Annotated in this window: 58 protein-coding genes and 1 pseudogene (2 of these 59 only partly in view); 35 read left to right on the plus strand and 24 right to left on the minus strand. The window is 73.0% G+C overall.

The genetic code is table 11. The annotated features are described in order from the left end of the window. The 5 genes from AC3EVP_RS04185 to AC3EVP_RS04205 form a co-directional block, all read left to right on the plus strand. A protein-coding gene (locus AC3EVP_RS04185; protein WP_435126097.1) for a sensor histidine kinase crosses the window boundary here: on the plus strand, positions 1-1581 show its 3' portion. It extends 1533 nt beyond the left edge of the window; the window shows 1581 of its 3114 coding nt (coding positions 1534-3114); the start codon falls outside the window, past its left edge; the stop codon is at positions 1579-1581. A gap of 239 nt (positions 1582-1820) precedes the next feature. After that, positions 1821-2255: a roadblock/LC7 domain-containing protein gene (locus AC3EVP_RS04190; RefSeq protein ID WP_335977572.1), complete on the plus strand. Its 435-nt coding sequence runs from the start codon at positions 1821-1823 to the stop codon at positions 2253-2255. Further along, a complete protein-coding gene (locus AC3EVP_RS04195; RefSeq protein ID WP_435126099.1) occupies positions 2252-2710 on the plus strand; it encodes a DUF742 domain-containing protein in 459 nt (152 codons plus the stop codon). Before AC3EVP_RS04190 ends, AC3EVP_RS04195 begins: the two co-directional genes overlap by 4 nt. Next, complete coding sequence (locus tag AC3EVP_RS04200; protein ID WP_335977197.1) at positions 2691-3299, plus strand: GTP-binding protein; 609 nt, start codon at positions 2691-2693, stop codon at positions 3297-3299. The genes AC3EVP_RS04195 and AC3EVP_RS04200 overlap by 20 nt, the downstream gene beginning before the upstream one ends. A 26-nt stretch (positions 3300-3325) precedes the next feature. Further along, positions 3326-4627, plus strand: coding sequence for a styrene monooxygenase/indole monooxygenase family protein (locus AC3EVP_RS04205; protein ID WP_435126290.1), 1302 nt, complete (start codon positions 3326-3328; stop codon positions 4625-4627). 9 nt (positions 4628-4636) lie between these two features. Here the strand turns inward: AC3EVP_RS04205 and AC3EVP_RS04210 are convergent, their stop codons facing one another. The 3 genes from AC3EVP_RS04210 to AC3EVP_RS04220 all read right to left on the minus strand — a co-directional run bounded on the left by AC3EVP_RS04210 (position 4637) and on the right by AC3EVP_RS04220 (position 8307). Next, positions 4637-5881 carry a C40 family peptidase gene (locus tag AC3EVP_RS04210; protein ID WP_435126102.1) on the minus strand — a complete coding sequence of 415 codons (1245 nt, stop codon included), beginning with the start codon at positions 5879-5881 and terminating at the stop codon, positions 4637-4639. Between the two features lie 347 nt (positions 5882-6228). Next, a complete protein-coding gene (locus AC3EVP_RS04215) occupies positions 6229-7770 on the minus strand; it encodes a chitinase (protein WP_435126293.1) in 1542 nt (513 codons plus the stop codon). A gap of 282 nt (positions 7771-8052) precedes the next feature. Further along, positions 8053-8307 carry a hypothetical protein gene (locus AC3EVP_RS04220; RefSeq protein WP_335977193.1) on the minus strand — a complete coding sequence of 85 codons (255 nt, stop codon included), beginning with the start codon at positions 8305-8307 and terminating at the stop codon, positions 8053-8055. Between the two features lie 75 nt (positions 8308-8382). On the opposite strand from AC3EVP_RS04220, the gene AC3EVP_RS04225 reads away from it, so the two are divergent. After that, positions 8383-9087, plus strand: coding sequence for a TetR/AcrR family transcriptional regulator (locus AC3EVP_RS04225; RefSeq protein WP_435126104.1), 705 nt, complete (start codon positions 8383-8385; stop codon positions 9085-9087). Here AC3EVP_RS04225 and AC3EVP_RS04230 read toward each other — a convergent pair. Next, entirely contained in the window at positions 9068-9400 is a 333-nt protein-coding gene (locus AC3EVP_RS04230; protein WP_435126107.1) for a hypothetical protein, read from the minus strand. The two genes, AC3EVP_RS04225 and AC3EVP_RS04230, sit on opposite strands and share 20 nt — an antisense overlap. Before the next feature lie 33 nt (positions 9401-9433). Between AC3EVP_RS04230 and AC3EVP_RS04235 the strand changes: the two genes are divergently transcribed. After that, positions 9434-10108 (plus strand): hypothetical protein, encoded by a 675-nt coding sequence (locus AC3EVP_RS04235; protein WP_435126109.1) that lies wholly within the window; start codon positions 9434-9436, stop codon positions 10106-10108. 41 nt (positions 10109-10149) lie between these two features. Further along, positions 10150-10458, plus strand: coding sequence for a hypothetical protein (locus AC3EVP_RS04240; protein WP_435126112.1), 309 nt, complete (start codon positions 10150-10152; stop codon positions 10456-10458). 110 nt (positions 10459-10568) lie between these two features. Here AC3EVP_RS04240 and AC3EVP_RS04245 read toward each other — a convergent pair whose 3' ends face one another. After that, positions 10569-11519, minus strand: coding sequence for an NADP-dependent oxidoreductase (locus tag AC3EVP_RS04245; protein WP_435126115.1), 951 nt, complete (start codon positions 11517-11519; stop codon positions 10569-10571). A gap of 84 nt (positions 11520-11603) precedes the next feature. On the opposite strand from AC3EVP_RS04245, the gene AC3EVP_RS04250 reads away from it, so the two are divergent. After that, the gene (locus AC3EVP_RS04250; protein WP_435126117.1) at positions 11604-12221 is read left to right on the plus strand and encodes a TetR/AcrR family transcriptional regulator; all 618 of its coding nucleotides are present in this window, start codon (positions 11604-11606) and stop codon (positions 12219-12221) included. Positions 12222-12531: 310 nt separating this feature from the next. Here AC3EVP_RS04250 and AC3EVP_RS04255 read toward each other — a convergent pair whose 3' ends face one another. From AC3EVP_RS04255 to AC3EVP_RS04265, 3 genes are all read right to left on the minus strand, one after another. Beyond that, positions 12532-13305 carry a bestrophin-like domain gene (locus tag AC3EVP_RS04255; RefSeq protein ID WP_335977184.1) on the minus strand — a complete coding sequence of 258 codons (774 nt, stop codon included), beginning with the start codon at positions 13303-13305 and terminating at the stop codon, positions 12532-12534. Positions 13306-13422: 117 nt separating this feature from the next. Continuing rightward, on the minus strand, positions 13423-14121 hold the full coding sequence (locus AC3EVP_RS04260; protein ID WP_435126119.1) for a hypothetical protein: 699 nt from the start codon (positions 14119-14121) through the stop codon (positions 13423-13425). Positions 14122-14369: 248 nt separating this feature from the next. Next, positions 14370-15260, minus strand: coding sequence for an AurF N-oxygenase family protein (locus tag AC3EVP_RS04265; protein ID WP_335977181.1), 891 nt, complete (start codon positions 15258-15260; stop codon positions 14370-14372). 174 nt (positions 15261-15434) lie between these two features. On the opposite strand from AC3EVP_RS04265, the pseudogene AC3EVP_RS04270 reads away from it, so the two are divergent. After that, positions 15435-16546, plus strand: a pseudogene (locus tag AC3EVP_RS04270) (ferritin-like domain-containing protein). Positions 16547-16768: 222 nt separating this feature from the next. Further along, the gene (locus tag AC3EVP_RS04275; protein ID WP_435126120.1) at positions 16769-17764 is read left to right on the plus strand and encodes a polysaccharide deacetylase family protein; all 996 of its coding nucleotides are present in this window, start codon (positions 16769-16771) and stop codon (positions 17762-17764) included. Here AC3EVP_RS04275 and AC3EVP_RS04280 read toward each other — a convergent pair. After that, entirely contained in the window at positions 17742-19232 is a 1491-nt protein-coding gene (locus AC3EVP_RS04280; RefSeq protein ID WP_435126123.1) for a penicillin-binding transpeptidase domain-containing protein, read from the minus strand. The genes AC3EVP_RS04275 and AC3EVP_RS04280 overlap by 23 nt on opposite strands. Continuing rightward, the gene (locus tag AC3EVP_RS04285) at positions 19229-20680 is read right to left on the minus strand and encodes an FtsW/RodA/SpoVE family cell cycle protein (RefSeq protein ID WP_435126126.1); all 1452 of its coding nucleotides are present in this window, start codon (positions 20678-20680) and stop codon (positions 19229-19231) included. The genes AC3EVP_RS04280 and AC3EVP_RS04285 overlap by 4 nt, the downstream gene beginning before the upstream one ends. Positions 20681-20786: 106 nt before the next feature. Here AC3EVP_RS04285 and AC3EVP_RS04290 point away from each other — a divergent pair, with 106 nt between their 5' ends. Both AC3EVP_RS04290 and AC3EVP_RS04295 read left to right on the plus strand, forming a co-directional pair. Continuing rightward, positions 20787-21455 (plus strand): pentapeptide repeat-containing protein, encoded by a 669-nt coding sequence (locus AC3EVP_RS04290; RefSeq protein ID WP_335977170.1) that lies wholly within the window; start codon positions 20787-20789, stop codon positions 21453-21455. 288 nt (positions 21456-21743) lie between these two features. Further along, positions 21744-22112, plus strand: a complete 369-nt coding sequence (locus AC3EVP_RS04295; RefSeq protein ID WP_435126130.1) for a hypothetical protein — start codon at positions 21744-21746, stop codon at positions 22110-22112. 515 nt (positions 22113-22627) lie between these two features. On the opposite strand, the gene AC3EVP_RS04300 is transcribed toward AC3EVP_RS04295, so the two are convergent. After that, on the minus strand, positions 22628-23635 hold the full coding sequence (locus AC3EVP_RS04300; RefSeq protein WP_335977166.1) for a helix-turn-helix transcriptional regulator: 1008 nt from the start codon (positions 23633-23635) through the stop codon (positions 22628-22630). A gap of 210 nt (positions 23636-23845) precedes the next feature. On the opposite strand from AC3EVP_RS04300, the gene AC3EVP_RS04305 reads away from it, so the two are divergent. Together AC3EVP_RS04305 and AC3EVP_RS04310 are read left to right on the plus strand one after the other, a co-directional pair. Then, complete coding sequence (locus AC3EVP_RS04305) at positions 23846-24994, plus strand: Gfo/Idh/MocA family oxidoreductase (protein WP_435126133.1); 1149 nt, start codon at positions 23846-23848, stop codon at positions 24992-24994. 64 nt (positions 24995-25058) lie between these two features. Continuing rightward, on the plus strand, positions 25059-25460 hold the full coding sequence (locus AC3EVP_RS04310) for a hypothetical protein (protein WP_335977162.1): 402 nt from the start codon (positions 25059-25061) through the stop codon (positions 25458-25460). Between the two features lie 488 nt (positions 25461-25948). On the opposite strand, the gene AC3EVP_RS04315 is transcribed toward AC3EVP_RS04310, so the two are convergent. The 3 genes from AC3EVP_RS04315 to AC3EVP_RS04325 are packed head-to-tail and all read right to left on the minus strand — an operon-like array spanning position 25949 to position 28540. Further along, positions 25949-26665, minus strand: coding sequence for a type 1 glutamine amidotransferase (locus AC3EVP_RS04315; RefSeq protein WP_335977160.1), 717 nt, complete (start codon positions 26663-26665; stop codon positions 25949-25951). A gap of 58 nt (positions 26666-26723) precedes the next feature. Further along, positions 26724-27881 carry a sensor histidine kinase gene (locus tag AC3EVP_RS04320; RefSeq protein WP_435126138.1) on the minus strand — a complete coding sequence of 386 codons (1158 nt, stop codon included), beginning with the start codon at positions 27879-27881 and terminating at the stop codon, positions 26724-26726. Beyond that, positions 27878-28540, minus strand: coding sequence for a response regulator transcription factor (locus AC3EVP_RS04325; protein WP_335977156.1), 663 nt, complete (start codon positions 28538-28540; stop codon positions 27878-27880). Before AC3EVP_RS04325 ends, AC3EVP_RS04320 begins: the two co-directional genes overlap by 4 nt. A gap of 225 nt (positions 28541-28765) precedes the next feature. Here AC3EVP_RS04325 and AC3EVP_RS04330 point away from each other — a divergent pair, with 225 nt between their 5' ends. From AC3EVP_RS04330 to AC3EVP_RS04365, 8 genes are all read left to right on the plus strand, one after another. Further along, entirely contained in the window at positions 28766-29689 is a 924-nt protein-coding gene (locus AC3EVP_RS04330; protein WP_435126141.1) for an ATP-binding cassette domain-containing protein, read from the plus strand. Further along, positions 29686-31215, plus strand: coding sequence for a DUF1349 domain-containing protein (locus tag AC3EVP_RS04335; protein WP_435126144.1), 1530 nt, complete (start codon positions 29686-29688; stop codon positions 31213-31215). Before AC3EVP_RS04330 ends, AC3EVP_RS04335 begins: the two co-directional genes overlap by 4 nt. A gap of 5 nt (positions 31216-31220) precedes the next feature. Beyond that, positions 31221-32003 (plus strand): ABC transporter permease, encoded by a 783-nt coding sequence (locus tag AC3EVP_RS04340; RefSeq protein WP_435126147.1) that lies wholly within the window; start codon positions 31221-31223, stop codon positions 32001-32003. A 157-nt stretch (positions 32004-32160) separates the two neighbouring features. Continuing rightward, a complete protein-coding gene (locus AC3EVP_RS04345; RefSeq protein WP_335977147.1) occupies positions 32161-33345 on the plus strand; it encodes an ABC transporter ATP-binding protein in 1185 nt (394 codons plus the stop codon). Further along, the gene (locus AC3EVP_RS04350) at positions 33342-34091 is read left to right on the plus strand and encodes an ABC transporter permease (RefSeq protein WP_435126150.1); all 750 of its coding nucleotides are present in this window, start codon (positions 33342-33344) and stop codon (positions 34089-34091) included. Before AC3EVP_RS04345 ends, AC3EVP_RS04350 begins: the two co-directional genes overlap by 4 nt. A gap of 14 nt (positions 34092-34105) precedes the next feature. Continuing rightward, a complete protein-coding gene (locus AC3EVP_RS04355; protein WP_435126296.1) occupies positions 34106-34756 on the plus strand; it encodes an ABC transporter permease in 651 nt (216 codons plus the stop codon). A gap of 141 nt (positions 34757-34897) precedes the next feature. Then, positions 34898-37009 carry a protein kinase domain-containing protein gene (locus tag AC3EVP_RS04360; RefSeq protein WP_435126153.1) on the plus strand — a complete coding sequence of 704 codons (2112 nt, stop codon included), beginning with the start codon at positions 34898-34900 and terminating at the stop codon, positions 37007-37009. A gap of 42 nt (positions 37010-37051) precedes the next feature. Beyond that, on the plus strand, positions 37052-37576 hold the full coding sequence (locus tag AC3EVP_RS04365) for a DinB family protein (protein WP_435126156.1): 525 nt from the start codon (positions 37052-37054) through the stop codon (positions 37574-37576). Here the strand turns inward: AC3EVP_RS04365 and AC3EVP_RS04370 are convergent. The 3 genes from AC3EVP_RS04370 to AC3EVP_RS04380 all read right to left on the minus strand — a co-directional run bounded on the left by AC3EVP_RS04370 (position 37573) and on the right by AC3EVP_RS04380 (position 39798). Beyond that, positions 37573-38079 carry a DUF1990 domain-containing protein gene (locus tag AC3EVP_RS04370; protein ID WP_435126159.1) on the minus strand — a complete coding sequence of 169 codons (507 nt, stop codon included), beginning with the start codon at positions 38077-38079 and terminating at the stop codon, positions 37573-37575. The genes AC3EVP_RS04365 and AC3EVP_RS04370 overlap by 4 nt on opposite strands. A 55-nt stretch (positions 38080-38134) precedes the next feature. Next, positions 38135-39124 carry an aldo/keto reductase gene (locus AC3EVP_RS04375; protein WP_435126162.1) on the minus strand — a complete coding sequence of 330 codons (990 nt, stop codon included), beginning with the start codon at positions 39122-39124 and terminating at the stop codon, positions 38135-38137. Positions 39125-39204: 80 nt separating this feature from the next. Next, positions 39205-39798, minus strand: a complete 594-nt coding sequence (locus tag AC3EVP_RS04380) for a flavodoxin family protein (RefSeq protein WP_435126165.1) — start codon at positions 39796-39798, stop codon at positions 39205-39207. A 194-nt stretch (positions 39799-39992) separates the two neighbouring features. On the opposite strand from AC3EVP_RS04380, the gene AC3EVP_RS04385 reads away from it, so the two are divergent. Beyond that, complete coding sequence (locus AC3EVP_RS04385) at positions 39993-40724, plus strand: TetR/AcrR family transcriptional regulator (RefSeq protein WP_435126168.1); 732 nt, start codon at positions 39993-39995, stop codon at positions 40722-40724. Positions 40725-40953: 229 nt separating this feature from the next. Here AC3EVP_RS04385 and AC3EVP_RS04390 read toward each other — a convergent pair whose 3' ends face one another. Then, positions 40954-41835, minus strand: coding sequence for an MmyB family transcriptional regulator (locus AC3EVP_RS04390; RefSeq protein WP_435126299.1), 882 nt, complete (start codon positions 41833-41835; stop codon positions 40954-40956). A gap of 198 nt (positions 41836-42033) precedes the next feature. Here AC3EVP_RS04390 and AC3EVP_RS04395 point away from each other — a divergent pair, with 198 nt between their 5' ends. Continuing rightward, on the plus strand, positions 42034-42837 hold the full coding sequence (locus tag AC3EVP_RS04395) for an SDR family oxidoreductase (RefSeq protein WP_435126171.1): 804 nt from the start codon (positions 42034-42036) through the stop codon (positions 42835-42837). Here AC3EVP_RS04395 and AC3EVP_RS04400 read toward each other — a convergent pair. Then, positions 42834-43691, minus strand: a complete 858-nt coding sequence (locus tag AC3EVP_RS04400; RefSeq protein ID WP_435126173.1) for an SDR family NAD(P)-dependent oxidoreductase — start codon at positions 43689-43691, stop codon at positions 42834-42836. The two genes, AC3EVP_RS04395 and AC3EVP_RS04400, sit on opposite strands and share 4 nt — an antisense overlap. A 196-nt stretch (positions 43692-43887) precedes the next feature. Between AC3EVP_RS04400 and AC3EVP_RS04405 the strand changes: the two genes are divergently transcribed. Together AC3EVP_RS04405 and AC3EVP_RS04410 are read left to right on the plus strand one after the other, a co-directional pair. Beyond that, complete coding sequence (locus AC3EVP_RS04405) at positions 43888-44796, plus strand: helix-turn-helix transcriptional regulator (RefSeq protein ID WP_435126175.1); 909 nt, start codon at positions 43888-43890, stop codon at positions 44794-44796. Positions 44797-44931: 135 nt separating this feature from the next. Beyond that, positions 44932-45471: a class IV adenylate cyclase gene (locus tag AC3EVP_RS04410; protein ID WP_435126177.1), complete on the plus strand. Its 540-nt coding sequence runs from the start codon at positions 44932-44934 to the stop codon at positions 45469-45471. 84 nt (positions 45472-45555) lie between these two features. On the opposite strand, the gene AC3EVP_RS04415 is transcribed toward AC3EVP_RS04410, so the two are convergent. Further along, a complete protein-coding gene (locus AC3EVP_RS04415; protein WP_435126180.1) occupies positions 45556-46146 on the minus strand; it encodes a hypothetical protein in 591 nt (196 codons plus the stop codon). Positions 46147-46181: 35 nt separating this feature from the next. Then, on the minus strand, positions 46182-46775 hold the full coding sequence (locus tag AC3EVP_RS04420) for a DUF6907 domain-containing protein (RefSeq protein ID WP_435126183.1): 594 nt from the start codon (positions 46773-46775) through the stop codon (positions 46182-46184). 437 nt (positions 46776-47212) lie between these two features. On the opposite strand from AC3EVP_RS04420, the gene AC3EVP_RS04425 reads away from it, so the two are divergent. The 5 genes from AC3EVP_RS04425 (at position 47213) to AC3EVP_RS04445 (ending at position 49814) form a co-directional block, all read left to right on the plus strand. Then, positions 47213-48034 carry a helix-turn-helix domain-containing protein gene (locus AC3EVP_RS04425; protein WP_435126186.1) on the plus strand — a complete coding sequence of 274 codons (822 nt, stop codon included), beginning with the start codon at positions 47213-47215 and terminating at the stop codon, positions 48032-48034. Next, the gene (locus AC3EVP_RS04430) at positions 48031-48246 is read left to right on the plus strand and encodes a DUF397 domain-containing protein (protein ID WP_435126189.1); all 216 of its coding nucleotides are present in this window, start codon (positions 48031-48033) and stop codon (positions 48244-48246) included. The genes AC3EVP_RS04425 and AC3EVP_RS04430 overlap by 4 nt, the downstream gene beginning before the upstream one ends. A gap of 54 nt (positions 48247-48300) precedes the next feature. Then, positions 48301-48576: a DUF397 domain-containing protein gene (locus tag AC3EVP_RS04435; protein ID WP_435126192.1), complete on the plus strand. Its 276-nt coding sequence runs from the start codon at positions 48301-48303 to the stop codon at positions 48574-48576. A 32-nt stretch (positions 48577-48608) separates the two neighbouring features. Next, the gene (locus AC3EVP_RS04440) at positions 48609-49397 is read left to right on the plus strand and encodes an SDR family NAD(P)-dependent oxidoreductase (protein ID WP_435126195.1); all 789 of its coding nucleotides are present in this window, start codon (positions 48609-48611) and stop codon (positions 49395-49397) included. A 99-nt stretch (positions 49398-49496) separates the two neighbouring features. After that, positions 49497-49814, plus strand: coding sequence for a pyrophosphohydrolase domain-containing protein (locus AC3EVP_RS04445; RefSeq protein ID WP_435126199.1), 318 nt, complete (start codon positions 49497-49499; stop codon positions 49812-49814). 24 nt (positions 49815-49838) lie between these two features. Here the strand turns inward: AC3EVP_RS04445 and AC3EVP_RS04450 are convergent, their stop codons facing one another. The 3 genes from AC3EVP_RS04450 to AC3EVP_RS04460 are packed head-to-tail and all read right to left on the minus strand — an operon-like array spanning position 49839 to position 52277. Next, complete coding sequence (locus AC3EVP_RS04450; protein ID WP_435126202.1) at positions 49839-51179, minus strand: methyltransferase domain-containing protein; 1341 nt, start codon at positions 51177-51179, stop codon at positions 49839-49841. Between the two features lie 28 nt (positions 51180-51207). Continuing rightward, entirely contained in the window at positions 51208-51795 is a 588-nt protein-coding gene (locus tag AC3EVP_RS04455) for a hypothetical protein (RefSeq protein WP_435126204.1), read from the minus strand. 11 nt (positions 51796-51806) lie between these two features. After that, positions 51807-52277, minus strand: a complete 471-nt coding sequence (locus tag AC3EVP_RS04460) for a LysR family transcriptional regulator (RefSeq protein ID WP_435126207.1) — start codon at positions 52275-52277, stop codon at positions 51807-51809. Between the two features lie 170 nt (positions 52278-52447). On the opposite strand from AC3EVP_RS04460, the gene AC3EVP_RS04465 reads away from it, so the two are divergent. The 3 genes from AC3EVP_RS04465 to AC3EVP_RS04475 all read left to right on the plus strand — a co-directional run. After that, on the plus strand, positions 52448-53047 hold the full coding sequence (locus AC3EVP_RS04465; protein ID WP_435126210.1) for a dCTP deaminase: 600 nt from the start codon (positions 52448-52450) through the stop codon (positions 53045-53047). Then, entirely contained in the window at positions 53047-53667 is a 621-nt protein-coding gene (locus AC3EVP_RS04470; protein WP_435126302.1) for a hypothetical protein, read from the plus strand. The genes AC3EVP_RS04465 and AC3EVP_RS04470 overlap by 1 nt, the downstream gene beginning before the upstream one ends. A 116-nt stretch (positions 53668-53783) precedes the next feature. After that, on the plus strand, positions 53784-54070 hold the start of the coding sequence (locus AC3EVP_RS04475) for a hypothetical protein (protein ID WP_435126213.1). Its footprint extends 565 nt past the window's final position; the window shows 287 of its 852 coding nt (coding positions 1-287); the start codon lies at positions 53784-53786; its stop codon lies off the right edge, out of view.

The following is a 54070-nucleotide window of genomic DNA, read 5'->3' on the forward strand; positions in this document are numbered from 1 at the left end:
GGCCACCTCATCGCCGAACTCCTCGACAACGCCACCGCGTTCTCCCCGCCCGAGTCCGAAGTTCACCTCAACGGCTGGGTGATGGAGAGCGGCGAGGTGATGGTCGCGGTCGAGGACGCGGGCATCGGGGTGCCCGCCGAGCGGGTCGACGGGCTCAACGCGCTGCTGGCCGACCCCGATCCGGCGGCGCCCGGCGCGGCGGCCGGACTCGGCCTCTACGTGGTGGCGCGGCTGGCGCACCGGCACGGAGTGCGGGTCCAGCTGCGGCCGCACGCGAACGGCGGCGCCACGGCGGTCGTGATGCTGCCGCGGCTGCTGGTGCCGAGCGCGGACCCGCTCACCCAGGTGCTGCCCGCCCAGCGCGAGGGGGCGCGCGAAACGGCGTACGGCACGCCCCCGAACGCGCCGGCGCAGACGGCTGCCCGCACGGAGCCCGCGGCCTCCGCTTACGGCCCCGGCACGGAGTCGCCGGTGCCGGCCTCGGCCGGACTGCCGTCCGCGGACGCGGCCCGTACGGAGTCCGTGGCCTCCGCTTACGGCCCCGGTGCGGAGTCGCCGGTGCCGGACTCGGCCGGGCTGCCGTCCGCGGACGCGGCCCGTACGGAGTCCGTGGCCTCCGCTTACGGCCCCGGTGCGGAGTCGCCGGTGCCGGACTCCGCCGGGCTGCCGTCCGCGGAAGTCCCGCTGGGCGTCGGGCCGTTCGCCGTGGAACCGGTGCGGGACGGCGCCCTGCCGCCCCTGGCCGTACCGCTGGTGCCCGCGCAGCCGGCGGCCGTACCGCCGGAGCCGGCGACGCCCGGGGCGGCCGCAGAGGGCGCTCAGGAGGCCGCGGGGGCGGCGCCGGGCGGGCTTCCGCCGCTCGACCGGCGGGTGCGCCCGCAGCCGGCCGAACCGGCGCCCTCGGCGCCTCTGCCCGCGCAGCCCGCCGCCGTATTCGCGGAGAGCGCCGCCGCGCCCGCCGCCCCCGCACCGCGGCCGGCCGAACCGGCGCCCCCCGCGCCTCCGTTGCCCAGTCGGCGGCCGCTCGCCCAGCGCGGGCTGCTGCCCGAGCAGCAGGGCGCGACCGGCCCCGTACCCGCCCACCCCGCGGACGCCCCCGCCGAGTCGCGGGTACGCGTCGAACGCCTGGACGTTCCACCTGCACCGACGCCCCCGGGGGCCGCCCCGGCCGTGCAAGTGCAGCCGCTCGTGGCGGAAACCTTGATCGTTCCGGAGCCCGCCCTGCCGTCGGGCGGGACCGAGGCGGCGCGCGCCCCCCTGGCGCCCGCCGAGCACATGCGCGCCGAGCGCGCGCCGGCGCACTCCCCGGACGCCCCGTCCGCGCCCCCCGGGCTGGACGGGCCGCTGCCGCGCCGGGTCCGGAAGGCCAGCGGGATACGGGCCGCCGCGCAGGACGGCCGGCGCCGCACCGAGCCCCTCGACGCGGAGGGGCTGCGCCGCCAGCTCGCCGGGTTGCAGCGCGGTCTGCGCGACGGCCGCAGGGACGCCGCGCTGGAGACCCGGGGCGCGGCCGACCACGCGGCGCCGCCGCCCGCACCATCAGCCAGCCCGGGAGAAACCGTCGAGGAGGCGACCCGTTGAACGCGGTCCGCACGCACGCCAGTACGCACGCCGGCACCACCAGCACCACCAGCACCCCAGGTACCACCGGCCTCACCGAAGGCTCTGCCCCCAGCGGCCCGACCGGCCCCGGCGGCGCCATCAGCCCCACCATCCCGACCCGCCCGACCAGCACGAACGGCCAGAGCGGCCCCGTAGGCACCGGTGCCCACTCCGGCACCGGCAGCCACCCCGGCGCCCTCAGCCACGACGCCCGCAACCTGCACTGGCTGCTGGCGAACTTCGTCGACGAGGTGCCCGGCGTCCGCTCGGTCGCGGTCGTCTCCTCCGACGGCCTGCTGCTGCTCAGTTCCGAACCCGACCCCGTCGCCCCGCGGCCCGCGGCCGGACCCGCGCGGGTCTCCGACGTCCGGATGGACCTCGCCGCGGTGGTCTCCGGGCTGGCCTCGCTCACCATCGGCGCGGCCCGCCTGATGGACGGCGGCCGGGTGCGGCAGACCACCGTCGCGATGCAGGACGGCATGTTGTTCGTCATGTCCATCAGCGACGGTTCACTCCTTGGCGTGCATGCCTCCGCCGACTGCGACCTGAGCGTCATCGCCTACCACATGGCCCTGTTCGTCGGCCGGGCCGGCCATGTGCTGACCCCGGCGCTGCGCGGTGAGTTGCGGCAGGTCATGGCGGGCGAAAGGTGAGCCGGCCGCCCGGTCCGACCGGCTCCGCCGGCCCGCCGGCGGGTCGGCGGCCGACCGCCGCCACCGGGGTGCCCAGGCAGCGCGACAGCGACCGCCGGACCTCCCGGGTGCGGCCCTACGCGCTCACCCGCGGGCGGACCGGAGCCGGGCAGGTGCTGCTGGTCGAGACTTTCGTGGCTACGATCGAGCGACCGGACGAACAGCCCGCCCTCACAAGGGGCGACTGGGCGGAGCGGGTGATGCCGGAGTTGCGCGCGATCGTCGAACTGTGCCGCATGCTGCGGTCGGTGGCCGAGATCTCCGCGCTCCTGCGGATACCGCTCGGCGTCGTCCGGGTCCTGATCAGCGACCTGGCCGACCAGGGAAGAATTCGCGTGTACGGCACCGGGTACGGTCCCGGCGGGCCCGACCGCGCGCTGCTCGAAAGGGTGCTCAGTGGACTTCGCAGGCTTTGACCAGCAGGAGGGCTTGCGGGACTGGCAGACCACGCGCGAACGCGCACCGGTCTCCACGAAGATCGTCGTCGCCGGCGGGTTCGGCGTGGGCAAGACCACGTTCGTCGGCGCCGTGTCGGAGATCACCCCGCTGACGACCGAGTCCGTCATGACCCAGGCCAGTGAGGCGCTGGACGACCTGGCGGCGACTCCGGAGAAGACCACCACCACGGTCGCCATGGACTTCGGGCGGATCACGCTCGACAAGGACCTGGTGCTCTACGTGTTCGGCACGCCGGGCCAGCAGCGGTTCTGGTTCATGTGGGACGACCTGGTGCGCGGCGCGATAGGGGCCGTGGTGCTCGCCGACACCCGCCGGCTGGCGGACTGCTTCCCGGCGCTGGACTACTTCGAGAGCACCGGCCTGCCGTACACCGTGGCGGTCAACCAGTTCGAGGGCACCGCGGCCTACGGTCCGGACGACGTACGCGACGCCCTCGCCGTCCCGCACCACATCCCGGTCCTGGTCATCGACGCCCGCGAGCGGCGGTCCGTGGTCGACGCGCTGCTCGCGCTGGTGACGCACGCGATGGCCGAGGCACCGCTGTGACCTGACGAACGGGGAGGCGAACCGCCATCCGCAGCGTGCTCATCGTCGGAGCCGGCCAGGCCGGTCTCCAACTCGCCCTGGGCCTCCAGGCGCGGGGCTACGGCGTGACCGTCATGACCCACCGCACCGCGGACGAGATACGCACCGGCCGGGTGCTGTCCACGCAGGTCATGTTCGCCGGCGCGCTCGCCCACGAGCGGCGGCTCGGCATCGACTTCTGGCGGCAACAGGCCCCGGGCATCACGGACTTGGGCGTGTCGGTGACGGCGCCCGACGGCACCCGCGCGGTCGACTGGCTCGGCCGGCTCGAGGGGGCCGCGCAGTCGGTGGACCAGCGGGTGAAGATGGCGGGCTGGCTGGAGACGTTCGCCGAGCGCGGCGGCAAGGTGGTCGTGCACGCCGCCGCCGTCTCCGACCTGGACTACTTCTCCCGCGCCTACGACCTGGTGCTGGTCGCCGCGGGCCGGGGCGAGCCGGCGGCGATGTTCGGGCGGGACCCGGACCGCTCCCCGTACCGAGCCCCGCAGCGCGCGCTGGCGGTCTGCTACGTGCACGGGCTGCGGCCGCGCCCGGAGCACCCGGACGTGCGGGCGCTGCACTGCAACCTCGTGCCGGGCGTCGGCGAGTTCTTCGCGATCCCCGCCCTGACCACGTCCGGGCCCTGCGACATCCTCTTCTGGGAGGCGCTCCCCGGCGGCCCCGCGGACGTCTTCACCGGCGTCCGGGACCCCCGGCAGCACCTGCGGCTCACCCTCGACCTCATGCGGCGCCACGTCCCCTGGGAGCACGCCCGCGCCTCGGAGGTCGAACTCACCGACGTGGGCGGCACGTTGACCGGCCGCGTCACCCCGGTCGTACGCCACCCCGTCGCTGAACTGCCCTCCGGTGGACTGGTGCTGGGCGTCGGGGACGTCGTCGTCGCCAACGACCCCGTCACCGGGCAGGGGGCGAACAACGCCGCCCGGTGCGCGGCGGTCCACCTGGAGCGGATCATCGCGCACGGGGACCGCCCGTTCGACCGCGCCTGGATGCAGGGCACCTTCGACCGGTACTGGGCGCTGGCCGCGCCGGCCACCAGGTGGACCCACGCGATGCTGGCGCCGCCGCCGGACCACGTCCTCGAGCTGCTCCGCGCGGCGGGTGAACTCCAGCCGGTCGCGGACCGGTTCGCGGGCGGGTTCGACGAACCGGCGGACTTCGAGGGGTGGTTCTACGACGCGGCGTCGGCGCGGGCGTATCTCGCGCGGGTGCGCGAGGCGGCGGAGACGGGCACGGCGGGCGAGGCGCGCGGGGCGGGCAAGGCGGGCGGGGCTCCCGCGGCCGGCTGAGCCCGGCGGCTACTCGTCCTCGGCCTTGCCCTTGGTGCCGGACTTCGTGGACTTGGTGGATTTCGTGGGCTTGGCCGTTTTCGTGGACTTCGCCGGGGCCTTCGTCTCCGCGGCGATCGGCAGCGGCTGCTCGGCGTTCTTCGGGATGGACCGCGGTGTGTAGTCGCTGATCGGCTGCTCGCCGAGGTCGGGGCGGACCGCGCCGAGGATCGGGTTCGCCGCGATCGGCGAGACCTTGACGTAGGACCCGGGGCGCGGCGCCTGGATGACCAGCCCGTCGCCGATGTAGAGCGCGACATGGGTGGCGCCCTTGAAGTAGATCACCAGGTCGCCCGGGCGCAGCAACTCCAGCGGCACGTGCGGGAGCTGGGCCCACTGCTGCTGGCTGGTGCGGGGGATGGTGGTGCCCGCGTGGGCCCACGCCTGCGAGGTGAGCCCGGAGCAGTCGAACGAGTCCGGCCCCTGCGCGCCCCACACGTAGGGCTTGCCGAGCTGGTCGAAGGCGTAGCCGATCGCGCGGTCGCCGGCCTTCGAGGGGGCCCGCAGCGCCGGGTCGCCGCCCAGCGCCTTGGAGTCCATGAAGCGCTGCTGGGCCTGGTCGGTGTCGGCCTGCTCCAGCTTCTGCAACTCGGCGATCTGCACCCCGGTCAGTCCGGAGAGCATCCCCTCGACCTGCTTGAGGTGCTTCTGGACGTCCTTCTGCTTCGCCCCGGCGACAGTCTGCGCCTGCTCGGCGGTGTCGAGCGCCTTCTGCGCCTGCGTGTTGAGCGTCTTCAGCCGCGCCTCGCCGGAGGTGAGCCGCCCGAGCACGCTGCGCTGCTGCTGGGCCATCTGCCCCAGGACGTGCCGCTGCCCGAAGAAGTCCTGCGGACTCTGCCCGCTGAGCAGCGACAGGTAGGGCGACACGCCCCCGTTGCGGTACATCTGGGTGGCCATCAGCCCGAGCTGCGCCCGGCTGGCGGCGACCGCGGCCTTCTGGTCGGCGAGCTGCTTGTCCACCTTGCGGGCCGCGGTCCGCTTCTGGTCGGCGGTCTCCTTGGCCTGGTTGTACGCCTCGGTGGCCGTCTCGGTCTGCTGGTAGTAGGTCTGGAGCTGGGTCAGCAGGGTCGACAGCGGGACCTGGTCGGCCGGCGGGTCGTACGGCTGCGCGGACGCCTGCTGGGCGGCGGGCAGGGACAGCGCCGCCGCGGCGAGCAGGGCGCCGCACACCACGGCCGAGCGGAACCACGAGCTGGGCTGACGGGCCACTGACATTCCCTCATCTCCCCATGACCGGCGGGTAACAAGCAGCGACGGTAGCCAATCATGGATTGTCATATCTTCGACAGAGGTAGTGGCTGAATCTCCGCGGAACGGTCATCCGCCGTCCGCCATCCGCATGGCCCGGCGGGCGCCGGTGGCGGCGGGCGGCGGCGCGCGGGGCGGTCCGGGGCCACTCGCGGCCCACTGTGCCATCATCCGTCACCGCCGCCGGCCCTGCCACCGCCTTCCGCGGGCCGATTGCCGCCGTTTGCCGCCCGGTTGCCGCCGGATCGGCCGAATATCACGCGAGGTACCGCGCGGCGCCGTTCCCCGAACGGCGCCGCGCCTTCCGCGGGGTGTCAGCCGAAGTAGCTGTCGAAGTTGTGGCTGAACGCCCATCCGCTGAAGCCGTCCCAGTTGATCGACCACGTCATCAGGCCGCGCAGCCTGGGCCAGGTGCCGTGGGTGGTGTACGACCCGCAGTTCGTCTTCTTCGTCAGGCAGTCCAGCGCCTGGTCCACCTGATCGGGTGAGGTGTAGCCGTTGCCCGCGTTGACGGAGGCGGGCAGGCCGATGCCGACCTGCGAGGGGTCGAGCGCCGGGAACATGTTCGAGGTGTTGCCGGCCACCGGGAAGCCGGTGAGCAGCATGTCCGTCATCGCGATGTGGAAGTCCGCCCCGCCCATCGTGTGGTACTGGTTGTCCAGGCCCATGATCGGACCGGAGTTGTAGTCCTGGACGGTGAGCAGGGTCAGGTCGTCGCGCAGCGCGTAGATCACCGGCAGGTACGCCCCGCACCGCGGGTCCTGGCCGTTGAACGGGCCCGAGCCGTAGTACTGGTACCCCATCTGGACGAAGAACGTCTCCGGCGCCATGGTCAGCACGAACCCGTCGCCGTACTTCGCCTTGAGCGACTTGACGGCCGAGATCAGGTTGACGATGGCCGGGGTGGTCGGGTTCTTGAAGTCGGTGTCGCCGGCGTTCAGCGAGAGCGACTGGTTCTCGAAGTCGATGTCGATGCCGTCCAGGCCCCACTGGTCGATGATGCCGCTGACCGAGGAGACGAACGCGTCGCGCGCCGCGGTGGTCGTCAGCTGGACCTCGCCGCCCGCGCCGCCGATCGACAGCAGCACCTTCTTGCCCGCGGCCCGCTTCGCCGCGATGGCCGCCTTGAAGTCCGCGTCGGACTCCACCGACGGGCACTCGCTGACCGAGCAGCGGGTGAAGTGGATCTGCCCGGAGGTGGGGGAGTCGGTCTCGCCGAACGCGAGGTCGATGATGTCCCAGTCGTCGGGGACGTCGGCGAGCTTGGTGTAGCCGGAGCCGTTGGCGAACGTCTCGTGCAGGTAGCCGACGAGCGCGTGGGTGGGCAGGTCCGAGGACGGCGGGGAGGCGGGCGTCGTGGGCGGAGTCGTCGGGGGAGTCGTCGGCGGTGTGGTGGGGGGTGTCGTCGGCGGCGTGGTGGTGGTGCCGCCGCTGCCCGGGCCCTGGAGCGAGATGTCGTCGGCGAGGTAGGCGGGCTGGCCGTACCAGCCGTGCACGTAGATCTTCGCGCTGGTCTGGGTCGCGCCGGTGGTGAAGGACACGCTCAGGGGCGCGTAGCCGGAGCCGGTGTCTGCGGTCCATGTGGAGGTGCCGCCGTCCACGCCGAGGTAGACGTACGACCCGTCCACCTGGGCGGTCAGCGTGTACGCGGTGTTCGGGGCGACGGTGACGGTCTGCGCGCACTGGCCGGTGGTGCTCGCCGACGGCGCGGCCTTCAGCGCGTAACTGCCGCTGTGCGCCGAGCCGCTGACGACCTGGGCGCCCGCGTCGCAGGTCCAGCCGTTCAGCGAGCCGGCCTCGAAGCCGCCGTTGCTCAGGAACTCGCCGGCGCTCGCCGACGGGGCGAGGGCGACCATGCCGCCGACGGCGAGGGCGCCCGCGAGGGCGGTGGCGGCGGCGGCCAGGGCGCGTCTGCGGGCGGGGGAGGGCCCGTGCGGGCCGGGCGGAGTGGGGGTGGGCATGGGGGGATGCTCCTTCGGCGAGGAGTGCTCATGTCACCAGGCAGCAAACAGGTCCAGACCAATACGCGTCAATGGTCCGGACCAAGATTGGCCGCATGCCGGCACCCGTCGTTCACCCCCGCGCCGGCTCGACGCCCGTACCGGTGCGACGGCCCTACGGTTCAACGCCCCTACGGCTCAACGCCGCTTCGACCACGGCCACCTGGGGCGGTCCGGGTGCGGGCTGCCGTCCGGGTCGTACACGAACACCCAGCGGGTGCGGTCGCGCCCGCCGCGCTCCCGGTGGTAGACGTGCACCTGCTCCGGGCCGCCCTCGGGCGCGGGCACCGGCACCCGGTAGTCCAGCGGGGGCTGCCCCGTCATCCCCACCATCACCTCCAGCACCCGGCCGTCCAGCGGCCCACCGACGAACTCGGTCTTCTCGTGTCGCACACCGCCCAGGCTCCCACGCCCACGCGACCGGATGCGGCCGCGACCCCGGCGAGGCGAGGTGGTTACGCTTCCGGTATGACCAGCAGCGCGGTGCCCGCCTACCGCAGGATGAGCGTCGAGCAGCGCCGGGAGCAGCTGCTGGCCGCGGCGCTCGACCTCTTCGGGCACCGCCGCCCCGAGGACGTCTCCGTCGAGGACGTGGCCGCCGCCGCGGGCGTCTCCCGCCCCCTCGTCTACCGCTACTTCCCCGGCGGCAAGCAGCAGCTCTACGAATCCGCCGTGCTCGGCGCCGCCGAGGAACTCGTCGGCCTCTTCGGCGTCCCCGCCGAGGGCCCGCCCACCCAGCGCCTCGCCGACGCCCTCGACGGCTACCTCGGCTACGTCGACGAGCACGACGCCGCGTACGGCGCGCTGCTGCGCGGCGGCGGGGTCGTGGGCACCAGCCGTACCGAGGCCATCATCGAGGGGGTCCGCAGCGGCGCCGCCGCCCAGGTCCTGCACCACCTCGGCGTGGCCGAGCCCGGACCCCGCCTGACCATGATGGTCCGCTCCTGGATCGCCTCCGTCGAGACGGTCTCCCTCCTCTGGCTCGACAACGGCAAGCAGCCGCCCCTGCCCGAACTCCGCGCCTGGCTGGTCAACCACTTCACCGCGCTCCTCCTCGCGACCGCCCTCACCGACCCCGAAGCCGCCGAAGCCGCGGCCCGCGCCCTCTCCCAGGAAACCCCCGCCAGCCCCGGCCGCCTCCTCCTCACCAACATCACCACCCTCTTCCCGTAGGGCGCGAGCGACGGGCGTGAAGCCGGGGGCCGCCGGGCGCGGGGGCGTAGAGGGCGCCGCGGACCCCGGCGGGGCGGAAGGTGCGGACGCACAACGCGACCTGACGGGTGCGCAGATGGGGGCAGGCCCGCACGGAGAGGTGGGCGCAGGGGCGGCAGACCGGCGGGTGCGCGGTGGTCTCGCCCCCGGGCGCCAGGTCCCACGGGTCGGCGTCGACCAGCCACAGCACGCCCTCGGACGCACGGTCCGCGGCGACCCCGCAGATCTGGCAGCGCAACTCCGTCATGCACAGCCGCTGCCGCAGACTGTGCACCGCCCCGAACCGCGGTACGCCCCGCCGGCCGCCGTGCTTGCCCTTGCGGGCTGGGAGTCGAGTTCCTGCCCGAGGGTCGAGCATCTCGCGTACCCGATGCGGATGTTCGCGCTCGGCATGCCCGGGTCGATCGGCGCTGGCGGCGTGTTGCCTGGCCGCCACGGCCGGGCCCGGACCCCGGTCGGCCGGGGCGGGATGCAGTTCGTGCTGGTCATCTGGCTGCAAGGCATCTGGCTACCGCTTCACGGCTACGACTACGGCGACACGCCCCTGTGGGCCGGCATCTTCATGCTGCCCCTGACCGCCGGCCTGCGGCAGCAGGGCGTCCCGGCCCACGTCGCCATCCAGGCCGGCAGCCTTCCCCCGGTCTCGTCCCTGTTCGCCGCCCAACTGGGCGTCAACCCGGTCCAGCAGTTGCTCCAGCCCAGCGGCACCCTGACCCACCTGACGGCGGCGCAGCAGCAGACCCTGACCGGACGCGAGTTCTTCCCGCACCTGATCTCCGGGCCCTTCCACTCCGGCCTGGTCGTCGTGTTCGCCTTCGGCGCCACCCTCGCCTTCCTCGCCGCGCTCGCCTCCCTGTTGCGCGGCACCAGCACCACCGCCAAGACCCCCGGACCACGCACGGCCGGGACCACCCCTGCCGCCGCGACCGACAGGGCGCAGACAACGCGAACGCAGAACACCCCCAAGCCCCGATCCCGGTAACCAGCCCCATTCGCAAGAGGAACGTCCCCTGGCACTCGACGGTGACCGCGACGCTGGATGCTCAGAATGTCCTGGAGCAGCAGGGTGTTGACGTGCACCAGCGCGGACTGGAGCAGGTGCAGGGCGAGCAGTCGTCGTGTCATGACACGACCAACCTGGCCGAGCGCAACCTTCGGGAAGGTCAGAAGAACGAAACGGCCGACAAGCTCACCCCTGATCCGCTACAGGGAGCTACTTGTCACTTCGCGGCAGCTTCGGGAGAACAGGGCCGAGATCCCCGCGAGTTCGCGGAAACTGAAGCTTCTTCAGCGGGAACCCGTGGGTCCGAGACTGCCATGGTCGGGGGTTGACCCGTGGTTTCGCGGCGAACACGCGGGATCGGCTTCGAGGCCGGCCTGGAAAAGATGTCTGCCCCCGCTCCTTGTCGAGGTGGTCTCGCCTTGTCAGGCCGGCCGGGCGATCACAGGACGAGCATGAGCTTGCCGCCGGGTCGGCGGGACTGGCTGAGCTCGGCCGCTTCCTGGATCTGGTCGAGCGTGTAGGTACGTGCGACCGGTACGACCAAGATGCCTTCGCCGGCGAGCCGGGCGAACTCGTCCATCTGCTCATAGCGGATCTCGGTGGTGGTCCGGACGCCCAGCTCGGCCGCGGCGGCGAAGTCCGAGACGGTGAGGACACGGCCGGGGTCCCCGGTCAGCTCGATCAGCGTCGGCAGTGAACCGCCGGCCGGGCTGGGCTGGTCGGCGCGGTCGATCCGGCCGCCGGTCGGCGCCGCGTCGAGGGCACGATCGATGTGGCCTCCGGACAGTGCCCTGACGCGTTCGGCCATGCCCTCGCCGTAGGCGGTCACCTGGGCGCCGATCTCTTCCAGAGCTGCCGCCCGGGTCTGCCCGGCGGTGGCGATCACCCGAATACCCCGGTGCAGCGCGAAGCGCACCGCCGCCTCACCCACGGTGGTGCCCGCGCCGTGGACGAGCAGCAGCTCACCCGGCTGGACGCCGAGGTCGTCGAGCGCGCGCCACGCCGTCTCGGCCGCCATCGGCAGCGCGGCGGCCTGCTCGACGGTGACGCCTTCGGGGATACGTGCCCAGGCCGGCATCAGCGCGTACTCGGCAGCACCGGCCGTCGGGCCGTCGAAGGCGGCCGGGCCGAACACGCGGTCGCCGATCTGGACACCGGTGACGCCCTCGCCGAGCGCGTCGACGGTGCCCGCGATCTCAAGGCCGAGCCCGCGCGGCAGCGGCGGCAGATGGTCGGCGAGGAGACCGTCGACGACGTGCCAGTCGGCCGGTGTCAGGCCGCACGCCCGCACGGCGATCCGGATCTGACCGGGTCCCGGCTCCGGCTGTGGGACATCGCGGAGCACGATCACGTCCGCAGACCCGAACCGGTCGAACTGAAGAGCCTTCATGACGATCTCCCGAGTGACAACAGCATCTGTTGTCATCGACGTTATCACCGTGACAACAGATGCTGTTGTCGTACCCTGGCGGGTATGCCGAGATGGGAATCCGACGCACAGGGCCGGCTCGAGCGCGCGGCGCTCGAGCTGTTCGAGACGCAGGGGTACGAGCGCACCTCGGTCGCGCAGATCGCGGGCGCAGCCGGCCTGAAGGAGCGCTCCTTCTACCGCTACTTCCCCGACAAGCGGGAAGTCCTCTTCGCCGGTGACGAACTCGAGGCCCACCTCGTCGCCCAGGTCGAGGCGACCGACCCGGGCCTCACGCCGATCGAGGCGCTGCTGACCGCGCTGGGAACCGCCGAGGAGATCTTCCGCCCGCGCGAGTTCCTGCTGCGCCGGGGAAGAGTGATCGCCGCCAACCCGGCACTGGCTGAGCGCGATCTGATCAAACTCGCCGACATCGCCGACGCGCTGGCGCCAGCGCTTGAGCGCCGCGGCGTCGAGCCCGGCAAGGCACGCTTCATCATCGACGTGGTGCTGGCGATCCACCGGCGCGCCATGCCTCGCTGGCTGGCCGAGCCGGACACCACCCTCGCTCAGCTCATGGCCCAGGCCGCCGCCGAGCTGCGTGAGGCGGTCGCGCCGCCGGTCCCGAAGCCGTCCACAACGGACACGACGGTGTCCCGCCCCGGGTCGGCCGGCATGGACTGACCGAAACGGTCCCTTTTGGGCTCACCTCGGCGATACCCCGGCTTCGAGGTCGGCCTGGAGAAGCTGCCGGGCGGAGTCCGCGTAGCGGGTGGCGGTCTTCTCGTCGATGCCGAAGACGAGCGCGAGGTGGAGTGGGTCGGCGCCGTGGTGGCTCAGGAGAGGCGAGCGGTGGCGGAGGGGGTGGGGTTCGGGACGTTCGTATATTTGTGGCGCCGGGGCGAAGGGCAACTCTGCGGCATCGCCCGTGGGCGCCGTAAATATGCAGTCCCGGACCCCACCGCCGGAGTCGCCGCGTCACCGGGGAAAAACGTCAGCGGGGGGTGTCGAGCTGGCTGAAGCGGGTGGTCGCCAGGGTGAAGGCGGTGGGGCGGACGCCGAAGGGCTGGCGGAAGGCGGAGTTGAGCTGGGCGGAGAAGCAGATCGCGAAGGCGACGACGGCCCCGACGAAGCAGAGCGCGGCGAGGTGCCGCGGTGTGGCGGTGAGCCCGAGGAGCGCGGGGAAGGCGACGAGGAAGGCGCCGACGACGAGCATGGCGATCCAGGTCACCCGCGGCATCTGCCCCTTGACCTGGGCGGCGCGTTCGGTGCGGTCCTGGTAGACGGAGTTGAGCGCGGTCTGCGCGGCCGCCTTCGCCGTCTGCGGCCCGGCCGTGGTCGCGGGCGCGGCCCGCACCGCCGAGCGCACGGCGTCCAGGTCGCGCCAGGCGGCCGCACTGGTCCGCCCCCGGGCCAGTTCGTGGAACTCCGCCCCCCGCACCTCCCCGGTGTACACCCGCAGCAACTCCCGCGCCCTGGCCCGGTCGGCCGGCGCCAGCCCCCCGACCGCCCAGTACGCGTCCGCCAGCGCCCGCGCCTCGTCGTACGTCCCCTCCCGCGCGTCGCTGAGCGCGGACCAGCTCCCGGCCACCTGGAACCCGGTGAGCAGGATGAACGAGCTGAGCAGCACCGCGCCGATCAGCGACTGCGCCTGCCCGCCGAACTCCCCGGCCGCCGCCCGCCGTCCCGTCCCGAGGAACCGCCCGAGCAGCAGCGCGAGACACCCGCCGCCGACCGTGGCCAGCAGCGAGACGACATAGATGGACATGGCCACTCCCTGGGTACGGGCACCTGACGGGCGGTCAACGCAAAGCACCTCAAAGGCAATGCGGTCCCAACGGCAGTGCGGCCTCAACGGCAGTGCTGTCGCAACGGCGAAGCGGCCTCAGTGGCGGCGCGGCACCCCGCGCGGTACGGCCGCCGCCAGCACCGCCGGCAGCAGTACGGCCACCAGCGCCATCCCCCACCACCGGTCCCAACCCCCCTCCCGGCCGGGCACGGCGGCCTCCTGCCCCGCCTCGTAGACGTCCTCGCCCGACGCGTGGACGGCCCGGCCGCCCGCACCCGCCACCCCCACCGGCACCGGCACACCGGCCGACGGCGCCGCGGCCGTACCGGAGGCCGTACCGGCGGACGCCGGGGACCCGCCCGGAGAATCCGCCGCCGGCCCCGAACCCGTCGGCGCCGCGGACGAGGCAGCGCCCGACCCCGGCGCCCCGGGCGCCGGAGCAGCCGAGGTCGGCGCCGCGGAGGGAGGAGCCGCGGACGGCGGAGCCGTGGACGGCGGAGCGCCCGACCCGGGCGCCGAGGAGGTCGGGACACCGCTGGAGGTGGGGCCGACCGACGTGGGAGGAACGGAAGCCGGCGGCCCGGACGTCGGCGCGGCCGGCCCGCACGGTCCGCCGATCTGCACCACGACCCCGGCCAGCACCACGATCACGCAGCCCCCGCCCCGCGGCGCGTCCGCCCGCGCCCCGGCGGCCTGCCCCACCCCGGCCGCCGCCAACACGGCCACCCCGCCGGCCGCCAGGGCCACGGCGGCCCGCACGCACCACCCGCCCCGGCGGGCCCTCGGTCTCCCCATTTCCATAACTATTAAGCTAAATGGCCCAGATGGGCGACACTCCTCGAACGCCCCGCAATGACGCGAACCCTCTCACCCGCCGCGCACCGCTCATCCGAACTGTTCGACCACACCCCCTCCGCCGCCCCGGAACCCGAACGCAGGTACGCCGGAACGCCCGCGGCCGACCCTGTGAAGGGCCGCCGCGGCGGCGAGTTCCAGCCACCGGCCGGGCCGCGGGCCGCGGGCCGCGCGGGCGGAAGCGACCGCTACAGCAGCCCCGACGCCCGCCACAGCGGCATCGACGGCCCCCTGAGCAGCCCGATCTCGTCGAAGAAGTCCATCAGCTTCTTCGCCGAGTGCCGCATCATCTCCCGCCGGTGCCCGCTCTCCTTCACCGCCGCGACCGCCTCCGCAGGGTTCAGGCCGACGCTCGCGTAGACCTGGGGGCTGATCAGAGAGCGCGCGATGACCCGGGCGGCCTCGGCGGACATGGTCCGGGTGAGCATGATCTCCCACCGCGGCGCGGTCTCCATCTGCCGGCGCAGCTCCTCCCGCGCGTACCTGATGTGCCGGGCCTCCTCCACGACGTGAATCCGCGTCACCCCGCGGACGAAGGGCTGGACCCGCTCGTCGGGGAAGGTCAGCCGCTGCATCCAGTCGAGGATCTCCTCGGCGAGGAGGGTGCCGGTGAAGGAACCCGGCGTCGTGGAGAACGTCTTGAGGATGCGCCCCAGGGAGTGGTCGAGGCGGGTCGGCCCGTAGGTCGGGGTGCCGAACTTCGTGACCGCGCGGGCGAACATCTTGGAGTGGCGGCACTCGTCCGCTATCTCGGTGAGCGCGTACCGCACGTGCGCGCTGGTCGGGTCGAGCGAGTACGTGTGCCGCAGCAGCAGCTGCATGAGGATCGTCTCGAACCACACGCCCGACGCGCACAGCGACGCCGCCTCGTGGCGGGACAGTTCGCGCTGCTGCTCCTCCGGCATGCGCCGCCACAGCGGGGTGTCGTAGAGCGAGACGAGCTCCGGCGGCCAGAACCAGGCGCCCTCCTCGAAGGGGGCCTCCCAGTCCAGCTCCGTGTCGGGGTCGAACGAGTGCTTCGCCGAGGCGGTCAGCAGCCGCTCTGCCGTCTTCTCCCGGCTGATCAAGGTTGCGTCCATGGTGAACCGGCCTCCGCCGCACGAGGGTTACCTTGGGTACGGTTCTTATGAGACTCTGTGTCAACAAGCCCGTCAAGTCCCCGTGCGACAACGGTGACGACGCCCACAGCGCCCGTGCAGAACCCCCACAGCGCGCCCGCAGAACATCCGCAGCCGCCCGATCGGAGTGTGTCGATGTCGACGGAAGGTCTCTACCCGCAGCCCCCCACCGAGTGGACCTGGCAGGTCCCCGCCCACGGCGCCGCCCGCTTCTCGTGGGAGTACGACGACGGTCGCGACCGCCTGCTCGCCCTCTACCAGAAGGGCAAGGACAAGCAGTGGGACGCGGTGCGCCGCATCGACTGGGACCTGGAGGTCGACCCGTACGACCCGCTCGGCACCCCCGACGAGGCGATGACCCTGTACGGCACCCGCTACTGGGACGCGATGAGCGCGGGCGAACGCGGGCTGCTGCGCCAGCACTACACCTCCTGGCAGTTCAGCCAGTTCCTCCACGGCGAGCAGGGCGCGATGGTCTGCGCGCGGCCCGCATCGTGGAGTCGGTGCCCGACCTGGACGCGAAGTTCTACTCGGCCACCCAGACCATGGACGAGGCCCGGCACGCGGAGATCTACGGCCGGTTCCTGCACGAGAAGGTCGGGATGCTGTACCCGATCAACGACAACCTCCAGGCGCTGCTCGGCGACACCCTGCGCGACTCCCGCTGGGACATGCCCTACCTGGGCATGCAGGTGCTCATCGAGGGCCTGGCGCTGGCCGCGTTCGGCATGATCCGCGACACCACCGACAAGCCGCTGCCGAAGCAGATCCTCGCGTACGTGATGCAGGACGAGGCGCGGCACGTCGCGTTCGGGCGGATGGCGCTGCGCGACTACTACAAGCAGCTGTCGGACGCCGAACTGCGCGAGCGCGAGGAGTTTGTGATCGAGGGCTGCTACCTGATGCGGGACCGGCTGCGCGGCACCGAGGTGCTGGCGAACTTCGGCATCCCGCCGGCCGAGGCGGTCGCGCTGACCGAGGAGTCGGAGTTCCTGCACCTGTTCCGCAAGCTGCTCTTCAGCCGGATCGTGCCGTGCGTGAAGGACATCGGGCTGTGGGGGCCGCGGCTCCAGAAGGCGTACCTGGACCTGGGCGTGTTCGACCTGGGCGACTCCAACCTGGACCTGCTGATGACCCAGGACGAGGAGATCGCCGAACGCCTGGACGCCGAGCGGTTCGCGGCCGAGGAGGCCGCCCGCGTCGCCGAGGTGACCGATGCGGTGGCCCGGGGCGCCGACGGTTCCTGACGTCGCCGGTCCCTCCCGTACCGTGGGCCCCGGGGGTCTCGCGCCCGGGGCACCGGTGCGCCGCCTCGCACGGCGGCGCCGTCCGGATTCTGTAACGGTGCCGGTACCGCTGACCAGGCGCGGAACCGCGGCTCGGGCGGTGGCATCTATCCGACCGAACGCGGACGGGGAGACCTGCCGCCGCAAGGAGCCGAGCGAGACGGAAAGCGGGCGGGGAAGCACATGACGGAACCGGGGCAGATACCGGAGCAGCCGTACGGGCCGGGCGAGTTCACCGGGCCGGGCGAGTTCGGACCGGCGGAGTACGGGCCGGCCGAGCACGGATCGGCCGGGTACGGGTCGGCCGGGTTCGGCGGACCGGGCTGGAACAGCAGCGGGCCGCAGCGGCCGCGCCGGTCCACCCCGCGGTTCGTCGCGATCGCCGTCGCCGTGGCCGTCGTCGTTCTCGCCGCGGTGGTCACCGCGGTCGTCTCGCCCGGCTCCGGCCACTCCGCCTCCGCCGCCTCCGGCCCGACCGGCACCAACCACTCCGCACAGCCCGGCAGCGGCGGCACCGGCGGCACCGGCGACGGGAAGTCCGGCGGCAAGGGCACGAACCAGCAGTACCCGGTCGTCCCCGACTCGATCGTGCACGCCGCCGAGGCGTCCGGCAAAGCCGTCAACATCACCATCGACGACGGCCCGGACCCGGTCTGGACCCCGAAGGTGCTGGCGGTGCTCAAGCAGCACGGCGTGCACGCCACCTTCTGCATGATCGGCCCGCAGGCCCGCGACAACCCGTCCCTGGTCCGCGAGGTCGTCGCCGCCGGCCACCGGCTGTGCGACCACACCGTCCACCACGACGAGGGCATGGACAAGAAGTCCGTCGCCTACCAGCAGTCCGAGATCCGGGACGCGCAGCAGATGATCGAGACCGCGTCCGGCGGCGCCCGGGTGTACTACTACCGCGCGCCCGGCGGCGCCTTCACCCCGGCCAGCCGCGCCTTCGCCGCCCAGCACGGCATGCGCCCGCTCGGCTGGAACGTCGACACCGAGGACTACCAGCGCAAGGGCGTGTCCACCATCGTCAACACCGTCAAGTACGAGATCGGCAACGGCCCGACCATCCTCTTCCACGACGGCGGCGGCGACCGCTCGCAGACCGTCGCCGCGCTCGACCAGACCCTGACCTGGCTCCAGCAGCAGGGCTACGCGTTCAGCTTCCCCCAGGTCGGTTGAGCCCGGCCGCGGGCTGCCGCAGCACCGCCGCCATCACCGCGCGGGCGATCGGCGCCGCGTTCCCGCCCCCGGAGATGTCCGCGCGCACCGCGTCGGCGTCCTCCACCACCACCGCGACCGCCACCGCCGCCCGGGTCCCGCCGGGCGGCTTGGCGTAGGACAGGAACCAGGCGTACGGCGTACCGGTGTTGGCCAGGCCGTGCTGCGCGGTGCCGGTCTTCCCCCCGACCACCGCGCCCGGGAGCGCCGCGCTGGTCCCGGTGCCCTCGGTGACCACCCCCTCCATCAGCTCCTGGAGCGCCGCGGCCGTCCGCGCGTCCACCGCCTGGTGCAGCAGGTGCGGCCGGGCCTGCGAGACGGTGCTCCCGGCGTGGTTGGTCACCCGGTCCACCAGGTACGGCGCCATCAGCCGCCCGCCGTTGCCGACCGCCGCGGCCACCATGGCCATCTGGAGCGGCGTCGCGGTGGTGTCGTACTGCCCGATCGAGGACAGGGCCACCTGGTCCGGGCTCATGACGGTGTCCACGTTGCTCTTCGCGACGCTCGGCGGGATGCGCAACCGGCTGTCGTTGAAGCCGAACAGCTCCGCCTGCGCCACCACGTCCGCCGCGCCCAGGTCGGCGCCGAGCTTGGCGAACACCGTGTTGCAGGAGTAGCGGAAGGCGTCGTAGACGCTGGCGTCGCGGCAGCCCGCACCCTCGTTGGTCAGCGCCACGTCCGTGCCCGGCAGCCGGTACGGGTCCGGCGAGTTCGTCGGCGCCCGCAAGTCGGTGACCTCGCCCGCGGCCAGCGCGGCGGCCGCCGTGACCACCTTGAACGTCGAACCCGGCGGGTACGTCTGGCGGATCGCCCGGTCCAGCATCGGCTGCTGCGGGTCGGCGTTCAGCCGCTTCCAGGCCGCCGTCACCGACGCGCCCGCACCCGACAGCAGCCCCGGGTCGTAGGACGGCGAGGAGACCAGCGCGAGGATGCGCCCGGTGGCCGGGTCGAGCGCGGCCACCGCGCCCCTGCGCCCGGCCAGCCCGTCGTACGCGGCCTGCTGCGCGGCCGGCTCGATCGTGGTGTGGACGTCGCCGCCGCGCTGCCGGGCCCGGGTGATCTCGCGCCACAGCGGCTGGTCGTCCAGCGCGCCCGACGTGCCGTCGAGCAGGCTGTCCTCGGTGCCCTCCAGCAGGGTGGCGCCGTAGGTCTGCGAGGAGAAGCCGGTCACCGGCGCGTACAGCGGGCCGTCGGCGTAGCTGCGGACGTACCTCAACGGGCCGCCGGCCGGCCGCGATCCGGTGACGGCGCGGCCGCCGACGAGGATGTCGCCGCGCGGCTGGGCGTAGCGGGCGATGTCCGCGCGCCGGTTGGCGGGGTTCGCCGCGTAGCCGCCGGCCGCCACGAGCTGCACGCGGGTGGCGTTGGCGAGCAGGGCGAGCAGCAGGAGGAGGCAGAAGACGGCGGCGTGCCGTACGCAGCGGTTCACGCCGGGTTCCCGGGCAGTTGCGGGCGTCGGCGTTCCGGGGCCGGTCCTTGCGGGTCCGGGCGGCGGGCCCGGTCGCTGATCCGCACCAGCAGCGCCACGACCAGCCAGTTCGCCACCACCGACGAGCCGCCCTGCGCCAGGAACGGCATCGCCATGCCGGTCAGCGGGATCAGGTCCGTCACCCCGCCGGTGACCACGAACACCTGGAGCGCCACGATCGACGCCAGCCCCGCCGCCAGCAGCCGCCCGAACGGGTCCCGGGTGGCCAGCGCCGCCGCGAACCCCCGCGCCACCAGCAGCGCGTACAGCGCCAGCAGCGCGCACAGCCCGGCGAGCCCCAACTCCTCGCCCACGGTGGCCAGCACGAAGTCCGACTTCGCGGCGAAGCCCACCAGGTAGGACGAGCCCCGGCCGAGCCCGGTGCCCAGCGCCCCGCCGTCGCCGAACGCGAAGAGCGACTGGGCGAGCTGGCCGGGCCCCTGCCCGGCGCCGATCGACGCGAACGGATGCAGCCAGTCCCGCACCCGCGCGTGCACATGCGGTTCGGTCGCGCCCACCGCCACCGCGCCGCCCGCCGCCAGCAGTAGCCCCGCCGCGGTCCACCCGACCCGCCCGGTCGCCACGTAGAGCATCACCACGAACAGGCCGAAGAACAGCAGCGACGTGCCGAGGTCGCGCTCCAGCACCAGGACGCCCACGCTCGCCAGCCACACCGCGATCACCGGCCCCAGCACCCGCCCGGTCGGCAACTGGAGCCGCCGCAGCCCCTTCAGCCGCCCCGCCAGCGGCAGCGGGCGGCCCGCGTACGCCAGCGCCGCGCGGTTCGCCGCCAGGTAGCCGGCGAAGAAGACCGCCAGCAGCACCTTCGCGAACTCGCCCGGCTGGATGGAGAACCCGGCCACCCTGATCCAGATCCGGGCCCCGTTCACCGCCGGGAAGGCGATCGGCGCGGCCAGCAGCACCAGCGCCGCGGTCACGCTCACATAGGTGTACCGCGCCAGCACCCGGTGGTCGCGCAGCAGCAGCACCGCCACCGCGAACAGGCCCACCCCGCACGCGGACCACACCAGTTGGGCCGGCGCCGCCCGCGGGCCGAGCACCGGCTCCAGGTCCAGCCGGTGGACCAGCACCAGCCCCACACCGTTGAGCAGCACCGCGACCGGCAGCAGCAGCGGGTCGGCGTACCGGGCCCGGGCGCGCACCGCCAGGTGCGCCAGCAGCGCCAGCCCGCCGAGCCCGGCGCCGTACGACAGCGCGTCCTTCGGCGCCGCGCCGCTGCGGGCCAGCCCCACGTCCGCGTAGCCGCAGACCGAGATGGCCACCGCGGCCACCAGCAGGCACAGCTCCACACCGCGGCGGGCGGCAGGGCGGGGCCGCGCCGCGCCGGTCTGGGCAGCCGGCCGGGGCGGGGTGGGCGGGGGAGGAGCGGTCGCCGACGTTGCGCTCATGGGCGGTCACGCTAGCAACCGCCGACCGGTATGTCTGTTAAGTCGCCTTGCGTGCTGGTGTTCGCCACGGCGTGCTCTGTCGGTGCCCCGGCCTAGGGTGATCGGCATGACCGCCGTGCCCCACGCCCCGGACGACCTCGCCGACCTGCCCTACGCGCACCTGCTGCGCCCGCACACCGGCCCGTTGGAGGTCGAGGGCGACTACGACACCGTGCACCTGGACCGGCTCGACGTCCCGCCGGGCGGCCGCGCCGCCGGGTCCCGCTTCCTCGAATCGGCCGTCACCGACTGCTCCTTCGACGGCACCGACCTGCGCGGCGCCCGGATGAACGACCTGTGGGCGTCGGGCACCCGCTTCACCGGCGTCTCGCTCGCCGAGAGCACCTGGCTGGACTCGGCGCTCGTCGGCTGCTCGCTCGCCGGGGTCGAGGCGTTCGGCGCGGTGCTGCGCCGGGTGGTCTTTCGCCGCTGCAAGCTCGACTCGGTCAACCTGCGCGCCGCGCGGCTGGACGACGTGGTCTTCGAGGACTGCGTGCTGCGGGACGTCGACCTCGGCGGCGCCAGGCTGACGGGCGCGGCCTTCCCCGGCAGCCGGCTGGAGCAGGTCCGGCTGGGCCGGGCGGAGCTGAAGCGCACCGACCTGCGCGGCGCGGTCGCCATCGACCTCGCCGACGGGTACGACAGCCTGCGCGGCGCGGTGATCGGTTCGCACCAGCTGCTGGACCTCGCTCCCGCGCTGGCGCAGACCCTCGGCATCACGGTGCGGGACCGCTGAGGATTGCGCGAACGTGCCTGCCCCGCACGCCACATGGCTCGCGTTCCGACGCCCCAGGTCACAGGGCTGACCGCGGTTCTGCTGCGCGAACGCGCCATTGCGGATTCCGGCCGGTCGGTGGGCATTGTCCGGATCACCCGGTTCCTGGTTCTCTCTTCTTACCGCCCCCGGCGAGGAAGGAACGACTCAGTGCAGGAGACCGAGTTCCGGAGCGCACACCATCTGTGTGTCGAGACGGACCCGGCCCTGTGTGAGCCTTGCCAGGAGCGGCTGGATCGGCAACTCGCCTTGCTTCCCCGGGTATACGGCGAGTTGGAGGCACCCCTCGTAGCGGCGCCGGACTCCGGCGATCGTGAGACCGGCACTGCCCGGCCCGGCATCCCCCTGAACGGGCCGGCTGTCGAGGCGCGCGCCGCTGTACGAGGCACTCTTGCCTCCTGGGCCGATCTGATGGTCGAGGGCCGCACCGTCCGTCTCCCCCTGCGGACGGTGCCGGCCCTCGCGGCCTTCCTCCGGAGACATCTCGGCTGGCTGGCCGTACATCCGGCCGCCGAGGACGCCGCCGCGGACATCGACGCGGTGCTCCGGCAGGCGCTGCGGGCCCTGCGAACCCCCACCTTCTCCGCGACCCCCACCTCCACCGGCCGCGCGGCCTGACCCCCCACTACCTGTCACCCCACCCACCCCGAACTTCCTGCGAAGCCGTTCCCCCCACACACAACGGCCCCCCACACGCAGGAAGCGCTGTACGGCCCGTGAATCATCTCGGGCCGTACAGCGCGAATCGCACGCTGCCGGTGCTTACGCCGGCGGGTACCAGATGAGCGGAGACGCGAGGTTGCCAGTGGTGTCACTCGACGCGATGGCCGCGGAGTGTGCTGCTGCGGAGTGCGACGGGCTGACTGCCGACGGACCGGCGGCGGATGCGTCGGCCGCGACGGCGACAGTCGTGCCGCCGATCGATCCGAGTGCAAGCGCCAACGCGGCGACGGCGGGCACGTGAGCCCTGAGCCATTTACGCGACATTGGGTTCCTTAACGGTCAAGGCCGGGGGGGAGCCTGGGATGGTGCGTTATGCGTAAATATGCATAACGCCTACCAGGATGCCAAGCGGCCAACTGGAATGCCACGTTCCGTGGGTGCGAAAGTACGCCATGGCGTGGACGCGCACGTCAGATCAGGTCATTGGTCGCAGCAAGCACCCCGGCCTGGAATCGGCTCTCCGCATCAAGATAGCGCATCACCTCTGACACCAGGCGACTCACGGTGCGCAATGACACCCCTAGTTTTCGGGCAATGCGTTCGTCGGTCAGGCCGTTTGCGAGTAGGCGCAGGGTGGTGCGGTGCTGCTCGGTGAGTTCGCTGTTGTCGTCCTGGCCGGTCTGGCCTCTGCTGCTGTACGGCACGGCGCGCAGCCAGCAGTCCTCGTACATGGCCAGGTAGCAGCGGACCAGGACCGGGCCGCGGATCACTACCGCCGGGCCGTCCGGGTCCGACGGCTCCGCTCGGGTGAGCGCCGTGTGTTCGTCGGCCACCAGGAGATCGAACGGCACCTGGGGAATGAGCCGGACTTCCGCGCCGAGCGCCGCGAGGTCGGTGAGGTATTTCCGTTGCCGTGGACCGGAGTTCACGCTCTGGCCGTAAATGGCGCGCACACGGATGTTCTTCTCGATGAACGCGCGGTCGGAATCGAGCGAGCTCTCCAGGAATTCCGGTGGCGGCAATGGGCCGGGGTGCATGGAGGACACGACTTCCGATACCGTGGCGCCGAAATCGCGTACGAATTCCCGGCGGCGGGCCGGCCCGCTGAGCACCTCCACCTCGACGTCGGCGGGTTCCCTGGTCACCATGGGGCGGTAGCGCTCCATGAGGGTCTCGGCCGCCTTGACCACGGAGGTCAGCTCGTCACGCTGCGCGACGAGAGTGTCCCGCTGCTTGGCCAGCAGGCTCATGATCGCGGTGTCGGGTTCGACCGAGTCCATCTTGCCCGGGCGCCAGCTCGGACGTACCAGGCCCAGCTCGTCCAGTTCCTGCCAGCCGGCCGCGGCCTCCTCCAGGGTGAGGCCCAGGCTCTCGTTGACCTTCTCGCGCTCGCTGGAGCCGCTGGCCAACAGCGCCCGGTATATCGCGAGTCCGATCGCGGCCGCATCCGCGTCCCCACGTCGTGCCGTACCGGCCACGTCTGCTCCCCCTCACTCCACGCGCTGTGCTGCTCCGGCAGGCCCGAGCCGTCACCGAGTCCGCGCCCGTAGCGACTTTAGCAATGGATGCGGCGGGTGCCAGGGGCGCTGCTTCGCCGTCCTTTGCCGCGGCCTCGGAAGGTGCCGGACATAATCGATCACGTGTCCGCCGAATGTCACCATTCCGGCGTGCCGGAGAAGGGGTTTCCGATGGCAGAACGGGCAGGAATCGGCGGGGAGCGGGCGGGCGGGGGCCCGGTGCCCGTGGTGCTGGTGGGCGCCGGGAAGGTGGCGCACGCCGCCCACCTGCGGGAACTGCGCGACCTCCCGGACGAGCTGCACCTCGCCGCCGTGGTCGAGCCGGACCCCGCCCACATCGCCGCCCTGCACCGGGTGGGCCTCGGCACGGTCGACCGGTACGCATCGGTCACCGCGGCCGCCCGCGCGGGCGCCCGGGCCGCGCTGGTCTGCACCCCGTGGTGGACGCACCGCGACGTCGTCCTGGAGTGCCTGGCCGCCGGCCTGCCGGTGCTCTGTGAGAAACCCGTCACCCTCGACCCCGCGGAGATCGAGGAGCTGGCCGCGGCCGAGCGCCGCACCGGCCTGCCGGTCACCGCCGGGTACATGAAGCGGCACGACCCGGTGGTGCGGCTCTTCCTCGACCACTGCCGGGCCCGGCTCGACCGGGCCCGCCGCCTGACCGTGGACATCCACGACCCGAACGCGCCGCACCAGGTCGCACACCTGCTGCCGTACGACCCGCCGCCCTTCGGCCCGCAGCCGCCGCCGGCCCGGGAGGCGCTGGCCCGCGCGCTCGGGCCGGCCGCCTCTCAGGCGCAGCGGGAGGCGTACGCCCGCGGGCTCGGCGGTTCGCTGATCCACCAGGTCAACCTGGTGCACGCGGTGCTGGCCGGCAGCGGCCGGAAGCTGGCCGGGCGGCTGCTGCACGCCGACGGGTGGGCCCAGGGCGCCGGGGTGAGCTGCCGGTGGCGGCCCGACGACGGGCTGCTGGTCGACATGACCCACCAGCGGCTGCCCGCGCACCGCCGCTACCGGGAGGTGCTGGAGTTCACCGCGTCGGACGGTGTGGCCACTCTCACGCTGCCCTCGCCGTACGCGCGGGACGAGGCAGCCACGCTGACCGTGCAGAGCTGGGACCCGGCGGGCGGGCCGGCCGAGCGGCGCGTGTACACCGCCGAGCCGGGGCAGACCGGGTTCCGGCGCCAGCTGCTGGCCTGGGCGCGGCAGCTGCGAGGGGAGCCCGGGTCGCGGGGCGCGGCGGGGGAGGCGCTGCCGGGGCTGGCGGATGTGCGCACGGACACGCGCGCGGTGCGCGAGGCGGCCCTGCGATTGGCGTGACCTCCGGCGGACGGGGGTAGCCGGTCAGCAGAGGGGGGTCCCCGTTCTTCGGAGGTGACCGCAGATGCTGATCCTGCTGGGACTGCTGCTCCTCGCCTGTACGGCCGCGTTCGTCGGGCTCGCCATCGCCGACAACCTCGGCGGCGGCCCGCACTACGACGTGACCGTGCTCGGCCACCACATCGCGACCATGAACGGCCTCGCGCTCTTCTGCGCCGGACTTGCCCTCGCCCTGATCTTCGGGCTCGGCTGCCTGATGGCGATGGGCGGGGGCGCGCTGCACCGACGCAGGTCGCGCCGGTACCGGGCGCTGCGGCACGACGCGGCCGCCGCCGACCGCGAGCGGGACGCGCTGGTCGCGCGGCGGGAGAACGAGGAGGCGGCCGCGGCCGGGGCGGGCGCGCAGCGGGTGAGTCCCGCGCACACCGGGTCCCGCCGCCACGGCCGGCACCTGTTCGGCCACTGACCGCCACTGGTCGCCACTGACCGTACGCGCCGGACGGGACCGCACCGGCCGTACGGCACCTCCCGCACGAAAAAACGGCGGCTCCGGGTTCACCCGGAGCCGCCGAACGAGTGCAGTGACGGCCCCGGGGGGGGATGGGGGCCGCCACGCAGGTCCTACGTTACGCGCCTTCGGCGGATGGTGTGGCGAAGCACGCGGTTTTCGGCGTGGCGATTTCACGTCGGGCACCGGAACGGACGGCAGCCGGGCCGGCAACCACGGGGGGAGCCGCCGGCCCGGCCGGTCTTTCGGGCCGCGGCCCTGGTCGGGTGCCGGCCGCGCGTGTCGATCGACGTTCGGCACAATCCTGGACTTCACCGCCCGCCCCCGTCAACAGGAGTGAATCGGACAGTCGTTGCGTTTCATTCTGGCTAAAAATCTCCGCCGCGCCGTCCCGGGGGTCGCCCGGGAATGCCCGGCCGGACGCCCGGGGGATGCCCGGGGGGGCGTCAGGCCGCGGTGGTGGCCGCGTGGTGGGCGAAGCGCAGGGCGACCTTCTGCCAGACGGCCGCCGCGGCGGCGTCGGCGGCCAGGGCGTCGCGGTGCAGGGTGTCGCGGTCGGCGCCGAGGCGGGCCAGGCGGTCGGGGTCCCAGTGGGCGATGCGGTCGGCGGCCGCCTCAGGGTGGAACTGGACGCCCCACGCGCTGCCGCCGAGCCGGAACGCCTGGTAGGGGCAGCCCTCGGTGGAGGCGAGCCAGGTGGCGCCCGGGGGCAGGGCGGTGATGGCGTCCACGTGGTTCTCGATGGCGTGCGGGCGGCTCGGCAAGCCCGTGAACAGCGGGTCGTCCGCCGCTTCCTGACGTAGCGTCAGTTCCACGTCGCCCACCTCGGGCCGGCCGTGCTCGCCGCGCACCGCGCCCCCGCCCACCTGGGCGAGCAACTGGCCGCCCAGGCAGATCCCGAACACCGGAAGGCCGAACTCCAGGGCCTCGCCCGCCAGTTCACGGGTGCGCGCGAGCCAGGGCGCGCGGGCGTCGTCGTCCGGGAGGTAGCCGCCGCCGAGGACCACCAGCGCCTGGTAGCGCGGCCGCAGCCGCTCCGGCAGCGGGTCGCCCGCGTAGCCGTGCACGACCTCCAGCGTCAGCCCGCCCTCGTACAGCCACCGCTCCCACCGCCCCGGCCCGCCGGTCGGGGTGTTCTGCACCACCAGTGCCGTCACCGTCATGCCGTGACCTGCCCTTCCGCTGCCGTTCGCCGTCCGTTCCCCCCATCCAAGCCCATCCTCACGGCGCCTTCGCAGCCGGGCCGGGCGGGAAGTCGACGCGTACGGTGAGGCCGCCGCCGGGGTGCGGGGTGAGGGTGAGGGCCGCGCCGTGGGCGGTGGTGGCGGCGCGGACGATGGCCAGGCCCAGTCCGTGGCCGTGCTGGGGCCCGCCGGTGCGCGCGGTGCCCAGCCGCTGGAAGGGCTCGAAGAGGCGGTCGACCTCCTCCGGCGGCACGACCGTCCCGGAGTTGGCGACCTCGAGGTGTCCTCCGCCGCCGGGGGAGCCGCCGGTGCGGACGCGGACGTGGCCGCCGGGGTGGTTGTGGCGCAGCGCGTTGCCCACGAGGTTGTCCAGCAGGAGGTCGGCCAGGCCCCGGTCGCCGCGTACGAGGGCCGGGCCGAGGTCGGCCGCCACCTCGACGTCCAGGCCGGCGGCCTCCTCGCCGTGGCGGGCCAGCACCTCCGCCGCGACCTCCGCGAGGTCGACGTCCTCCCACTGCCGCACCCCGCGCTCCCCGGTGGCGAGCGCGAACAGCGCCTCCATCAGCCGGGCCTGCCGCGCCCCGAGCAGCAGCGCCTGCTCGCACGCCTCCCGCAGCGCCGCCGCGTCGGCGCCGGGATCGGCCAACGCGACCTGGAGCAGGGTGCGTTCGGCCGCGAGTGGTGTGCGCAGCTCGTGCGAGGCGTTTGCCACGAAGTGCCGCTGGGCCTGGAAGGACGCCTCCAGCCGGGCGAACAGGTCGTCCAGGGTCTGCCCGAGCTGTGTGAACTCGTCGCCCGATCTGCGGATCGCCAGCCGCCGCCCGAGGCCGGCCGCGGACATCTCCCCGGCGGCCGCGGTGATCGTCCGCAGCGGCCGGAGCAGCCGCCCGGACAGCAGCCAGCCCAGCGCCACCGACAGGGCCACCAGCGCCACCAGCGCGACCGCGGACCCGGTGACGTACTGCCGCATGTCGCGGCCGTGCTGGGTCTCCGCCAGCGAGGGGCCGTACCCGGGCGGGTGCGGGCCCGCCGCGGTGCCGGGCGCGCGGATGGTCGAGGTCGACCCCACGAACAGGTTGGGGATGGCGAGCAGGACCGTACCGGAGAGCAGGAAGAGGCCGCCGTAGAGCACGGCGAGCCGCATCCGCACCGTACGGGGCCACGGCAGCGGCCGGACCGCCCGCACCGCCGTCACGACTCCTCGATCCGGTAGCCGCCCTCGCGGACGGTCTCGATCAGCGGCGGCTCGCCCAACTTCAGCCGCAGCCGCCGCACGGTGGTCTTCACGGTGGTCGTGAACGGGTCGGCGGCCTCGTCCCACACCCGGTCCAGCAGCTCTTCCGCGGAGACGGCCGCGCCGCGCGCCCCGAGCAGGCACTCCAGCAGCGCGAACTCCTTCGGGCTCAGGTCGAGTCGGCGCCCGGCGCGGAAGGCGGTCCGCCGGGCGGGGTCCAACCGCACTCCGCCGGCGGTGAGCACCGGCGGCAGCGCCGGCGTCGAACGGCGGCCCAACGCCCGGACCCGCGCGACCAGTTCGGCGAAGTCGAACGGCTTGGGCAGGTAGTCGTCGGCGCCCAGCGCGAGGCCGTCCACCCGGTCGCTGACCGCCGCCGCCGCGGTCAGCATCAGCACTCGGCTGTGGGCGGGGCCCGCCGCCAGGCCGCGGCAGATCTCGTCGCCGTGCACCCCCGGCAGGTCCCGGTCGAGGACCACCACGTCGTACCGGGTCACGGCCAGCCGCTCCAGTGCCTGCGGGCCGTCCAACGCCACGTCCACCGCCATGCCCTCGCGGCGCAGCCCGGTCGCCACCGCCGTCGCCAGCACCTCGAAGTCCTCGACCACCAGCACTCTCATGTGTCCACGATGCCAGCCGCCCGGTGTCAGGGGGGTGTCGGCGGGGCTGGGGGTGGCGGCGGGGTGACGGTGGGGAGTTGGGGTGGCGGCGGGGGCGGTGTCAGGGGGGTGTCGGTCGGCGGCACCGGGGCGGCACCGGGGGCGCCGTAGAACCGGTGCCGATGCCGTACGGGCACGCCGCCGGAGGGCGGGGGCGGGCGTGCGGCCGGGAAAGGAGCCGTGGCGATGGGCGAGGCGGGGGTGGCGGTGCGGGGCCTGCGCAAGCGGTACGGGCCGACTGTGGCGCTGGACGGGATGGACTTCACCGTGGTGCCGGGCCGGGTCACCGGCTTCGTGGGGCCGAACGGCGCCGGGAAGTCGACCACGATGCGGGTGGTGCTGGGCCTGGCCGCCGCGGACGAGGGCACCGCGCTGATCGGCGGGCGGCCCTACCGCGCACTGCGGCGGCCGATGACGCGGGTCGGCGCGCTGCTGGACGCCGCCGCTCTCCAGCCGGGGCGCCGGGCGCGCAACCACCTGCTGTGGCTGGCGCGTTCGCAGGGCATCGGCGCGCGCCGGGTGGACGAGGTGCTCGGGCAGGTCGGGCTGGCCGCGGTCGCGGGGCGCCGCGCGGGCGGCTTCTCGCTCGGGATGCGGCAGCGGCTGGGCATTGCCTCGGCACTGCTCGGCGACCCTGGGGTGCTGATGATGGACGAGCCGTTCAACGGCATGGACCCCGAGGGCATCGTCTGGCTGCGCGGACTGCTGCGCGGTCTCGCCGCCGAGGGGCGGGCGGTGCTGATCTCCACCCACCTGATGGGTGAACTCCAGGGCGCGGCGGACCACTTGGTGGTGGTCGGCCGCGGCCGGGTCGTCGCGGACGCGGCCGTGGCCGAACTGCTGGCCGCCGCGTCGGACGGCGGGCACGTCACGCTGCGGACCCCGCGCCCGGATCTGGCCGCAGGCGTCCTCACCGCGGCGGGCGGCACCGCGGCCCCGGACGGCGCCGGCGTTCTGCGCGTGGCCGGCCTGGCCGCGCGGGACGTCGTCGCGCGCCTCACCGACGCGGGCGTGGCGTTCACCGAAGTGACCGCGCACCGGGCCACGTTGGAGGACGTGTACCTGCGACTGACCAGGGCGGAAGCGGAGTTCACGGGGGAGCGGTCATGAGCGGCCTGTGGTCGGCGGTGCGCGCCGAGTGGACGAAGCTGCGCACCGTACGCGGCTGGGTCGTCGCTCTGGTGGCGGCGGTCGCGGTGACCGTGGGCATCGGGTACGCCTCGGCGACCGGGACCCGCTCCGGCGGCTGCCCCGGGATGCGGGTGTGCGGGCCGCCGAAGGGCCCGGGCGGGGTGGCCGTGGTGGACACGTTCACCTTCGTGCACCGGCCGCTGGGCCCGCACGCCACCCTCACCGCGCGGATCACCTCGCTGACCGGACGGCTCGCCGCGCCGGATGACGGCGCGCCCGACCTGGAGGCGTGGGCCAAGGCGGGCCTGATCGTGCGGGACGGCACCGCGCAGGGCCGTACGTACGCGGCCGTCATGGCCACCGGCGGCCACGGGGTGCGGGTGCAGAGCGACTTCACGCACGACACGGCGGGTCCGCAGGTGCCCGCGCCGTCGGCCGCCGCGCCGCGCTGGCTGCGGCTGACCCGCGCGGGCGCGACCGTCACCGCCTTCACCTCGTCCGACGGCGCGCACTGGACGAGGGTCGCCACCGCGACGCTGCCCGGCCTGCCCGCGACCGCGCAGGTCGGGCTCTTCGCCACCGCCCCGGAGCGCGTGGCGGTGGACCGGCACGCCGTCGGCTCGGCGGCGACGAGCGAACCGACCCGCGCCACAGCGGAGTTCGACCGGGTGACGCTGAGCGGTGCCGAGCCGGCGGGCGTACCGGACACGGGTGGCTGGCGTACCACCGTCGTCGGCGCCGACCCGGTCGCCGCCGCCGGCTCCGGGGCCGCCCGGCGCGCGCTGCCCGGCGGCGCGGCGTTCACCGTCCGCGGCTCCGGCGACATCGCGCCCGCCGTCGGGGGAGAGGCGTTCGGGGCCCGGAGCGTGGAACGCGGGTTGGCCGGCACGTTCGCGGGGCTGCTCGTCCTGGTGGTGCTCGGCACCTCCTTCGCCACCGCGGAGTACCGGCGCGGCCTGATCCGCACCACCCTCGCGGCCCAGCCGCACCGCGGCACCGTCCTCGCGGCCAAGGCGGTGGTGGTCGGTGCGGCCGCCTTCGCCGCCGGGCTCGCCGCCGCCGTGCTGTCGCTCGCGCTCACCACCCGCCGCCTGCACGCCGAGGGGGTCTTCGTCCTTCCGGCGAGCACCGCTACGCAGGCGCGGGTGGTGGTCGGCACCGCGCTGCTCCTCGCGCTGTCCGCGGTGCTCGCGCTGGCCGTGGGCGTGGTGCTGCGCCGGGCGGCCGGTGCGGTCGCCGCGGTCGTCGCCGGGGTGGTGCTGCCCTACCTCCTGGTGCTGACCGCGCTGCCGGACGCCGCCGCCCGGTGGGTGCTGCGGATCACCCCGGCGGCCGCGTTCGCCGTGCAGCAGACGCTGGTCCGCTACCGGCAGGTCGCGGGCCTCTACACGGCGTCGGAGGGCTACTACCCGCTGGCGCCGTGGGCGGGGCTGGCGGTCCTCCTCGGCTGGACCGCGGCCGTGCTCACCGCCGCGTACGCGCTGCTGCGCCGGAGGGACGGGTGAACGCCGTGGACGGGCGCCTCCGGTGCGGGGCGCTGCGGGACGCGGTCCGCGCGGAGTGGACCAAGGCACGCACGTCCCCCGCCACGTGGCCGCTGCTCGGCGCGCTCGTGGTGCTGACCGTCGCGGTCGGTGCGCTGGCCGCCGGGTCGGTGGACGGCCGCCCCGGGACGGACGCGGCCAAAACCGCGCTGACCGGGGTGCACCTCGGGCTGGCGGTGGCCGCGGTGCTCGGGGCGGGGGCGCTGGCGGGCGAGCACGCCACCGGGATGCTGGGCAGCACCTTCGCCGCGGTGCCGGGCCGGGGCACCGTACTGGCCGCGAAGGCGGTGGTGCTGGTGGGCCTGGTGCTGCCCGCGGCCCTGCTGGCGGTCGGCGGTTCGCTGCTGGCCGGACGGCTGCTGCTGCCCGCCGCCGCCCGGCCCGGACTGTCCCTGGCCGACGGCCCGGTGCTGCGCGCGGCGGCCGGTTCGGCGGTGTGCGTGGTGCTGGTCGCGCTGCTCGCGCTCGGTACGGCCGCGGTCGTACGGGACCCGGGCGCGTCGGTCGGCTGCGTCCTCGCGCTGCTGTACCTCTTCCCGGTGGCGGCGGCGCTGGTGGACGACCCGGTGTGGCAGCGGCGGTTGGTGCGGGTCGGGCCGGCCAGTGCGGGGCTGGGGGTGCGGACCACCGTGCCGGACGCGGTGCGGGCGCTGCCGATCGGGCCGTGGGCCGGGCTCGCGGTGGCGGCGGGATGGGCGGCGGGCGCGCTGCTCGCCGGGGTGTGGGCGCTGCGCGCCCGGGACGTGTGACGTAGGGTCCGCGGTACGTACCGGGGCATAAGACCGGCCGTCCTGGCCGGATTCAAACTGTTGTCATACTGCCGGTCTAGACTCTGCCCGCGACGGCTGTGCGCGCGTGCCCGGGAGCAGGCCGCAGCGATGCCAATCCCGGAGGGGACACGGACTTTTGATACAGATCGAGTCGATAACCAAGCGGTATCCCGACGGCACCACCGCGGTCGACAACCTGTCGTTGGAGATACCGGACAACGCCATCACCGTGCTGGTCGGCCCCTCGGGCTGCGGCAAGACCACCACCATGCGGATGATCAACCGCATGGTGGAGCCGAGTTCGGGGCGCATCCTGATCGACGGCGCCGACATCCACCAGCAGCCGGTCAACGCGCTGCGCCGGTCGATGGGCTACGTCATCCAGAACGCGGGCCTCTTCCAGCACCGTACGATCCTGGACAACATCGCCACCGTCCCGCGCATGCTCGGCTGGGACAAGAACCGGGCCCGCAGCCGCGCGTCGGAGCTGATGGAGCGGGTCGGTCTGGACTCCTCGCTCGCCAAGCGCTATCCCTACCAGCTCTCCGGCGGCCAGCAGCAGCGCGTCGGGGTGGCCCGCGCGCTCGCCGCGGACCCGCCGGTGCTGCTGATGGACGAGCCGTTCTCCGCCGTCGACCCGATCGTCCGCAAGGTACTTCAAGCCGAACTCCTGCGTATCCAGGAGGAGTTGGGCAAGACCATCGTCTTCGTCACGCATGACATCGACGAGGCGATCCGGCTCGGCGACATGATCGCGGTGCTGCGGACCGGCGGCCGGCTGGCGCAGTTCGCGCCGCCGGACGAGCTGCTGTCCCGCCCGGCCGACGACTTCGTCGAGGACTTCCTCGGCACCGACCGCGGGGTGCGGCGGCTGTCGTTCTTCACCTCCGCGGGCCTGGAGCTCACCACCGCGCCCGTGGTCTCGGTCGACACCACGCCCGCGCAGATCGCGGAGCGGGCCGCCGCCGAGGTGCCCTACCTGCTGGTCACCGGCGCCGACGGCAAGCCGCTGGGCTGGGCCGAGCCGAAGTACCTCGCGGGCGGCGGGAAGAGCCTGTCGGCCGACCAACTCATCAGCTACGGGCGGCCGTTCGAGTTCGGCCGCGAGTCGCTGCGGGACGCGCTGGACTGCGCGGTGCTCTCGCCCACCGGCTGGGCGGTCGCCGTGGACGGCGACGGGCGCGTGGTCGGCGTCACCTCGCAGGCGACGATCGGCGCGGCGATCCGCAGTGCGCACGCCGAGCGCGGCGGGAACCACGGCAAGCGCGGCAAGCAGAACAAGAGCGGGCAGGACGCCGGCCCGGTGCAGGTCGCCCGATGAGCAGCGGCGGCAACGGGTTCTTCGACCTCCCCAGCGACCTCCAGCACTCCTACGCCGGGCTGATCGGCATCCACCTGGAGGAGTCGCTGATCCCGGTCGCGATCGGACTGGCGGTGTCGCTGCCGCTGGCCCAGGCGTGCGTGCGGTTCCGCTGGCTCTACCCGCCGGTGCTGTGGGTCACCACGATCCTGTACGCCATCCCGTCGATCGCGTTCTTCGTCTTCCTGATCGACTACACCGGCGACAGCGCGACCACGGTGATCATCCCGCTGACCGTCTACAGCCTGGTGATCCTGCTGCCGTCGATCGTCGACGGCGTCAGATCGGTGCCCCCGGAAACGCTCGCCGCCGCCGAGGCGATGGGCTTCAACTCCTTCCAGCGCTACTTCCAGGTGCAGCTGCCCATGGCGGTGCCCGCGATCTTCGCCGGGCTGCGGGTGGCGACGGTCTCCAGCATCAGCCTGGTCAGCGTCGGCACGATCATCGGCAACCAGGGCGGGCTCGGCAACCTGCTCGGGGACGCGCTCGCCTACCACCGCTCCAACCTCGCGGTCACGTCCGTGGTGTCGATCGCGGTGCTCGGCGTCGTCATGGACCTGCTGCTGATCGGCCTGCGCACGCTGCTCACGCCGTGGATGCCGCGCGGGCGCAAGGCGGCGAAGCGGGCGAGCCTGGCGGCGGCCGTCGAGTCCGACGGTCCGGCCCGGTCCGACCACCCGGCCCAGCTGGAAGGCGCGGCCAAGTGAACATCTTCCACTTCATGAACGTCTTCTTCAGCGACGGCGCCCACTGGCACGGGTACGCGGGCGTCCCGCACCGCCTGGAGGAGCACCTCGGCTACACCTTCGAGGCGCTGGCCATCGCGGCCGTCATCGCGCTGCCGATCGGCCTCATCACCGGCCACACCGGGCGCGGCGGCAACGCCCTCGCGCTGGTGGCCACCGCGGGCCGCGCACTGCCCAGTTACGGCCTGCTGGTGCTGATGTTCTTCTGGCTGGGCATCGGCCTGGTCCCGGTGATGATCCCGCTGGTCGCACTCGCGGTCCCGCCGATCCTCGTCACCTCCTACGAGGCGATCCGCACCGTGGACCCGGCGCCGGTGGACGCCGCCCGCGGCATGGGCATGGGCCCCGCGGCCGTCCTCTTCCAGGTCGAACTGCCCGCGGCGCTCCCGCTGATCATCAGCGGGTTCCGCTCCGCGGCCATCCAGGTCGTCTCGACCGCGGCCATCGCCGCGACCGTCAGCCTCGGCGGTCTCGGCCGCTACATCGTGGACGGGCTCTACCAGCGCAACTACGCCACCGTGGTCGGCGGCGCCACGCTGATCGCGCTGCTCGCCCTGGCCATGGTCGGGTTGATCTGGCTGGTCGAGCGGGCCGTGGTCTCCCCCGGGGTGCGGCGCAGCAACTGACCTTCCCCCTCCCGCAGTTCCCGGGCCGGTTCGCCATCCTGTGCGAGCCGGCCCGTGCGTTGGGACGCGTGGGACACGCGAGGTCCGTTACGGTGCGGAGTTGGGTGGGGCAACGGGGGACCGGTACGGAGGGAAACAGCGGTGCGCGTCATAGCGGACAGATACGAACTCGCGGCGTTCGTCGGCCGGGGCGGGATGGGGGAGGTGTGGGAGGGCCGGGACCGGGTGATCGGCCGCCGGGTCGCGGTCAAGCTGCTGCCGGACCACCAACACGGCCTCGCCGCCGACCTGTTCTTCCGTGAGGCGCGCACGGCGGGCGGGCTCAGCCACCGCGGTGTCGTCACCGTGCACGACATGGGCCGCGACCCGGGTGACGGCACGCTCTACCTCGTCATGGAGTACGTCACCGGGCGCGACCTCGCGGTCGTCCTGCACGAGGACGGTCCGCCGCCGCCCGCGGTGAGCGTCGAGTGGGCCGCGCAGACCGCTGCCGCGCTGGCCGCCGCCCATGGGGCGGGCGTGGTGCACCGGGACCTCAAGCCGGCGAACCTGATGCTGACCGACGGCGGCGAGGTGAAGGTCCTCGACTTCGGCATCGCCCGCTTCATGGCCGCCACGGACAAGTCCAGCCAGGTCATGGGCACGCTGGCGTACATGGCGCCGGAACGGTTCGCCGAGCAGTCCGGGGACGCGCGCAGCGACCTGTACGCGTTCGGCTGCGTGCTGCACGAACTGCTCACCGGGAAGCCGCCGTTCCCGATGGGCGACCCGGTGTCGCTGATGACCGCGCATCTCACCAGGCCGCCGCAGGCGCCGAGTTCGCTGCGCACCGGGGTGCCCGCGGCGCTCGACGCGCTGGTGCTGCGGCTGCTGGCGAAGGACCCGGCCGACCGTCCGCAGTCGGCTGCCGCCGTCCATGACGAGCTGCGGGCGCTGGACCTGGCGGCGGTGCCGACGCCCACCGCTCCGGACGTGCCCACGCCACCCGCCGTGCCCCCGTCCCCGTACGCGCCGGGCGGTTCGGTCCAGCCGCGTGCGCCGCACCACCTGCCGACCCAGACCCGCGGCCCGTCGGCACCGCCCGCCGCCCCGGCGTCCGGCGGTGCCCCGGCACCCGGTGCGGCCCGGTCCGTCGGGCGGCGCCGCGCCCTGTGGCTCGGCCTGGGCGGGGCCGTAGCGGTGGCCGGCGGCATCGGGGCCGCCCTCATCCCCGACCACACCCCGGAGAAGCCCAAGCAGAAGGTGAAGCCGTGGGCCTACTACGAGGAATCGATCCACACCGATGATCCGCCCCGGTTCACCGTGGCCGACGGCACCCTGTACGTCTCCACCGAGGAGACCATCGTCGCCCTGGACGCCCGCACCGGACACACGCGCTGGAAGGGTCCTGCCGACTTCTCCCGGGAGTACCGGTTCCGCGACCCCCTGGCGGCCGGTGGCGGGGTGGTGTGCGCGGGCGGGCAGATCGGCAGCACGTACGGCCTGGGCGCGCTGGACGCGACGGGCAAGAAGAAGTGGTTCTGCACCTTCGGCGACTCCGAGCACGCGCCGGTCGTGGCCGGCGGGACCGTCTACTTCACGGCGGACGGCCACGCGTATGCCGTGCACGCGGCCACCGGCCGGAAGGTGTGGGACCACCCTCTGGGGGACAAGGACTCCGGCGGGCTGGCGGTGGCCGACGGCACGGTGTACGTCAACGGTGACAAGGCCCTGCACGCGCTCGACGCGGCCGGCGGCGCCAAGAAATGGGACTTCCCGCTCAGCCTCGGAACACGCTCCGACGCGCCGCCTGTCGTGTCCGGCGGAGTGGTGTACGTCCTCGACGACTCCACGGACCTCTACGCGCTCCACGCCGCCCGGGGCACCAAGAAGTGGTCGCTCCAGTACAACGGGCAGAGCATCCGCGCGGCGGGCGACACGCTCTACCTCACCGGCGGTGACGATGTGGGGAACGGACTGGTCCACGCGCTCGACGCGTCGACGGGGAAGCGGAAGTGGGGCCATGCGGTGAAGACCAGCCAGGAATACCCCACGCAGATCGCACTGGCGGATGACCTGGTCTTCGTCGCCGACACCTCGGACAAGGACGGCACCGTCTACGCCATCGACGCCGGCAACGGCTCCCAGCGCTGGTCCACGACGATGCTGGAGAAGGTGGGCAGCGACATGGCGGCCGCCTACGGTTTCGTCTACACCTCTGTCAGCGGCCGGGTGATGGCCCTCGACGCGGCCACCGGGGCGTTCACCGTGTGACACCGGACCGGGCTGTCGTACCCCCGCGCTAGCCTGCCGGGCATGACAGGTGGCACGGGAAGCGCTGAAATCGGCGCCCTGAAAGCGGCGTTGGACGGCCAGCGGAAGCACGTACTGGGGATTCTCGACGGGCTCTCGGAGGAGGAGCTGCGGCGGGCGGCGCTGCCCAGCGGGTGGAGCTGCCTGGCGCTGGTGCGGCATCTGACCGTGGACGTCGAGCTGTTCTGGTTCGCCGGGGTGGTCGCGGGGGCGCCGGACGTGGCGGGGCAGCTCGCGGCGGGCGCGCGGCCGCACTGGTCCGTCCCCGAGGGGATGGGCGCCGCGGAGGTCTTCGCGGAGTACCGCGCAGCCATCGCCCGGGCGGACGCCGTCCTGGCCTCGGCCCACCCCGAACAGCCCCTCGCCGCCTGGCCGGTGGAGCTGTGGCCGGACTGGCGGCTGCCCGACGTACGGCACGTGCTCATCCACGTCCTCACCGAAGTCGCCTGCCACTGCGGCCACTTGGACGCGGCCCGCGAACTGTCCGACGGCACCGCCTGGCTCCCCGGCAACCCCTACGCGGCCTAGCCTCCCCCACATGCCCGGCGCAGCGCCCTCCCGTACAGGTGGGCCATGGCGCGCTGCCCGCACCGGCCGAGGGGGCCGGCCGTACGCAGCCACCACGCGGCCGGGCGGCTGTACGCGCGCACCGTCAACTCCGCTGCGCCGTCCGGGAGTCGGCGGATCACGAAGGACTCCTCGCCGCACTCCGGGTGCCCGGGCAGTGTCCCGTAGGCGAAGCCCGCGCGATCGGGCTCCGCGACCGTCCACACCACCTCGCACGGCGCTCGTACCGGCCCCCACCGCAGCTCCACCCGCACCCCCGGCGCGGCCGCCGGCGTCCCCGCGGGCACCCTCATCCCCGGTGTCCCGCGGTGCATCCCCCACCCGGACAGCACCCGCACCGCGTCCTCGTACGCCCCGCCCCCGAGCCGTGCCCGCACCGTGAGCGCCCGGAACCCCTCGGGCGCCGCCGCTCCCTTCGTCATCCCCACGGCGTCGTACGTCACACCGGCACGTGTCCCGCTCATACGCCGATCGAACTGCCCCTCGCCCCGGGACGCAAGCCCCCGCTCGGGACGGGGATCAGGTCCAGGTCGGCACGTTGCCGCCGGCGTAGCGGGCGCCGAAGCCGCCGTGGGGGAGGATCGCGTCGATGGCGGCGAGGTCGGCGTCGGTGAGGGTGAGGTCGGCGGCGCCCACGTTCTCGTCGATGCGCTGCGGGCTGCGGGTGCCGGGGATGGGCACGACGTGCTCGCCGCGGGTCAGGAGCCAGGCCAGGGCGAGCTGGGAGACGGTGGCGCTCTTGGCCGCTGCGAGGGCGGCGAGCTGTTCGACGGCTTCGAGGTTCTTCTCGAAGTTGCCGGGCTGCCAGCGCGGGTCGGCGTTTCGGATGTCGTTGCCCTCGTACCGGCCGGCGGGCCTGGCGGTGCCGGTGATGAAGCCGCGGCCGAGGGGCGAGTAGGCGACGAAGCCGATGCCGAGGTCGGCCAGGACCGGGAAGAGCTGCTCGACGTCCCGTTCGAACAGGGAGTACTCGGTCTGGAGGACGGAGACCGGCTGCACGGCGTGCGCCCTGCGGATCGTCTCGGGTCCGGCCTCGCTGAGTCCGAAGTACTTCACCTTGCCCGCGTCGATCAGCTCCCCGACGGTGCCCGCGACCTCCTCGACGGGCACCTCGGGGTCGACGCGGTGCTGGTAGAAGACGTCGATGTGGTCCACGCCGAGGTAGCGCAGGCTGTTGTCGGCGACCTTGCGGATGGTGGCGGGCCGGCTGTCGAGCCGGACGCCGATCTGCTCGGGCGGGACCGACATGTCGACGCCGAACTTGGTGGCCAGCACCACGTCGTCGCGGAAGTCCCGGACCGCTTTTCCGACCAGGATCTCGTTGGAGCCGGTGCCCCAGCCGTACATCTCGGCGGTGTCGAAGAAGGTCACGCCCTGTTCGTGGGCGCGGCGGAGGGCAGCGACGCCGGCCTCCTCGTCGGTGGGTCCGTAGGCCATCGTCAGGCCCATCGCGCCGTAGCCGATCGCCGAGACCTCCAGGCCCTGGCTGCCGAGCGTCCGGGTGTGCATGGTGCGCTCCTTCGATGAAGTGCGGTCTGAAGTGTGGTCTGAAGTGCGGTTCGTGGACGGACAGGTCGGTGCGGGCCGGGTCAGTGCGCGCGGGTCGCGGCGGCCAGTCCGGCGCGGTGGATGCGGGTCTGCTCGGCGACGCGCCGGCCGAGGTGGCGGGCGGTGCTGAGGTCCGCGTCATGGACGTCGGGGGTGTCGTTGAAGCTCTGCGCGCCGGCGCCGAGGTAGAAGCCGAGGCGGTTGTCGTCCTCGGGGCCGGACGTGGTGGTGTTCCAGCCCGGCAGGAGGTTCAGGCTCACCCAGAGCATCCCGTGCTGGGCCGCCAGGAGCGAGAGGTACTGCAAGGTGTGCAACTTGTCGCCGCTCATGGAGCCGGAGTTGGTGAATCCCGCGGCGAGCTTGTCGCTCCAGGCGCGGGACATCCAGCGCTTGCTGGTGGCCTCGGCGAAGGTGTGGAACGCCCCGGACGCGGTGCCCATGTAGGTGGGGGTGCCGAAGATGATGCCGTCCGCGGCGTCCATCAGGTCCCAGTCGGCGTCGCTGAGGGCGGCGACGTCCACGCGGTGGACCTGTGTCCCGGCCACGGAGTGGGCGCCGTCCGCGACGGCGGTGGCGAGCTGCGCGGTGTGGCCGTAGCCGGAGTGCGACGCGATGACGATCGAGATGTCGGACATGGGGGTGTTCCTCTCCTGCCGCGGTGGCGGCGTGTGCGGTGGTGCCTCGGCGAGGGCCGGCGGCCCCGGCCGGGGCGCGGGGCATGCCGAGCCCCGCGGACCGGTGGCACCCGCCATCAGGCCGGTATCGCCGTTCCGCTAAGAACGGTAGCATCGATATAACGGCGGTATGCAAAATCGGGTATCGTTGTTCCATGGACGAGGGACGACGCGCCGCGCGGCGCCAGGTACTACAGGTGGCGGCCAAGCTCCTGGAGGAGGGCGGCAGCGAAGCGGTCTCCACGCGGGCGGTCGCCGCGGCCGCGGGCATCACGGCCCCCGCGCTCTACCGGATGTTCGACGACAAGGACGGCCTCCTGGCCGAACTGGCCGCCTACGGCTTCGAGATGTACCTCGCCGAGAAGGAGGAGGCGCTGGCGCTGACCCCGCACGACCCGGTCGCCGACCTCTACCGCGGCTGGGACCTGCACGTCGACTTCGGGCTGCGGCACCCCGCGTTCTACATGCTCATGTACGGCACGGTGCGGCCCGGGCAGCGTCCCCCCGCCGCGGACGAGGCGCACGCCCTGCTGGTGGGGGTGCTGCGCCGCGCGGCCGAGGCCGGGCGGCTCCGGGTCCCGGTGGAGCAGGCGACCCGCGTCATCCACGCGGCGACGACGGGTGCCGCGCTGGCGCTGATCGGCGAACCGCCCGCGCAGCGGGACCTGACCACGTCGGCACGGCTGCGGGACACCGTCATCGCCTCCGTCACCACCGACGCGCCCGCCGCGTCCGGGTCGGACCTGGCCTCGCGCGCGCTCGCCCTCGACGCGGCGCTGGAAACCGCGCTCACCGCCGAACCGCCCGCCGCCGCGGGCGCCGGGGTGCCCCTGAGATCCACGGAGACGGCTCTGCTGCGCGAATGGCTCCGGCAGCTGGCGGGCTGAACCCCCCCGCGACCGCACCCGGCGGCGGGCTGGTCGCGCAGTCCCCGCGCCCCCGGGCAGGTACGGCTGCTCGGCAGCACGCAGCGACCGCACCTGACGACGGCGGGCAACCACATCCAGGGGCGCGGGGAACTGCGCGACCAGCCCTCCACCGGGCGGCACCCGGCCGACAAGCAGAGACCCCCGCGGCGGGGAGCCGCAGCCACCGGGCGCACCCGGGACCGCCCCCTCAGCCGAGCGCGGGAGCCCCGGTCGGCGGCTTCCCCTGGCCGGCCGCCCAAGATGCCAGGAGCACCAGATTGCCCGCGGTCGGTGTGCCGGCGGGCGCGGTGTAGACGTTCAGGTGCAGGCCGGGGTCGGCGGGCAGCTCCATCGACTCGACGTCCAGGTCGAGCCGGCCCACCACCGGATGGTGCAGCCGCTTGTGCCCGGACCGGTGGAGCCGGACGTCCTGGGACGCCCACCGCTGCCGGAACAGCTCGCTGCGTGTGGACAATTCGCCGACCAGGGCGACCAGTTCCCCGTCGCGCGGATCGCGGCCCGCTTCCATGCGCAGTTTCGCGGCCACATCGCGGGCGATCCGGTCGTAGTCGACGAAGAACGCGCGGGCCGCATCGGATTCCAGATAAACGAACCGCGCGGTGTTCGCCGGCCGCCGCGTGTCGGCGAGCACCGGTGAATACAGCGCGCGGGCCAGGTGATTCGTGGCCAGTACGTCATAACGGCCGTTGCAGATCCACGCCGGCGCGTCGGTGAGCGCGTCGAGCACCTGCTGAAGCGCCCGGCGCACCGTCACCGCGGGCCGCCGGCGGTGCGGACCGCCCGGCGCCCGGGACTGCCGCGCGAGGTGGAACAGGTGGTCGCGCTCGGCCTCGTCGAGCTGCAAGGCGGCGGCCAACGCGTCGAGCACCCCGTCGGAGGCGCTGGTCAGGCTGCCGCGCTCCATCCGCACGTAGTAGTCGACCGACACCCCCGCCAGGAGGGCCACCTCTTCCCGGCGCAGCCCCTTGACCCGGCGGTTGCCGCCGTGGGCGGCCAGCCCGGCCCGCTCGGGCGCGATCCGCGCGCGGCGCGACGTCAGGAATTCCTTGATCTCGGTACGCGGATCGATGCTGGCCACCGCTTCACCATAAGCCCTGCCCGCAGGCGGAGACAGGCCCTGCCAGTGCCCCTTTCGGCAACGCGCCCCGTAGCCGCGGCAATGCGCCTTCGGACAAGGGGGAATCGGCAGTTCCCCGAACAGCAGGGCCTCCCGGCCGCCCGCAATACGTGCCTAGGCTGCGGAGACCGATTCCGAGGACGGAGACCCATGGCAGACAACCAATTCACCGCGCACGCAGACCTATTCGACCTGACGGGGAAGTCCGCACTTGTCACGGGCGGCACCAAGGGGATCGGGCTGATGATCGCGCGCGGCCTGCTCCAGGCCGGCGCCCGCGTCGTCATCAGCTCACGCACCCCGGACGCGTGCGCGCAGGCACAGCAGGAACTGTCCGCGTTCGGCGACGTCCAGGCCATCCCCGCCGACTTGTCCCGGCACGACGAGTGCCGGCGCCTCGCCGATCTCGTCACGGCCGACGCGGAACGCCTGGACATCCTCGTCAACAACGCGGGCGCGATGTGGCGCGAGCCGCTGGAGACGTTCCCGGACGAGGCGTGGGACACGGTGATCGACCTCAACCTCAAGTCGCCGTTCTGGCTGGTGCAGGCGCTGCTGCCCGCACTTCGCCGGGCGGGCACCGCCGACGACCCCGCGCGGGTCGTCAACATCGGCAGCATCGCCGCCATCCACGTCGCCGAGTCGCCCAACTACTCCTACGCCAGCAGCAAAGCGGGGCTCCACCAGCTCACCCGGGTGCTCGCCAGGGAACTGGGCCCCCAGCACGTCACGGTCAACGCGGTGGCCCCGGGGCCCTTCCCGTCGCACATGATGGCGGCCACGCTCGAGGCCGTCGGCGACACGATCGCGGCGAAGGCCCCGCTGCGCCGGCTCGGCCGCGACGACGACATGGCAGGTGTCGCCGTCTTCCTCGCCAGCCGGGCCGGGCGCTACCTCACCGGCACCGTCATCCCGGTCGACGGCGGCATCGCCACGACCGCGACGGGCACCTAGGCGGCGGCCTCCGTATCGTCAGCGTCGTCGCAGGCGGTGGCGGCGGACCGGTCCTGCCAGGCCGCGAGGTCGGCCTGAAGGCTGCGGATCTTCACCTGCTGGCGTTCGATCGCGTCGCGCCCGAGCGCCAGGTGCCTGGGGAGCTCGTCGCCGCAGGTGACCTCGTGGATCAGGGCGGCGCCCTTGGCGGGGTCGCCGAGCTGGGTGTGGTTGGCGGTGCCGGCCCAGTCCAGGGTGGCGTGCGCGGGCGTGCCGTCGTAGGCGGGGATACGCCGGGCCGCGGTCGACAGGGAGCTGGTGTCGAGGAAGTCGGTGCGGAAGACACCGGGTTCCACGACCATGCTCTGGATGCCGAACGGCGCCAGCTCCACCGCGAGGGCCTCGCCGATGCCGGCCACCGCGAACTTCGAGGCGTTGTACATACTCACCCCGGGCTCCCCCTCGAACCCGGAGCGGGAGCCGATGTGCACGATCTTCCCCGCCCCGGCCGCGCGCATGACGGGCAGGACGGCGCGGGTCACGGCGATCAGCCCGAAGACGTTGAGGTCGAACAGCGCACGCGCCTCGGCGTCCGTGACCTCCTCCAGCGCACCCAGCAGGCCGCGGCCCGCGTTGTTGACGAGGACGTCGACCGTGCCGAAGCGCCGCACCGCCGCTTCCACGGCCGCGGTGATCTCCTCGCTCCGGGTGACGTCGAGGGCGACGCCGAGGACGCGGTCGGAGCCGAGCAGGTCGGCCGGCAGTCTCCGCGGGTTGCGGGCCGCGGCCACGACCGTGTCGCCGCCCCGCAGCGCGGCCCGCGCGATCTCCAGCCCCAGCCCTCGGGACGCACCGGTGATGAACCACGTCGACATGAGATTCCTCCCTGTTCCTCTGTCCTGTTCCTCTGTTCGGACGCTGCCCCGACCGCCACTCCCGGCGGCGGGGACGGCTTCCACCGAACCAGCTTTGAGCAGGCAGAAGAGGGCGCAGGAGGGCCCGGCTGATCGGGGGAGGAACTGGGCCACCTTCCAGCTCCCGCGGCGCCGGCGCGTGCGCGACCCTGGAGGGATGGACCGTGAGCACCCCGACAGCGCACCGATGGCGGAATTCCTCCGCTCCGCCCGCTCGCGCCTCACCCCGCGGGAAGCCGGGCTCGACGACCCGGGCGGGGGCCGGCGCCGGGTGTCCGGCCTGCGCCGGGAGGAGCTCGCCCGGCTGGCCGGTGTGAGCGTGGACTACTACACGCGGCTCGAACAGGGCCGCAGCCGCAGCGCCTCGGCGGAGGTCCTCGACGCGCTCGCCACCGCCCTGCACCCGGACGACGCCGAGCGCAGCCACCTGCACACGCTCGGGCGGCCCCGGTCCCGGCCCACCCGGCGCCGCCGCCCCCGCCCCCAGCAGGTCCACCGCGCCACCTGGGACCTGCTGGACGCCCTCCAGCAGACCTGCCGCCCCGCCTTCGTCCTCGGGCGGCGCCTTGACGTGCTGGCCCACAACCAGCTCGCCGGGCGCCTGATCACCGAGTTCCGCGCGCTGCCCGCGGCCGAGCGGAACCAGGCCCGCTTCGTCTTCCTCGACCCGCACGCGCGCGAGCTGTACCGGGACTGGGCCGGCGTCGCCGCGGACACCGCGGCCATGCTCCGCCTCGACGCGGGCCGCCACCCGGACGACCCCGGCCTGAGCGCCCTGGTCGGCGAGCTGTCCATCCGCAGCGAGGAGTTCCGCCGCTTCTGGTCGGACCACAAGGTGCACCGGCGCACGACCGGCACCAAGGACTACCACCACCCGCTCGTCGGCGACCTCACCGTCACCTACCAGGCCCTCACCCCCGGGGACGACCTGGACCAGACCCTCTTCGTCTACGCCACCGAACCCGGCAGCCCCTCCGAGACCTCGCTGCGTCTGCTGTCCCAATGGACGAACGCGTCAGCGCACACCGGAGCCGCCGCAGCCAAGTCCCCAGCGCCGCACGACTGAGGAACCCGAGCGAGTGGTGGCGCTCCCACCCCGCAGCGGCCCGCCCGGTCGGCGTGGTGTGCTGGCCGTACGGCGTCCCGGACCGCCCGGCGCCGTCGCGAGGGGGAGACCCCCAGCCGACAGGAGGAAGCCGCGATGAGCACGACCGCGATCGAGTTCGAGGCGAAGGCCCTCGGGATCGACCCCGACGAGATCCGCGCCAGACTGCGGGCGGCCGGTGCCGAGCACACCGGGGACCGGCTCCAGCGCCGGTACGTGTACGACATCCCCGGCGGCCCGGGGACGTGGGTGCGGCTGCGCGCCAACGGGGAGACCGCGACGCTGTGCGTGAAGGAGATCCTGAGCGACGCGATCGACGGGGTGCGGGAGACCGAGACGACCGTGGGCGACTTCGACGCCACGCACGCGATCCTCGGCAAGCTCGGCTACCTGCCGAAGGCGTACCAGGAGAACCGGCGTTCGTCGTGGGCACTGCTCGGCGCGGCCGTCGAGATCGACCACTGGCCGCTCATTCCGCCCTACCTGGAGATCGAGGGGAGCAGCGGCGAGCACGTCCACGAGGTGGCGGCGGCCCTCGGGCTGCCCGCGCACGAGCTCACCAGCGAGAACACGACCGCCGTCTACCGCCGTTACGGCATCGACCTCGACACGATCCCCCGGCTCACCTTCGAGTGAGGGAGAGGGACCGGTCTGCGTTCGACGCCGAGGTACGGCGGCTCGGGCGGGAGTACGGCGGGGGCCGGTGAGGGGGCGGCCCGATCAGAGGGTGGTGGGGGTGCAGTGGTGGAGGCGGACGGAGAGTTGGGCCGCGAGGAGCCAGGGGGTGAGGGGGTCGTCGTAGGGGAGGAGGGCCGGGCCGAGGGGAACCGGGCGCGGGGAGGCGGGATCGGGGGAGGGGGCGAAGAGCATGCCGTGGGCGCCGGCGACCTCGGGGGAAGCGACGCGGTAGACGGCGTGGCCGCGCCGCAGGTACGGGCACAGGCGCAGTGAGACCAGCGCGCAGGGCCGGCAGATCGGCGGATGGGTGGCGCCCATCTCCTCCGGCCACCCCGGCCAGTCGTCCCGGTCGTCCCCGAGCAGCCAGAGCACGCCCTCCGCGTCGCGGTCCGCCGGCCCCGCGCACACCTGGCACAGCAGCAACCGCATCGCGCGCCGCTGCCGCGCCGGGTGCACGGCGCCGAACGACGGCTTCCCGCGCCCCCGTGCCAGACCCGAGCGCATCCACAACACCCCTTCCGCGTCCCGGTCGTGGGGCACCTCGTCGCGGTAGGCGATGCCGCGCCCGTCCGCCCGCAGCACCACCGGCCCGGCCGACCGCTCCTCCGCGCTCCAGGTCGCGATGTACGGCACGGTGGGTGCTGGCTGCCGCGGTGGCTGCGAGGCGTTCACGCGCACCCCCCGAAGTCCCCGGCGGCGGGGCGTACGGCCAGTGCGCCCGCACCCTCCTCCTCGTCGTGCGCCGCCGCCCAGTCCGCCCGCGCCCCCAGCAGCGCCGGGTGCACCTCGTACGCCAACCGGTCCGCCTGCGCCCGCAGTTGCTCCGCCAGCGCCAGCACGTCCGCCGGGCCCAACTCGCTCAGCCAGCACTCCGGCGTGACGTTCACCGTCACCGTCGGCACCCGCGGCTCCGGGTCCGCCGCGTACGGCACGCAGTCGATGCTGCCGGACAGCAGGTGCAGGGTCCCCGGCTCCCCGCCGTCCTGCGTGGTCCGCACCCGCCGCAGCGTCTGCCCGTCGAAGTCCGCGTAGTGGTGGACGTCCACCAGCCGCGCCGCCAAGTGCTCGATCGGCACGTCCACTTCGCTCGGGTCCTCCGCCGCCCACGGCGGCAGGTATCCGCTCACGGTGTGCCGACTCGTCGTCGTGATGCGCCACTTGCGTGCCTGCGGAGTCTCAGCAAGCGGTAAAGCCTCGCTCCCGTCCTTGCCGGGCTGCCCCAGCAACGGGAACGGCCCGCCCTCCACGGTGGTGGGTTCCATATGCAATTTCCCTTTCTGCGCGATCTCTTTCGAAGTGAGCTTTACGAGCCAACTGGTGGGCCTGCTCATGACGGGCGAGGGCTCGCCGTCCGTGCCTTCCCCCGGGTGCCCTGCGCGTAGTTCCCGGGCCCGGCAGACGGCTTCCGCCGAAGCGACTTCCGCGGGGCGCGCCTGCCGTACGCTGCACGGTTCCGCCGCCCACAGCCCCTGGTTCCCCGGCCGCTGAAGGGAGAGTGACCACGCGGTACTACGCATCACCTGGCCCACGTCCCCGGTCCGGGTGTCCACCACCCAGGTGCCCTCGCCGTACGGCATGACGGTCGCCTCTCCGTGTCCGCCCCCTCGCTCTGTGTTTCCAGGTTCCCCTGTCAAGGGGTACCGTCGCCAGCCCACACCGGGTTCCAAAGGTTCCCGAACTCCGAGCACGGGGGGAGCGCATGAACGCACACACATCGCAACGGCAGGACGGTGCCGCTTACTTCGGGCAAGAGGTCCGCTACGCCCGCGAGCAACGCGGCATGACCCAGGCCCAGTTGGCCCTGGAAACGGGGTACGAACGCCCCTACGTCACCCGCGTCGAGAGCGGCAAGCTCCTCGCGTCCGAGCAGTTCGCGGAAGCGTGCGACCGCATCTTCGGCACCCCGGGGTTTTTCGCGCGCCTACGCGTCCGGGTGAGCGAGCGCGGCCACCCGGGCTGGTTCATCCCCTACGTCAACCTTGAGCGCGACGCGACGGTGATCCTGGACTACTCGCCCGTCGTCATCCCGGGCATCCTCCAGACCCGGGAGTACGCGACGGCGATCTTCAGCCAGGTCCACCCGCGCGACGAGAGGCAGCAGGTCGACGAGCGGGTCGAGGCGCGGCTTGCGCGTCGAGCCGCGCTGCGGCAGCGAGTTGAGCACCCTCTGCTGTGGATGGTCCTGCACGAAGCGGCGCTGCGTACGGTGGTCGGCAGCCGCGACGTGATGGCGGGCCAACTCGCGCGCCTGCTGGAGGAAGCGGACTCGCCGCACGTCACCATCCAGGTGTCACCGTTCGACCAGGGCGTGCCCGGCGGCGCGTCGATGTTCATCCTGCTGACGCCGGCCGAAGGCAACACCCTGCTCTACACGGAGACGATGCAGCACGGTCACGTTGAAGACTCCGAGTCCGGCGTTATGGCTGCCCAGCAGCAGTACGATCGCTTGCGAGCAGCCGCGATGCCGCCGAGGGAGTCGCTGGTGCTCATCCGCAACGCGATGAAGGAGTACCGACAATGAGCACCCTCCCCGCTCTCCATGCCGCGCACTGGCTGAAGAGCAGCTACAGCGACGGCAACGGCGGCGCGTGCGTCGAGTTCGCTCGTAACGTTCCCGGGGTGATCCCCGTGCGTGATTCGAAGGACCCCGAGGGGCCCGCGCTGGCCTTTTCCGCGGACGCGTGGATGTCGTTCGTATCCGCCGTGCGGGCGGGGGAGTTCCCGACCGTCTGACCGTGGCCGGAACGCCCTCTTGCCGGTAGGTGGCCCTGGCGGGACGCTGCACGCATGTCTACAGAGCCCGAGTTGAGCCGCCCGTACTGGCGTAAGTCCTCGTACAGCGACGGCAACGGCGGCGAGTGCGTGGAAGCGGCGGCCGTGTGGCGTAAGTCGACGTACAGCGAGGGCAACGGCGGCGAGTGCGTCGAGTTCGCTCGTAACGTTCCCGGGGTGATCCCCGTGCGTGATTCGAAGGACCCCGAGGGGCCTGCGCTGGCGTTTTCCGGGGACGCGTGGACGTCGTTCGTATCCGCGGTGCGGGCGGGGGAGTTCCCGGCCGTTTGACCGCGGTCGGCGCGCCCGGGAGGAAGCCCGACGTGAGCAAGCTGTTCGACCTCACCGGCTGCGTGGCCGTCGTGACCGGGTCCAGCCGCGGGATCGGGCTGGCCGTCGCCCGCACCCTGCTGGCCCAGGGCGCGCGGGTCCTCGTCAACGGCTACGACGAGGCCGAGACCGCCGCAGCGGCGGAGGTCCTGCGGGCGCGGCATCCGCACGGCCCAGGCGAACGGCCCCGGGTCGCCGCCCTCGCCGGCGACGTGACCGACGCGGATCTGGCCCGCGGCCTGGTGGAAGAAGCGGTCCGCGTCTTCGGCCACCTCGACCACGTCGTCTGCAACGCGGGCATCGACATCATCAAGCCCGCCGTCGACTACACCCCCGAGGAGTGGGACCGCATCCTGACGGTCAACCTGCGCGGCGCGTTCCAGCCCGCTCAGGCCGCCGCCCGCCACTGGATCGCCGCGGGCAGCGGCGGGTCCGTCACGATGACGTCCTCCATCGCCGGTGCCGTCGGCATCCCGACCCTGGCTCCCTACGCGGCCAGCAAGGGCGGCGTCAACCAACTCGTGCGCACCCTCGCGGCGGAGTGGGCCGAACACCGCATCCGCGTCAACGCGGTCGCGCCCGGGTACGTCGCCAACATCATGGACGCCGTCACCGCCCACGACGCCCCCGCCTCCGACCGGCGCATCCGCACCTTCACCCCGCTCGGCCGCCGGGCCACCGTCGAGGAGATCGCCGCCCCCTACGCCTTCCTCGCCTCCCCCGCCGCCTCGTACGTCACCGGCTCCATCCTCTCCGTCGACGGCGGCTACACCGCCACCTGACCCCCACCCCGTTCACCCCGTCCTCCCGCGCCCCCCGAACGGGTGGGGATGGCGGTTCGCATGGCGTGCGCTGATGCGTAGTGCCTAGGCTGCTTGGACATGAACGAGCACGGCAAGTTGGTGCGGGACCGGATTCCGCAGATCATCCGCGAGAACGGTGCGGAGCCCGTCGTCCGCACCGCGGACGCCGCGGAGTACCGCAGCCGGCTGCGGGACAAGCTCGGCGAGGAGGTCGCCGAGTTCCTGGCAGCCGACGACGCCGAGGCGCCGGAAGAACTCGCCGACGTGCTGGAGGTCGTCCACGCGCTCGCCGCGGACCTCGGCCTCGGCCCGGACCAGTTGGAGAAGCTCCGCGCGGCCAAGGCGCACGAGCGCGGGGGCTTCACTGACCGCGTCATCTGGACCGGCAACCGCTAAGCGCGCCGACGGATTCAGCGAGTCCTATGTGGTCGGCTTTTTCAGGACGGCATGGCAGACCCCGGCCAGTGGCAGTACAGGGGCACCCGAGACAAGCTGCAGTCCGGCCCGGTGGGCAAGAGCAACGATCTCGTTCTGCGAGATGCCGCGCTGGAAGGTCCCCTTGGACTGGCTGGACCAGAACCCGTCGTGATGCACAGGCCAGCCCCCGTCGGCGGCGGCTTTGGCGATCTCCTCGGGCGATCGGGTCACGACCACGACATGGCCGCCGGGCCGGGTGAAGGACGCGGCATCGTGCAGTGCTTCGATCCGCTGCCACGGATCGGGCAGGACATTGAGGACGAACATCGATGTGACCAGGTCGAAAACGGCTCCTTCGGGGCGGGGCCAGCCGAAGTCGTCGTGCGGGTCGAAGCCTTCGGCGTCGAGGCCGGCCGCGCGGTAGTGCGCGACGTCGGCGCCGCGTCCGCAACCGTGGTCCAGGAGGTATCGGACGCCAAGCGGACCGGTCAGGTGCTCGACGACCGCTCGGGAGGCCGGGGAGGGCGCCTGGCGGCTCATCGCAGTCTTGTGGGGCTGGTACTCCCGCCTTCGTACGGGGGAGGGGGAGCCATCGCCCGTCAGGTCGTTCAAGGCGAAGAGCACGCCGTCCGGTTCGGTCGGTTCCAGGGTGACGGGAAGGTCGACCAGGACCGCGGAGTGGTCGGTGAAGGCCGCCGGACCGCTGCGCACGGTCCCGTCCACGCTGACGGTGGTCGTCGGCGCCAGAAAGTCGCTGAGCAGGGCGAGATCGCAGCGAAAGCGGCTGCGTTCGCCGTTGACCGACCTCTCGAAGGTGTAGGTGGGCGGCTCCTCGGCGGTGCTGTCGACCAGTCCTGCCAGCCGCACCAGCCGCTGCAGTGCGCTTCGTTCGCCCTCGGTGGTGAACCTGCTCGGCGCTCCGCCGAACATGCCGTCCGCAGGGCGGGGCGCAAGGTTGAAGTCTCCGCAGACCAGCAGTGGGCGCCGCTCTTCCGCCATGACCATCGCAGTGATGTCGGTCAGTTGGGTGGTTCGGGCGGCGGCGCTGGAGGAGTCGAGGTGCACCTGGAAGACGAGGAGCCATTCCAGTTCGATCCGCTGTGCCCACGAGGTGGGGAGGGACACGGCTGGCGGGGCGAGGCATTCACTCACCCAGACGGCCAGATTCCCGTCTCCGCCGGCGCAACTGAAGCCGGCCAGGCTCGGAGGCGTCCGGTCCGTTGGCTTGAAGGGTTCCTGCGCAAGCACGATTTCGACGTTCTGCTCGCGCAGCCAGGCCGCGAGGCTCGCGCGGGTGCCGGTGGTGCCTAGACGCTTGTTGAGGTTGACCGAGGCCAGCAACACGAGAGTTCTCCAGGGCTCCAGAGCACGATTACATGGGCAGGGGTCTGCCGGAGGCGGCCTCTTCACGGAAGGCGTTCCACAGGATGTTCAGTGGGTGAGAGGCGCCATAGGTCTCACGCTCCCCCTTGCGGGCGAAGACACCGGAGACCAGTTGGAGCATGGGGTCGAAGTCGTCGGCGAAGTCTATGAGTCGGAAGTGCTCACTGGTGGGCAGACGTCCGTCGACGGCCGCCTCGCCCAGTGAGCGGGCACACAGCATGCACCCATAGGTCATGCGAGACCGTAGCAGGGCGAGTCCGTAGTAGATATCGTCGATCTCGGCAGCGATCTGCAGTTGTGAGCGGAAGTCGGACCCGTACCAGCGCTCGACGAAATCAGTGATCACTCCGCGGGAGGGGATCACCAGCGGCAGATTCCGCAGCCGTTGGACACCGACGGTTCGGGCGGCCAGCTCGCGCACCGGCAGGTTCGTCAGCAGTGCCAGGCCCTCACGGTGCCACTCCAGGAAGTCGTACCCCGGGGCGACCTGCTCGGCGGCGGCGTCGGCCGCAAGCCCGCCGCACAACAGGTCGACCTGGTTGGAATCCAGGCGTTTCCAGAAGTCGCGGGTCCGCACGTGTACGACTTTCAGCTCGACCTCCTGTTCCAGCAGTTGCGGCGCGACCCTTCCCACACCCGTCCGAGGAAGCCGAGGGTGAACTCCGTTGTCCCCACCGTCAGCGTCGAGCCCAGTCGGCGGCGGGAAGCGGCGATGCCCTGCAGCCAGTCGGCGAAGGTGGCCCTGGCCCGCTCGGCGACTTCCAGCCCGGTGGGGGTGAACAGGAAGTCCTGGCCCCGTCCCTGTTTGACCACGAGCAACTCACCGGTCAGTGACTGGAAGTTGCGGTTGAGGATGTCGAGTTGCTTCTGCACGCTGGACTGCTCGCGCCCCAGCATCCTCGCTGCGGCCAACGCGGTTCCGGTCTCCTGCACCACGATCAGCGTTCGTAGCTGGTCCCATGTCAGGTCAAGAAGGTCGGGAGAACACGACATCAGATCCGCGCGGAACCCTTCCGGCCCCGGCACCTTCAACGGCCCCGACGGTAACGACAGCACCATGACACCCCTCCCCGGCACGGCCCAGCTCGGCCGGCACTGTTCGCACGGCCAGCAGAACTGAATCTCTCCGCATTTCACCGCAAGAAAACCTTTAAATGTCCAATCGGACATAGGGGTATGGCGGACTGTCCCGGGGAACATTTCAGCTGCCGCCTTCGAAACGAAAGGCGATGGTCGCAGTGCTGCATGAGCGCCACGGGGGAACCATGCTTTCAGCCGAGACGATCACCCGGAAGATCGAGCAGGGCCTTCTGGAATGGCCCGGTCGACTACGCGGCGACGCCCTGTTGCTGACGCTCGGCTCGCCGCTACAGCCGCTGGCAGCACTTGGCCGGCAGGTGATCGACCTGGCCGACCAGGAAAGCATCGACACCCTCTACGGCGACGCGATCACCGACTGGACAACGTACGAGATGGAACCGGGCGCGATGCTGCTCGGCGCTGTCGGACAACCGCTGCGGCTCGGTGCCGGAGTGATGGGCCTGATCGGCGGCTTGAGCCACCTGGCGCGGGTCGGTCTCGCCGTCCATGTCACCAGTCCGTTCGTACTGCCGGGCTGGAACGGGTACCTGACGCTCGAACTGGTCAACACCGGCCCTGCCGCACTGCGGCTGCACCACGGCATGCCGTTGGGGCGCCTGCTCATCTTCGCGCTGGACGGCGCTCACTCCGACGAGGTCGCCCCCCACCGCTTCTACGGTCGCCCGGTCGACCTCATGAGCCGGTACGCCGACGAATTCACCCTCCGTTCCGAAGAGAGGCGATCGTGATGGACTGCCAGTTCTGCACCGAGTTCACCGCCCACGAGGGCGTCGCCCGCATCATCACCGCGACTGGGGACGGCTGGGTGCTCCTGCCGACCGTCGGGGCCCTTGCACCTGGCTACTGCCTGTTCATGCCGCTGAGGCACCTGGACGCCGCGGCCGATGTCGCCCCCGCCTCCCTCGCCCGGGTCGCCGAAGAGGCCGAGCGGATGCGCGCACTGATCCAGGCCCGCTACGGTCCGGTGATCCTGGCCGAACACGGTCCGCGAGACTGTGAGTTGGGCGCTTCCTGCTGTAGCCACTGCCACCTGCACCTGATCCCCGTTCCGGACCCGGACCAGGTCACCGCCGCGTACGAGAGGACCGGTGGGCCGGGCAGGCGATTGGCCTCCCTGAGCGACCTCCCGGCCGTCGTGGACGGCTCCTACCTGTACCTCTCTCCGCGGCCCGGCGAGCACTACCACTGGCCCTCGGCCGGGTTCGCCCGGCAGTTCGTTCGCAGAGTCTGCGCGAACCAACTCGGGATCGGCGCCTTCTACGACTGGCGAGACCACCCCTTCGCGGCCAACCGCGCGCGCACCTTCGCCGAGCTGACCGCCGACCTGCACACCGCGGACGCCGCCTGAGCCAAGAAAGGGGGGACAGCGCGATGGCGATATCCCTACCTCGCCCGTTACACACGTTCACCGTCGCTGAGCTCGAAGCGGCGGCCAAGGACCGGCGCTGGCCGAAGTGGCAGTCCGTGGCCCTGCTGCACTCGCTCGGACTTCCGGTGCTCAACGCCTGCCTGATCCAGCCGGGCGACAGCACGGCCACCGTTCGCACCGCTGCGCGTGCTCTGGCAGCCTGCACGGGCACGGAGACGCTCATGATCCGCTCGGACGGCGGTGTGGAGAAGAAGCAGTACTACCGGGGCGGCAACACCTTCCCCGTTCATGACATCTCGCCTCGGGCTGCCGGGTTGCTGGCTGACGGAAGGGCGGTGATTCTCGCGGAGCCCACCAACCGCTTCACCAACCGCCTCACCGT

Source organism: Actinacidiphila sp. bgisy144, from assembly GCF_057708105.1.

Coding starts and splice junctions, on each gene's coding strand:
- AC3EVP_RS04425 (WP_435126186.1), top strand. CDS start 47,213: ATGAACGCACACACATCGCAACGGCAGGACGGTGCCGCTTACTTCGGG.
- AC3EVP_RS04315 (WP_335977160.1), bottom strand. CDS start 26,665: ATGACGGTGACGGCACTGGTGGTGCAGAACACCCCGACCGGCGGGCCG.
- AC3EVP_RS04215 (WP_435126293.1), bottom strand. CDS start 7,770: ATGGTCGCCCTCGCCCCGTCGGCGAGCGCCGGCGAGTTCCTGAGCAAC.
- AC3EVP_RS04355 (WP_435126296.1), top strand. CDS start 34,106: ATGAACGTCTTCTTCAGCGACGGCGCCCACTGGCACGGGTACGCGGGC.
- AC3EVP_RS04410 (WP_435126177.1), top strand. CDS start 44,932: ATGAGCACGACCGCGATCGAGTTCGAGGCGAAGGCCCTCGGGATCGAC.
- AC3EVP_RS04430 (WP_435126189.1), top strand. CDS start 48,031: ATGAGCACCCTCCCCGCTCTCCATGCCGCGCACTGGCTGAAGAGCAGC.
- AC3EVP_RS04335 (WP_435126144.1), top strand. CDS start 29,686: ATGAGCGGCCTGTGGTCGGCGGTGCGCGCCGAGTGGACGAAGCTGCGC.
- AC3EVP_RS04310 (WP_335977162.1), top strand. CDS start 25,059: ATGCTGATCCTGCTGGGACTGCTGCTCCTCGCCTGTACGGCCGCGTTC.
- AC3EVP_RS04245 (WP_435126115.1), bottom strand. CDS start 11,519: ATGAAGGCTCTTCAGTTCGACCGGTTCGGGTCTGCGGACGTGATCGTG.
- AC3EVP_RS04400 (WP_435126173.1), bottom strand. CDS start 43,691: ATGTCGACGTGGTTCATCACCGGTGCGTCCCGAGGGCTGGGGCTGGAG.
- AC3EVP_RS04460 (WP_435126207.1), bottom strand. CDS start 52,277: ATGGTGCTGTCGTTACCGTCGGGGCCGTTGAAGGTGCCGGGGCCGGAA.
- AC3EVP_RS04350 (WP_435126150.1), top strand. CDS start 33,342: ATGAGCAGCGGCGGCAACGGGTTCTTCGACCTCCCCAGCGACCTCCAG.
- AC3EVP_RS04395 (WP_435126171.1), top strand. CDS start 42,034: ATGGCAGACAACCAATTCACCGCGCACGCAGACCTATTCGACCTGACG.
- AC3EVP_RS04435 (WP_435126192.1), top strand. CDS start 48,301: ATGTCTACAGAGCCCGAGTTGAGCCGCCCGTACTGGCGTAAGTCCTCG.
- AC3EVP_RS04470 (WP_435126302.1), top strand. CDS start 53,047: ATGGACTGCCAGTTCTGCACCGAGTTCACCGCCCACGAGGGCGTCGCC.
- AC3EVP_RS04330 (WP_435126141.1), top strand. CDS start 28,766: ATGGGCGAGGCGGGGGTGGCGGTGCGGGGCCTGCGCAAGCGGTACGGG.
- AC3EVP_RS04325 (WP_335977156.1), bottom strand. CDS start 28,540: ATGAGAGTGCTGGTGGTCGAGGACTTCGAGGTGCTGGCGACGGCGGTG.
- AC3EVP_RS04405 (WP_435126175.1), top strand. CDS start 43,888: ATGGACCGTGAGCACCCCGACAGCGCACCGATGGCGGAATTCCTCCGC.
- AC3EVP_RS04290 (WP_335977170.1), top strand. CDS start 20,787: ATGACCGCCGTGCCCCACGCCCCGGACGACCTCGCCGACCTGCCCTAC.
- AC3EVP_RS04210 (WP_435126102.1), bottom strand. CDS start 5,881: ATGTCAGTGGCCCGTCAGCCCAGCTCGTGGTTCCGCTCGGCCGTGGTG.
- AC3EVP_RS04305 (WP_435126133.1), top strand. CDS start 23,846: ATGGCAGAACGGGCAGGAATCGGCGGGGAGCGGGCGGGCGGGGGCCCG.
- AC3EVP_RS04465 (WP_435126210.1), top strand. CDS start 52,448: ATGGTCGCAGTGCTGCATGAGCGCCACGGGGGAACCATGCTTTCAGCC.
- AC3EVP_RS04285 (WP_435126126.1), bottom strand. CDS start 20,680: ATGAGCGCAACGTCGGCGACCGCTCCTCCCCCGCCCACCCCGCCCCGG.
- AC3EVP_RS04265 (WP_335977181.1), bottom strand. CDS start 15,260: ATGGACGCAACCTTGATCAGCCGGGAGAAGACGGCAGAGCGGCTGCTG.
- AC3EVP_RS04445 (WP_435126199.1), top strand. CDS start 49,497: ATGAACGAGCACGGCAAGTTGGTGCGGGACCGGATTCCGCAGATCATC.
- AC3EVP_RS04275 (WP_435126120.1), top strand. CDS start 16,769: ATGACGGAACCGGGGCAGATACCGGAGCAGCCGTACGGGCCGGGCGAG.
- AC3EVP_RS04385 (WP_435126168.1), top strand. CDS start 39,993: ATGGACGAGGGACGACGCGCCGCGCGGCGCCAGGTACTACAGGTGGCG.
- AC3EVP_RS04255 (WP_335977184.1), bottom strand. CDS start 13,305: ATGTCCATCTATGTCGTCTCGCTGCTGGCCACGGTCGGCGGCGGGTGT.
- AC3EVP_RS04380 (WP_435126165.1), bottom strand. CDS start 39,798: ATGTCCGACATCTCGATCGTCATCGCGTCGCACTCCGGCTACGGCCAC.
- AC3EVP_RS04365 (WP_435126156.1), top strand. CDS start 37,052: ATGACAGGTGGCACGGGAAGCGCTGAAATCGGCGCCCTGAAAGCGGCG.
- AC3EVP_RS04250 (WP_435126117.1), top strand. CDS start 11,604: ATGCCGAGATGGGAATCCGACGCACAGGGCCGGCTCGAGCGCGCGGCG.
- AC3EVP_RS04375 (WP_435126162.1), bottom strand. CDS start 39,124: ATGCACACCCGGACGCTCGGCAGCCAGGGCCTGGAGGTCTCGGCGATC.
- AC3EVP_RS04260 (WP_435126119.1), bottom strand. CDS start 14,121: ATGGGGAGACCGAGGGCCCGCCGGGGCGGGTGGTGCGTGCGGGCCGCC.
- AC3EVP_RS04370 (WP_435126159.1), bottom strand. CDS start 38,079: ATGAGCGGGACACGTGCCGGTGTGACGTACGACGCCGTGGGGATGACG.
- AC3EVP_RS04225 (WP_435126104.1), top strand. CDS start 8,383: ATGACCAGCAGCGCGGTGCCCGCCTACCGCAGGATGAGCGTCGAGCAG.
- AC3EVP_RS04420 (WP_435126183.1), bottom strand. CDS start 46,775: ATGGAACCCACCACCGTGGAGGGCGGGCCGTTCCCGTTGCTGGGGCAG.